The organism is Paenibacillus sp. FSL R5-0701, assembly GCF_037973995.1.
Classification (GTDB): Bacteria; Bacillota; Bacilli; order Paenibacillales; family Paenibacillaceae; genus Paenibacillus.
Genome location: NZ_CP150230.1, coordinates 4,496,151 through 4,553,821 on the forward strand (window position 1 = coordinate 4,496,151; position 57,671 = coordinate 4,553,821).

Consider the following 57,671-nt stretch of genomic DNA (forward strand, 5'->3'; position numbering starts at 1 on the left):
GCAACATTCTGATCTCTGCTGGTGTCTCATAGTTCGGACCGAGCATACCTGCGTATACCCCTTCACGTACGTTAAAACCTTGTGAAGCGGCCGTATCCTTCGCCAGCGAACGCAAACGGCGGCTATATGCTTCGGACAGATCCGGGAAACGCACGCCCAGTGCAGCGTCATTTGGTCCGATCAGTGGATTTTTACCTGTGAGATTTAAGTGATCAGAGATCAGCATCAAGTCTCCAGCTTCATACGACGTATTCACGCCGCCCGCAGCATTGGTTACAAGCAGGCTGCTTACACCCAGTTCTTTCATAACCCGTACAGGGAAAGCTGTCAATTCCGGACCATATCCTTCGTACATGTGGAAGCGGCCTTTCATCATCACAACTGGACGACCTTTAATGGTTCCAACCAATAGTTCACCTTCATGTCCTTCTACTGTGGACACTGGAAAATGAGGAATATCCTGATAAGCAATACTTACGCCATCTTCAATCAGTTCTGCCAGTACACCAAGACCCGAACCCAAAATCAAACCGACTTCCGGCTTGATGGAGCTTTTGCTTTGAATATAAGATGCTGCTTCCGAAATCATTTGTTGGTTTAATGCTGTCATGCGATGTATGTTCCTCCTTGAGTTGAAACGATCCGTCTTATGTATAACGGCGTTTGGATGTATTCAATTTATTTTATCCTAAATCGGCCCAATGTTCCGCATTTATTTGTGAATGCCATGCGTCAAAATCTATCTTGCCCTCGGATGATGGGTTTCATAGATTTCTTTCATGGTTTTGCGACCATGATTGCCATATTGTTGTCCAGGCTGCTCCACGTGACCCAGCATGTCTTGAACCGCACGTGTATCCGCCCCATTGGCAATCAGGTGTGCTGCAAAGGAATGACGCAGCGTATGCGGCGTAATTTCTTCCGAGATTCCTGCGTCCACCGCCGCTTTTTTGAGCAGCTTCCAGAAGCCCTGCCGGGTTAAACGTCTACCAGATACATTCACGAATAGTGCCTGCTCGTCCGAATCGGTTTTGAGCAACTTGTTGCGGAATTCCTCCACATATACACTTGCCCAATGTGCAGCTGGTGCACCGATGGGAAGGATGCGTTCCTTGCCCGCCCCACCGCATCGTATAAAACGCATGCCTGGCTGTACATCCCGAATGTCAAGGGCAATCAATTCCGAGACCCGAATGCCTGTAGCATATAACAGTTCAAGCATCGCTTGATCTCTCACACCCTGCGGTGAACGAATATCAGGCGCTGTCAGCAGTTGTTCGATCTCCTGGATACTTAACACCTGTGGAGGCGTTTTGTCCGCCTTGGGAGCTTCCACATCAAACGTAGGGTCCTGTATAATATCACCCCGCCGCATCAAAAAATGAAAGTAGGAGCGCAGAGATACGATGCTGCGGGCAATGGTTGCATTGGCACGTCCTGCCTGTTTGAGCTGACCTGCAAACAGGACGACATGTGTGCGTCTGACCTGATCGGCTTCGCGTATGCCATATTCCTTATCAGCAAATTCAATGAACTTGTCCACGTCTCGGAGATACGATTCAAGCGTGCTGCTCGACATCCCTTTATCATCTTCCAAGTATAAGGCATAGGCGTGTATCGTCTGTTTCATGTACAACGCTCCTCAACTGACAGATCTGCCGCTCTGGCAGACTGCTCCCGTATTTGCATCCCTGGCTGTTCGAAGCTACTCCCCGTACCAATAGAACAAACGGAGACGCTCTGCCATCGTAGGACGTCCTTCTCCATTACCCGGCCAATCCGTTTCCTGAAATACTTTGATTGCATTGCCAGTTGGCATCTGATACTGATCCACAGGTGAGACCCAGCCATTAAAAAGATCCAGAACATGATAGAACAGATAAACTAATGCGGCAAAAACTATGATAAATCGAATAAAACGGAGCCCTCTCCGCACTGATATAATCATGGGCGCGTCCCCTCCTGATTCGAATCCGGTATTGTCCTTGAATCAGGGTATGTCCATTAACACAGGTTTATGCCATTCGGGGGAAACTCCAGATCATGTCCGGTGCCAAAAAAGCTCTCCCGTCAAAACCGCCGGTGAGAGCTTGAAGATATGCTATGTTATTCTTCATCTTTGGGTTTCTGTTCATTTTTAGCTTTGCAACGATAACAAATTCCATGAAAGTCCAGTCGGTGATCTACTACCGAAAAGTTGAATTCCCGCTCCAAACGCTCTTCAAGCGGTCCAAGCCAGTCTTCACGTATTTCATCCATACTTCCGCATTGAACACAGATTAAGTGATGATGGTGATGCTTGGATGTATCTCCGCGCAGATCATAACGCGCTACACCGTCGCCGAAGTTGATTTTCTCTACAACATGCAGCTCACTCAGCAGTTCGAGGGTACGGTACACGGTTGCCAGACCGATTTCGGGAGCCTTTTCTTTAACGAGCATGAATACATCTTCTGCGCTCAGATGATCTTCTTCATTCTCAAGAAGTACTCTTAAGGTGGCTTCCCGCTGGGGCGTTAATTTATATCCTTGGGACTGTAGTTGCTGCTTAATTTTATCAATCCGTGCTTCCATTTTCTCCCTCCCCCTAGGAAATCACTGCACACTGCAACTTAACCCACTCTTTTCATTATAGGGGGAGTGCGTAATTAAAGTCAACATTTTACACTATACGGTACACGTTAGGCCGGTAGTAACATTGGCGTGACCCAACGCATCATCGCAGGTGTAACCCATGTTTCAAAAGACGCCACGCCGAGCAGCAGTGCAGCCATAACCAAAGTTAACACTATATATGAAGCAAAAGGCCTTTGTCGACCAGGTGTTCGCTGCATCAAAACACGATTGCGAATGATGTATAACGAGAACGTCATCGCCGCCACACTGCAGATCAGGAGGATCGGTATGACAAATAGATTATGCGGTGCCACGGACACCAGTGCAAACAGCAGCCCTTTCCAGGAATACTGTCCAACAAGGTACCCCACTGTGAATCCAATGAGCACACCTTTCAAAAAATCCAGAACCAGTATACCGGGCAGTCCAACAACGGATAAACCCAGAATAAAGATCAGACCCACCCATTTCAGATGGAGCATGGCAATGTCCCAATATGCCCCGGTCTCAGTCACTTGTGCACTGTGCTGCACGGTCATGAAGAAATTGCCGAGATAACCCTCCAGATCCTGACGTTGCTCAAGAGACAATGCGTTGACCATGAGCGCGCCAAAAATGACGCCGACCAGAAACAAGACAGCCACGAATACATATAACGAAGTCTGACCTTTAAATGTAAAGTAGGAAGAGCGCATACAGGTACGAGTCCCCTTTCCAGTATCATGCTGCAAGGATTCTCAGTTACATCCTCATAGTCATTCTTATGAACCGGAATGCACCTGTATGACTTCTTGTCCAGATTGGACCTCTGTAAAGCAAAAGCTATATGAGTTGAACTACAAAATTTTTACACGGGTCACTCCGTAGCTCTTTGCTGAACAGCAACTTTACCGTACGTGCCGCCACCACCGGAGGACAACTCCAGTTGTCCGTTCCGTGCAGCCACAATCAGGCCTGCCAGCACAGGTCCAACAACCGCAGCAAGCTCTTCCTCACGCGTGCGATGAAGTACGTTCATTTCTGTACCAAAATGTTCCAGTAGCTGGCGCAGTTTGGCTTTGCCAAGTCCGGGGATGAACTCCAGTGGTACCTGATAATGATAGGCCGGTCTGTTTGCAGGAACATGAGGACTCTCCCGATCAGAGATTGCCAGAATGCGATCCAGCACCCCCTGCACCAGCTTCAGACTGCCACAGTGCGGACAACGCTCTGCTGACATCGCCTGCTCGTCCATTATGCTGCCACATGCGGCACAGTAAGTACGGTGGTATTTGCCCAGCCTTGGATTCAGTCCATAATTGGCAGCAATTTTCCTGCCGGCTTCTCCTTGAAGTGCCATGCGGAATTCATCAAAAGAAGGTGCAGCCACTTGCAGTTCATTATACTCCCGTCCAATCTTACCGAGAGAATGGGCATCCGAATTGGTCAGAAACGGTACATGATCCAACTCCCGAATATAACTGGCCATGGATGAGTCCGAGCTTAAGCCTAGCTCTACCGCATCCACGAGACTAGTATCCAATACATCGCCCATACGGGGCGCCGTACTGCCATAGATGCCTTTATGCGGTGTAAACACATGTGCAGGTACAATAAGCCCACCACGTGCCTTAATCTCGGCTTGCATCTCTAGAGCGGGCACGTATACCCGCTGAGAACTGAGATTCACATTTTTCATATAACGTTTCATCCAGTCCGTGAAGGACTTCATCGTTTTCAGATCACGGAAGTACGCCAGTATATGGAACTCACGCATTCCAGGCTCGCGCAGCTCAATCTCTGTACCCAGCAGAATGGTGGTGTCCTGATAGGCAATGCCGCCGCCCTCAATCTCGGACATGGTACCACTCTCCAGCAATTGCTCAATATCCAGCTGTACAACCGGAGAATGACAATCAATAACACCAAGCAAATGAATTCCTTTGCGATCCGATGCTTCCCGAGCAATATTCTCAAATGTCAGATCGCGACTGCCGCTGATTTTAACGGCCTCACCGCGAGAGGTTCGTCCGATGTGAATATGCAGGTCTGTATAACAGGGCTCCCACGTCGTGGACGTTTCCAGTTGGTCTTGCATGCCTAGAATCGTCCCGTCGTTCTGTAGAGGTCCCACGCGTATACAGCCATCATCGTTTTGGCATCACTAATCCGATTCTCATCCATGAGAGCGTAGGCTTCCTCCAGAGTTATTTCGGCAACTTCAAGGAATTCATCTTCGTCCAGCGCCATGTCCCCTGCTTCCAACTCTTCAGCGATGTATAGATGAATGATCTCATCTGCGAACCCCGGTGACGTGTAGAACGAACGCAAATGACGCAACGACTTGGCCACAAATCCCGTCTCTTCTCGCAATTCACGTGCTGCGGCCACCTCCGGCTCTTCTCCCGGGTCCAGTTTCCCCGCAGGAATCTCCACTTCGGTGCGTCCCATTGCCTGACGATACTGATCCACAACAAGCATGCGATCCCCGTTTAGTGCAAGTACAGCTACAGCACCAGGATGCCGGATAATCTCACGTGTAGCCGTTTGTCCGTTTGGTAGCTTTACCGTATCGACCTGAAGTGAAATCACTTTTCCCTCGAAGATCGGCTTGGTGGATACGGTCACTTCATCCAGCTTTGGATTGGCAGGTTGCGCTGCGTGGATGGATTGGGCAGATTGGTTTGGTTTCATTGGTTCTTCAACTCCATATCGTAGGATTATATATTCGGCTAATGTATATATCTCTGATTTTGGGCATAAGGTGAGCGTATAGAACTCTCACAGCAAATATAAACGAATCAGGGGGACTTTCGATGAACAGTTATATGACGCCTCAATCCGTACACGTGGTAGGACAAGCCCGGCAAGTACAGCTCATACTCAAGCAATGGTTGCGCGAGTGGGGCCCGGATGCCAAATTAGTCGATCTGCTCGCTGGACGCAAATGAATGGGTCATCGATCCATTCATCCATTGATTCAATTTGACCCTAAATTAACGAGTCTTCTCCCTTGAAATATAACATGAATTCACAAAAAGTCCGAATCCGATACAGATAGACTGGGTTCGGACTTTTGTCTAACAACATGTGAGGTAACATGTGCTGTATATTATTTCTTGTCAGCTGCCGTTTCCTGAATAATAGCCACTACCACTTGGGATAACTTCACAATGTCTTCGGCACGAATACGTTCTTTGGTTGTATGGATATCCTCATACCCTACCGCCAGATTCACTGTTGGAATGTCGAATCCGTTAAAGATATTGGCATCACTGCCACCACCGGAAGCAAACGTACTTGTCTCCAGCCCAATACTGCGGATGGCACGCTGCGCAAGCTGTACAACTTCGTGTTCATCATGGAAACCAAATGCAGGGTAAAGGATCTCACTTCTGAATTCAGCTGTTGCACCGTATTTGCGACATGTTGTTTCCAACGCGTCACGCATCTGTGCAACCTGCAATTCAACTTTCTCCTGCACAATACTGCGAGCCTCCGCTTCAAGCTGTACAAAGTCACATACCACGTTGAGTGCTGATCCACCCTGGAATTTACCGATGTTCGCTGTCGTCTCATCATCAATTCTGCCCAGTGTCATCGCAGCAATCGCTTTGGCTGCAACCTGAATGGCGCTGATCCCGTCTTCCGGGTTCACGCCCGCATGGGCAGACTTACCATAGATGCTCATTTGAATTTCAGCTCTGGCTGGTGCAGCAACACAGATCGTGCCTACAGCTCCATTAGAATCCAGCGCATAACCGAACTCGGCATCGATATCCTTCGGATTCATTGCACGTGCGCCCACCAGGCCAGACTCTTCGCCGACCGTAATGACAAATTGAATTTTACCATGTGGAATGTTGTTTTCCTGGATCACACGAATCGCTTCAAACAATGCCGCAATCCCTGCTTTGTCATCTGCTCCCAGGATCGTTGTTCCATCGCTGCTGATCCAGCCATCTTCACCCAGTTCAGGCTTGATTCCCTGTCCCGGCGTCACGGTGTCCATATGACATGTGAAAAAGATCGGTGCAACCCCTTCAGTTCCTTCGGCTTCCCAGGTAATGACGAGGTTTCCTGCGCCATGTCCGGTTTGCTCCATGGTATCATCCTCATAGACATGAAGACCAAGCTCTGCAAACTGTTCTTTTAACACCTTCGAGATGTTCTGTTCATTTTTCGTTTCACTATCAATCTGCACCAGTTCCATGAACTGATCGATAACACGTTGTTGTTTAATCATAGGACTTTCCTCCCTCTCGTAGATACGGTACAATACAATTACTATGGCTTGTTTACTTTATGAGGTTGTTCAAAAAGTCCGCTTTTGATTACGAAGGATGCCTCGCGGCATCATCAGCATCGAATATGGAATTCAGCCGAAATGTCCGTTGCTCACGTAGTTTTCCCTACGCTCCGCTACTCCATTTCTAGCTTCATCCCATCTTCTTGGTACTGAAAACCAGTCTTTTTGAACACACACTTTATGTTGAAAGGAGTTCTCTCATCATGCAAAAAAAGAAATGGTTCAAAATCATCATCTATCTCATGCTGATTGCCATGATCGGGTCCACCCTTTTCATAGCTCTCGAACCGTTGCTGTTCGGATAGCACCCCCTGAAGCCTTTTGACGAACTGTTTACAGACGTTGAAGGGCTTCTTTTTCCGTGACCCAATTAATTTTATATGGAAAAATACGATTAAAGTACGGAACAATTTCCTGCGCAACCTGCTCCACTGTATAGGACTTACCCGTTATATCCTCCAGTGAGGTAACGCCATACTGCTCTATCCCACAAGGAACAATCCCCTGAAAACCTGCATGTTGAATGCCTGAGCTGATGTTAAAAGCAAACCCGTGACTGGTTACAAAACCGCGGCGGTGTTTGCAACGATTAAACTTGATGCCAATTGCAGCAATCTTCATATCGCCAATCCACACACCCGTGTAACCTTCTTTGCGTCCGGCTTCAATGCCCTGGTCTGCGAGATAATCCATAAGTACCTGCTCAAGTTTCCGTAAATAGCCGTGCAGATCCAGGTCTTCATCCCGACCAAGAATCAATAACGGGTAACCTACCAACTGGCCCGGGCCATGATAAGTAATATCACCGCCACGGTCAATTTGAAACAAGGAAATCCCTTGCTCTCGCAACTCTTCCGGACTGAGAAGTAGATGCTCCGGATGATTCTGTGAGCCGATCGTATACGTTGGGGGATGCTGTAAAAGAAGCATCTGCTCCGCTCCCTCGCCCTCGTCCAATCGCTGCACAATCGCTTTCTGGCGGTTCCAAGCCTCTTCATAATCAAGCATTGGTATGTATGCAACATCCAGCGGCTTGCTCATGATTCCCCACACCCTTCTGCTTCAGGTTCAGTGTACAATTGAGCACCTGTCCGTAGACAGCAGGAAAAGTGCACGGCCTCCGGCACATACACTTCCCCGACAACTATTTACTTAATACACCTTGGTCTCCATGGTATATCCTTCAAGGTTTTCTTTGACACGTTGCAAGAAACGTCCGCTAATTACACCATCCAGGATTCGGTGATCCAGCGACAGACACAGGTTAGCCATCGAGCGAACAGCGATCATATCATTAATAACCACAGGTTTCTTGACAATCGACTCGAATGTAAGAATCGCTGCCTGCGGGTAGTTAATAATTGGCTGGGACAGGATCGAACCAAATGAACCTGTGTTGTTCACCGTGAACGTACCACCTTGCATATGGTCCAGCTTCAACGTACCCTCACGCGTTTTGCGAGCCAGCTCATCCACTTCACGGGCCAGACCTGCGATATTTCGCTGATCGGCATGTTTGATTACGGGTGTAAGTACGGAGTCTTCGGTTCCTACCGCCATGGACAAGTTAATGTCCCGTTTGACGATAATTTTGTCCACTGCCCATACCGAGTTCATGATTGGGAAGTCTTTGATCGCATTAACGACTCCCTTCATCATGAAGGACAGGTATGTCAGGTTGATACCTTCCTTACGCTTGAACTCATCCTTGAGTTTATTGCGCAGCATCACAAGGTTTGTTACGTCCACTTCGATCATTGTCCATGCATGCGGGATTTCCGATACGCTTTGACGCATATTCCGGGCAATGGCATTACGCACAGGGGTAACATCGATGAAATACTCCGATCTTCCTTGGCCGCCACCCTCTACTTCGATCTGTGGAATTTTCGGACTTTCGGTTAAATGAATGCCTGAATGTCTCACAGGAACACCTGCATCGGACGCTGAGATCGCTTCTCCAGCGGTTAAACCCATTTCTCCATTTCCACGATTCACTCCGCTGAATGGAGAAGCAGACGGCACACCAGAAGGTGTATGCTGTACTGCTGCAGATGATGCTTGTGCAGACGCAGACGTTCCAGCCGCGTTACCTCCCTGTGCAACAAATGCCAGCACATCTTTGCGGGTAATACGACCACCGGCCCCAGTGCCTTGGATGCTTTGCAAGTTCAAGCCATGCTCTGCTGCCAAGGATTGCACTGCCGGGGAATACCGATTGCGCATCGGCTGGTTGGGGTCATGTGCTGCTGTATTTGAGGCGGCAACAGGAGTGTGGCTCGTATGTTGCTGCACTTGCTCCTGTTGCTGCGATACTTGTGTTACTTGCTCAGCCGCTTCTTCGTCCGAAGCTGCGACCTGCATGCGGCAGATTGCTTCACCAACAGCAATCGTTGTGCCCTCTTCCACCAAAAGGTCACCCATAATTCCATCCACAGTGGATGGAATCTCGGCATTAACTTTATCAGTGATTACTTCACAGATCGGCTCGTACTGTTCCACACGGTCGCCCGGTTTTTTCAACCATTTTCCTATGGTAGCCGAGACCAGCGATTCCGCCAACTGCGGCATAATGACCTCGATCCATTTCATACGTTCAGCCATTTGATTATCACTCCAAACTTTACTTTTAAACGATCCAAAAAACGAAATTAAAACTCGGCAAGTGTACGCATTGCTGCTTTGGCTTTGTCCTTGCTCAGCATGTAGAATTTCTCCAATGTTGGGCTAATTGGCATGGCCGGCACGTCAGGTCCGCAGAGACGCTGAATCGGTGCATCCAGATCAAATAGACATTCCTCACTAATAATAGCGGCAACTTCGGCACCTACACCACCGGTTTTGTTATCTTCGTGTACAATCAGCACCTTACCTGTCAGACGAGCGGAAGCAATAATCGCTTCACGATCCAACGGTTGCAATGTGCGCAGATCCAGAACGTGTGCTGTAATGCCTTCTTCACGCTCCAGCTCCTCAGCAGCCTGCATAACAAAATGCAGCGGCTGGCTGTAACCGATCACCGTAATATCCGCACCCTCACGAAGTACGTTGGCTTTACCAATCGGAACGATATAATCATCTTCAGGTACATCTTCCTTGATAAGTTTGTAGCATTTTTTATTTTCAAAAAAGAGTACCGGGTCCGGGTCGCGAATGGCCGCCTTGAGCAGTCCCTTGGCATCGTATGCCGAGTAGGGAGCTATAATTTTCAGACCAGGTGTACCAAAGAAAATCGATTCCGGACATTGAGAGTGATATAACCCACCGAAGATCCCGCCACCAATCGGCGCGCGGATAACAATCGGACAGCTCCAGTCATTGTTGGAACGATAGCGGATCTTGGCCGCTTCACTAATGATCTGGTTGGTTGCCGGCAGCATGAAGTCCGAATATTGCATCTCGGCAATCGGCTTCATGCCATACATTGCTGCACCAATGGCAACCCCAGCAATAGCGGATTCAGACAATGGTGTGTCCATCACTCGCATTTCGCCAAACTGATCTTGCAGCCCTTTAGTTGTGGTAAATACACCACCTTTGAGACCTACGTCTTCACCAAGGATAAAAACATTCTCATCCCGTTCCATCTCTTCTTTCATCGCGAGACGGATTGCATCAATATATTCCATCACTGCCATACTTACCGTCCCCCTTCTTCGCTGTCCGCATAAACGTGCGTAAGAGTGTCCTCAGGTTTAGGATATGGCGCGTTGTCTGCATATTCAGTTGCTTCTTTCATTTCCAGCGCAAGCTGGGAAGCCAGATCCGCATCCCGGGCTTCGTCCCAGATGCCGCAATCGATCAAGTAGTTCTTCATGCGAGGAACGCCATCTTTCTTCCAGTTCTCCTCAACTTCCTCTTTGGTCCGGTAAGCCAGATCATTGTCGGAGGTGGAATGAGGTGACAACCGATACATCATCGCTTCAATCAGTGTCGGGCCTTCCCCGGCTATGGCACGGCGACGCGCTTCCTTCACTGCGGCATATACTTCTAATGCATCGTTACCATCTACACGCAGTCCGGGGAACCCGTATCCTTGTGCTCGATCGGATATTTTGCCGCTCAACTGTTTGTGAATCGGTACCGAAATTGCATATTGATTGTTCTCACACATAATAATGACAGGCAATTTATGCACACCTGCAAAGTTGGCTCCCTCGTGGAAGTCACCCTGATTGCTTGATCCTTCGCCAAACGTAACAAAAGAAACAAATTCTTGCTTCTTCATTTTGGCAGCAAGCGCAAATCCAACAGCGTGCGGAACCTGTGTTGTAACCGGGCTGGAACCCGTCACAATCCGCAACTTTTTGTGACCGAAGTGACCCGGCATTTGCCGACCGCCACTATTCGGATCTTCTGCCTTCGCAAAAGCAGACAACATCAACTCACGCGGAGTCATGCCTACCGCCAGTACAAAGCCGTAATCGCGGTAATAAGGTAAATAATAATCGTGATCCCGATCCAGACCAAATGCAGCGCCTACTTGCGCAGCTTCCTGACCTACACCGGATACGTGAAAGTTAATTTTGCCAGCCCGTTGCAAGAGCAAGCAACGCTCGTCAAACTTGCGCGCGAGCAGCATGTATTTGTACATATCCAATACTTCACCATCGCTAAGTCCCAGCTGTTGATGCCGGTGGACCGCGTCTGCAGTACCTTGTGAACTCATATGAGGTACCTCCTTTTAATCAGAGCCTGTGCCACTCTTACTACCCGATCTTATAACCTGGTACTAAGACTTGGCTTAACCTTATTATAATCCCTTTTGCCCAAAAAAGGAAAGGACCTTTCTCATAAGCTTGTTTGGCTTACATTCCAATGGCCTTTCCATCGACCGCTAGCATGGCTTCACCCATAATTTCCGACAGAGAAGGGTGCGGATGGATGGTTTGTCCGACTTCCCAAGGTGTGGCATCAAGCATCTGAGCCAGAGAAGCCTCAGCGATTAATTCCGTTACATGGGTGCCAATCATATGTACCCCCAATATATCATTCGTCTTGGCATCTGCGATCACCTTCACGAATCCATCCCGACTTCCGTGAATAAGCGATTTGCCAATGGCCGAAAATGGGAACTTCCCTGTTTTAATGTCATAGCCACGTTCTTTGGCTTCACGCTCGGTGAATCCGATGCTGGCTGCTTCCGGACGTGTGTACACACAGCGCGGGATACGGTGGGATTCTACGGCATGTACCGTTTCGCCCGCCAGATGATCAACAGCGAGAATGCCTTCATGACTTGCGGCATGTGCAAGCTGCAAACCGCCGATGCAGTCACCAATGGCGTAGATGTGACCTTCACCGGTCTGTAACTGTTTGTTCACAGCGATGAACCCACGCTCCAGTTTGATATCTGTATTTTCGAGTCCGATATTCTCGACATTAGCCTGACGTCCAACCGACACGAGCATTTTCTCCGCTCTCAGCGTTTCCTGCTTATCTTCACCAAGCTGCACATCAATCTGGATGCCCTCTTGATCCGCGTTATATGTTTCGGTTAGAACGGTGGCACCTGTCAGGAAACGAACACCTCGTTTGCCGAGCAATCGCTGCATTTCTCTGGCAACATCCTCATCCTCGGCAGGCAACACGTGAGCAGCTGCTTCTACGACTGTGATATCTACGCCAAAGTCATTCAGCATGGATGCCCACTCCAGTCCAATCACACCCCCACCGACAATAATGAGAGATGCAGGAAGTTCATCCATACGCAGGGCTTCGTCGCTGCTCATTATGAATTTTCCGTCCGGTTCCAGGCCCGGCAACACACGAGGACGTGAACCAGTGGCAATAATGAGATTGGTCGGAACAACCGTATCCATCTCGCCATCTTCAAACTCCACAGCGACTGCTCCGCTCTGTGGTGAGAAGATGGATGGTCCGATGACGCGACCTTTCGCGTGTACAACCTGGATTTTATTTTTTTTCATCAAATACTGAACGCCCTGATGGAGCTGTTCGACAATTGCATCCTTGCGCGCCTGTACTTTGGGAAATACAAGTGTAGCTCCAGCTGTCTCGATACCATACGTCTCGCTCTCCTGGATTTCCGCGTATACTTCGGCACTTTTCAACAAAGCTTTACTCGGAATACAGCCACGATGCAGACAGGTACCGCCAAGCTTGTCCTTCTCAATGATAACGACCTGTTTTCCCAGCTGTGCAGCCCGGATCGCGGCTACATATCCACCGGTCCCTCCTCCAAGAATGGCAACATCACATGTAATTGGCATCTCTCATGCTCTCCTCTATGAATCAAATTTCAATATAATTTATGATGGCTTGAATCATGGTTTGGCTTATACCCTCTATATGCCATTGTACTCTCCTTGAGCGGTCAACTCAAAGTTTGAAGCAATCACACATGGACAGCCTATGCATTCCAAGCTATGATGGAATCAGGTATGATCTGTAAGCGTAACCTTTATTTAATGTCGACTTTGGCAGAAAGGGTATAATGCTCATGAATACAAGATTGGTCTTTGTGCGATTTTTGGCAATTGTTGTTCTGGTCATCCCCGGGTTAATGGCAATGAAGGGTTTTCTGATGATGAAAGATGCCCTGTTCCTATATTATGCCGAGCACGGGAACGAACTGATTTCACCAGGGTTCCAGTGGCTTTCCTTTGGCGGTGGACTTGTCCTTTTTGCCGCAGGTATGAGTTTTCTGGGAGGCTGGATCCTGTTCCGTGACCGCAAGCGTAATTATGTAGGTCCCCGTTTCCGGTCCAAAAATGTACCCGAAAAAGCAGAGACGCCCGGAAGGACTCCTTGAGTCCGGGCTTTTTGTGTGTTTATACAACACACCGCCTACTTTACATAGACAGGATGGATCATCATGGTATCATTTCTAATCACGTTACAACGATTGCTCAAAGGCATTTTCCATGCGTTCAAAGACCCCAAGTTTCTGGCTTTGTTCGCCTTAACGGCAGCAACGTTGCTGTCAGGCACTTTGTTTTACACTCGTGTTGAAGGTCTGCACTGGATCGATGCATTATACTTCTGTGCGGTTACCCTGACTACGGTGGGACATCCTGAATTTGTGCCATCCACCGGATTCGGCAAAGCCTTTACCGTGATTTACATGTTTGCCGGCATTGGGCTTACCTTTGCCATGATTGCCAGAATTACAGCAGGTATTCTATTCCCTCGCAAATTAAAGACAGAAGAGGACCCGGAGTAATCTAATCTCCGGGTCATTCGTATAAGGCATCCCGCAGTTTGGTAGACATACGTGATTCTTTGGAAGAAGACTTCAAGATCGTTCTACGCAAGGTCAAGTTACTTGCCCGCAGTCTCTCCGCTTCTGCGAACAGTTCTACAAATAATGCCTGCGCCGCTTCATCCAGAGATCCCTGTTCTTTCAGGCTTTCATATTGCGCTTGCAGTGATGTTAATGCTTCACTCATACTAAACACCTCTTTTCACAACTCCTGTTAATTAGCTGCCGTAACCAATACCTTAACAATCCATATAGTAACACAAAGCTGCGCAGATTAGTTCTGGCTCTTTCCAAAGATTTTGTGGTACTCTGTAAAGGTCGCTTTTTTTGTTGAATCCCGTATGTGAGAGGAGTAGCAGCACCGTGCAAACAGGACGTATTACCGTAATTACTGGACCCATGTTCAGTGAAAAATCCGGTGAACTCATTCGCCGTTGTCAGAAATTAATACAATTTGGCCGTAAAAAGGTTGTGGCCTACAAACCAGCCGAGGATGATCGGTTTGCCCAGGACGAGATCGTAAGCCGAATTGGTTATCGACTCCCTGCCCATTCCATTCCCCGGCAATTAACCCCGGAATCCGTAGAAATGATCTTGAACCAAACCATAGATGCTGATGTTGTTGCATTTGATGAAGTACAATTTTTCAGCAGTGCCATTATGGAACTTGTCTCGGAGTTAGCGTATTGTGGCAAACATGTTATTGTGGACGGACTTAATATGGATTACCGTGGTAAGGAGTTCGGATATGTCGGCGGTTTGCTCGCCATGGCAGATGACATTGAGAAACTCTCGGCTTTCTGTGCGGTATGTGGCAGCCCGGATGCAGCCTTTACGCAACGTATCGTCAATGGGGAGCCTGTTACCTTGGGTCCGGTTGTCATGATTGGCGATTCAGAAGCTTACGAGCCCCGCTGTCGTTGCTGCTTCATTCCTCCTCACAAAGTTGAATGCTCATCGTAATTCCTAAAAGCTAAAAGATCTTAGATATCTTCCAAAAAGGCCCCTTGGGGCTTTTTTTGTTATAGAGCAAACATTCGCACAAAAAAGCACCGCTTCACAGCGATGCTTCCAGGGTCACTTCCCGCTAGTCCCGGGAAACAAAATATTTGTTGGTCATGTAGTAAGCGTCACCACGCGACGTTTCCACCATTCCTTTTTTGGCATCCAAAAATACAATCTCTTTACACTTTGTACAGTACCATTTTGTGCGCTTGTATGGGGATTCCGTCACATAAGCCGTGCCACATTTACAATCAATCTTCATTAATAACTCGGTTGATTTATAAGCACTGGACAAGCGTTCCAGGTTATCCTGCTGCTGTGTAGGCATAATGGTCTGCTGATAATCCGATAAATGATTTTGAACCTTAAAGTCTGCTACCAATCCTGCATTCAATCCAAAAAACTCCTTGCCAATTTCGGTCACGAAGCGCTTCTCATTTCTGTAGCAATCCAGCCACTCAATAATCTGCTTATTAGACAGTGGAACCGTACCCTTGATACCGCTGTTTAAGGTGTAGGTCATGATGTATAAAGTATCGTCTTGTCTACCTGAGTACATTAGAATCCTCCTTCGAATACATTTGCTAATGTACTACAAAAACGCGCATAAATCAAAAAATTCTTATTTCCTGAGCGCATCTCTTCTTAATTAAATGGGAAACATTCCACGTTCATCCGCCAAAGACTTACAAGAACTGCATACACCTGAAACATTTCCCTGTGGTGCCGCATAATGCACGACCGATTTAACGTTTTTCTTGCATATGGAACAGTAGTGCCTCCTTTCCTTTTTTGGGATATAGTCCGATAGCTTAACCACGTTTTTGTTCGGTCGGAATCGTTGTAAGAAGCCCGGCCATTTCATCTCGCTTCACTCTTTCTTGTTCGTCTACTTCGTAGTCATTTTTTTGCTGTGGGCTAAAAATTATCTCGCCTTTTTTTATGTATACGATTCCAAGTTGTGCGTGCCTATCTCATAATCTATTCGACGTTTTGAGCGTTTTTCCTGTTTTTAATCTCTACACGTATAAAAAAAACCGACAGAACCTGCTCTCCTTATTTTCGGAAGAACAGTATTTTAGTCGGTTCCAGCCTTATTTATAAAAAGTTCCCAGAACGTCCAGCTCTGATGAGCGCTCTATTCGAAATGGATAGATATAACCCTGATTCATTCGGGTAAATTTGCGACTCCACAGATCCAGTCCCGATGTGAACTGATAGGCCTGATATATAAACTTGGAGCAGTAATTACGCTCAATACTGCGCAGATTGGTCTGCAAACGGTAGAATTTTACCTGCTTGTAATGGTCATGTACCCACCCGGCTGCTTTCATTCCTGCCTCATTCAATCTGGAGCGGAATACAATGAAACGATCTCCTTCATAAAACCGCGTGAGATACCACTCTAATGAATCAGCAAAAACAGGCCCATAAGGGTGCACATGATACACCTTGCCGTCGAGACCGATAATGCCCATATGCCCGGCATAATATGTCGATTCCGAGCTTGGCGTGTACACAATATCCCCTGGCTCTAGCTTCATTTCGCCCAACACGTTAATTGGCAAGTCCTGATGAAGCCGTTTGGATGCTGAACGTTCACGCCGCCCTTCAACCAACAAGCGATGAAGGGCACCAGCAAGTGCGAGATATATTTCAGACCATTTGATCTTTTTTTTATCAGATCGTTTGAACCATCGCTGGATGAAGGCGAAACCTCGTTGTGGCTGTGATCCCTTTTTCATACGCTGCACTCCACTCTGATCTAGTTATCAATAACTTGTTGTTATTCTACAGTTTCTCAGGCTTATTATAGACATTTGGTAGTGTATATTCAATTCGGCAACCATTGTATCTGTTGAAATTATGCCTTCTTATTACCCATTTTATGCAAAAAAAGATGACTTCGGGATTAACCCGAAGTCATCTTACTCGTATCCAAATGTATACATTTATTCTTCTACAACACCAAGAGCTTTATTTTTCTCCTTAAAGCGGCTGTTATGGGAAGAAACATAAGCCACTTTCTCCGCTTCAGGGTCCATGTAAAGCTTCGCACTGTTTACCGCTAGGGCTGCATCAGTGAAAGTACCCGCAATCAGGTACAGTTTGCTACCATAATCTACAAAATCACCTGCGGCAAAAACACCAGGAATATTGGTTTGTAATCTCTCCGTTGTAGTGACATGCCATTCGCCAAGATCAAGTCCCCAATCCCGGATTGGACCAAAGTCACTCTTCATGCCGTGGTTTACAATGACAGCATCGACTTCAAGCAGTTCAGTTTCACCTGTGTCCACGTGTGAGATGGTCACCTGTTCAATCACATCACCACTCATACTATGTAGTGTCTCTACCGCGTAAGGTGTACGGACATCTACAGAGGATTCTCTCATACGCAGTACATTACGCTCCAACCCGCCAAAACGGTCACGACGATGCACAACCGTAACTTGCTCTGCCAGGGCTTCCAGTTCATTCGCCCAGTCCACAGCAGAGTCGCCTCCACCTGAAATCAGCACACGTTTACCACGGAATGGCTCCAGTTCCTGCACGGTATAGTGCAGATTGCTAACTTCGTAACGGTCTGCACCTTCAAGCTCCAACTTGGCCATTTTATATATGCCATATCCGATTGCCATAATGACGGTCCGTGTCCAGTGTTGCTCACCTGTTGCAGAAGTTAACAGAATTGTGCCATCAGGTTGACGCTCGAATCCTTCGATCTGTTGTTCAAATACGAGGGTTGGCTCAAAAGTTCTTGCCTGTTCTTCCAATTGTTTGATCAGATCTTCACACAGAATTGGCGTCACACCCCCGACATCCCAGATCATTTTCTCCGGATAAAAGAGCATGCGACCGCCCAATCTGTCACGTGCCTCAATCAACTTGGTCTTCATATCCCGCATGCCGCTATAAAAGGCAGAGTACATGCCCGCAGGGCCACCGCCGATAATGGTTACATCATAAAGTTCCAACTGCTGATTCATATTAAAAATACCTCCGTTAATTCGATCCAGAACATCGAGTATTTGATATCGATTCTCATTATCACTTAAATCCTAGTGTAATGGTAATCTTATCAAAATACAATGGCTAAAAAACAAACATTTCTTGTACAAAAATTCTATGAACACATTCTCTTTACTATTGCGCTCTTGGAGCCGCCAACAGCTTTTCAACGACAAAATCAAGTTGTTTATTAATTGAATAGATATCCGAATAATAGAAGAAATCGAAATCAATCTCAATCAGACGACCTTCCTTGATGGCAGGGATACTGCTCCATATTGGATTATCCGTCAAATTATCTGCCCCTTCATATACCGAGCGAAACACATAGTCTCCGATATATTCAGGAAGGACTTCCATGGAGATCGTGGAGCCTGCCGCGTCCGAAACCACGTCGATTTTTTTCTGTACGACTTCAGGTGCTTTCATTCCCAAGTACTCATATACCGCCTGAGATCCACGGCCAAATTGTTTGCTCTCTACAATAACCATACCTTTCAAACCGCCCTCCACAATGGAGATTGTTTTGTCCAGTATGCCTGCATCTGCAAGAGTTTTCTTACTCTCTTCAACTTTGTTATTGAGATTGGTGATTAACGTCTCGGCTTCCTGCTCTTTGCCAAAGATACTTGCTATATCATGAAGTCTCTCTTCTGTAGTCAATTTCTCATACGGAATATATACCGTAGGTGCAATATCTTTTAATAACGTATACGTCTCTTCTGAAGGAACAATGATCAGATCCGGATCAAGATCAATGACAGCTTCAGGATTCGGTTCAAACCAGGTACCCAATGCATTTACACCCTCTAGCTCACTCTTGTATGCAGCTCCGTCATATACATCTGAGGTAGCGATTGGCTTAACTCCAAGTGCGACGACATCCCCCTGGAGATACAATACAACAACCCGTTTTGGATTCGCTGGAACAACTACGTCACCCTTAACCGTCGAGACCGTGCGTGTTTCATTGTCTTTGTTCGTCTGGCTTCCTGTGTCTGATGATACTGCCGTACTGCTGTTATTGGAACTGGCACCCGTTCCTTCGCCAGCTGCTGGTGTTGTCGCTGTACCTGAAGAGCAGGCTGCGAGGAGCATCGTTATGCTCAATAATGCAACCATAATCATACTGGAACTTGTTTTTCTTCTTTTCATTGGTGTAGACCCTCCGTCTATATATTGATAATGATTCTCATAATCAATATATCCCGACTTCCATCTTCGGCCAATGGACGATTCAGAGATTACCAATGGACGATCCTCTGCTCTCGCTTCTTCTCTTATCTTTTGTTGATACTGAATCGGAGAGATCCCCACATGTTTTTTGAAGATACGACTAAAATAGTACACATCCGAATAACCCACTTCTGCTGCAATTTCACTCAGCGTTGCATCAGATCGTACAAGCAAATTCCGAGCCTTGGCGATTCGAGTCTGAATTAAATAATCAATGGGACTGTAACCCGTCTGTCGTTTGAATTGCATAGATAAATGTCGGGAGCTGTAGTTGAATTGTTCAGCAAGGAAATCAAGCGTGACCTGTTCTCTATAGTGCTTCTGTATATAACGAAGTGTTTGTTTCACCGGGTCAGCAAACTCTGTTTTGATCTCCTGATCTGCCAACTGAACCATCATTTCATGAATGAATTGGTAAAATAAACTTTTTGTATGAAGCAGATCCAGACTGCCAGAGTGAATCCATGCACCCTCAAGCTCATCAAGGTAACGTAACAACCCCAGCGGACTACTTGGCGTAAATCCATATTGCAAAGAGAACGGTGCAACTTCCGGCTTTGCCAATAACCACTTTTTACGATAACTGGGAAAGGCAAGGAATGCTCTGTAATAGAGCAGAATATATTCGAAATCTTCGTTGGTTTGGATATCCAGTGAAGATCCTTTGGCCCCATGAAGCATGTAGAACCGCTCTGCCTTGTATGTTTGTCCATTCAACTTAAGCACAGCCGATCCTCGTATTGTATATATAAAACCATTGGCCGGAAGTGTGTAGGAACTCAGTTGTGCCCCTGCCTCCATAACGATTCGGCGTATATCCAGAACCTTAATAGCGGCATGATTCCAGCATTTCATCTGTTCATCTAATTGCATTGAATACTCTCCAATCCCAGCCTCACCCGGAACAAAGGCCTTACAAGGTCATCATTCCGCCACACATCCGATAACATATGCGTAGCAGAGGTTCCTAATATACCTTTATTATAAATGATAATAATTTTCATTATCAACTGAAATTTAGAGTGGAATTGTATTTCATCTCGACAATTCCTTGTTACGCTTATTTTGATTCAGAGATCTCCGTAAACCACGCTGCCAATTGAGTAAGTTGGTCGGTTTGCGGGATCGCATGCAGGGCTCCATTCAGACCACCGAAGGAGAAACCCGCTTCGACCGACTTGTTCTGGAGATCAATCCTCCCGCAAATGATCTCGATCTTGGCAAATCAATGATGCTGGAAAATTCAGAACGCACCGTCTTTCAGGCAAGGCGAGAGACCGTCCAGGACATCAACTCCCAATTAAACAAGGTCAATCAGAAGATTGGGGAATTGGTAGAAGAGATCCATCAATCCGCGCCTAAAGAATCGGTCCAACCTCCCATCTCTGCAGCACCTGGGGAAGAAGATCAGGAGATTATTAACGAAAAGAAAACGGGAAGTAAAGAGCACCCATCAGATGGCGGAACCACAGATCAGGAATCAGGAAATGGTCCACAAACTACGGCTTCTGCATCTCCTGCTGCTTCATATCCATCCGTCGATATTCGAATCTGAGTACCCTTTGTTCAAACATACTTATATGTATACATAATGAGGTTGACGTGTTTTCGCAACAAAACAATCGACTCGCATCACATAATAGATAAACCGCTATTACAGGTGACTAACTCCTGATAAATAGCGGTTTTTCTTGTATCTTTAACGTTTGTAGCTGTAGTTACTATGAGTATTTCTTATCTTTAACACGGAGTACCAGTTGTATCATTTGCACAAATGATACTGCCAGCAATCGCTTTACAACCTTTTTTGATGCGTGTGGCCTCATCAATAATCTGATCTATGTTTTCATATTTTCGCTTGTTATTGGTTACAACGGCGATGGATACCGACACAAGAGGAATGGGCCGATTTAGCCCGGAACGTCCTTCCCCCAGAACATATTGATGATGCCAATCATGTTCGTTATAAAACGTCTTTTTCATTTCCTCAAAATCTGAGATGACTTCCTCACTAATATGTTTGTAATCATGGTGATTCAGGATCGTAATAAAATCATCCCCACCAATATGTCCAAGAAAAGCTTCAGGGGGAACAAATAACTTGCGAAGCAAGTTAGCTGTCGCCTGAATAAGCTGATCCCCCATTTTGAAGCCGTAGCTATCATTGTAGGATTTGAATTGATCGAGATCAACGTACAATACGCTAAAATGGTCCATCTGAAGAGCCTGAGACAGCCTTTCATCTATGATATGATTACCTGGAAGACCAGTCAGCGGGTTCATAAAAATCGCCATTTCAGCCCGTACATCAGCAACAGCGAGTAGCAAACGTCGAATACTCACAGCTCCAAAGAAACTTTCCCCTGACGTGACCAACACAAGATCATATATCTCCCCTTCATCTCGGTCCATGGCTAGAACACTGACATCTGTAATCTGTTCCGAATAATCCACGACCAGTGCCTGCGTGTTCATCACCAGTTCTACAGGACGTCCCATATACAGATTATAGCCGTACTGGGTGCCTATCTGCTGAAAGAATTGGGGCCGCATCATTAATGACACACCCTTCTCTCCCATAACAGCTATACCTTCCAGACTAGGATTGGACTTGAAAAGATGATAGACGATATCACATTTTGTATCAGATTGTACTACAGGAATTGGTTCAGCAATCTGGCCTATTTGCGTAAACATACTATTCTACTCCTCTGTTCGTAGCATCTAATCCAACTTTTTAAATATATATGTAGGTCTTTGTCAATGGTCACATCGTACCACTTTTTACTTGAAAAAGCGTTAACTGAGGGTAAAAGTTTATGAAAGATAATTTTTATCCCCATGATCTGTGTTATTTCGTTATGCAAAAATACCGTCAATTATTGGATATCTTCAATCCAATAAAATGACGGTATTCGTTGGCATTGTAGTTGCTCCGTGCTGCGTCATAATTGATATATTCCCACTGGTATCAAAAGCCTTTACTCCAAGAGAACAGCTCGTACCAGGATTCAGTCCTGTAAATGTATATCCACACTTGAACAATACATCTCCTTGTATTATATTCACATAATTGATTGTCTTTTCTTCATCTATCCAATCGATACGTACAGAATCCTTTTCATCTATGTAGGTATAATTTTTGTAACGCTACCATTCGGGCAAGCAATAAGACTATTATGTTTCTCTTCGTGGATCTCAGTACTCCCATGATTTCTGGAGTACCCATTAAGCTTTCTTTCCCTATAATCAAAATAGAATACTCTTTGTTATCAAACCTTTTTCCATTTGATAGATTTCCTTTTATCATGCCCCTTGTTATTCCTAAACCAGTAACTTCATTTATCCTTTAAATCGCATTCTTACCACTAGGACACTCCAACAGACTCAGTTTTTCGGATTCCCTTAATGCAACGATCGTTACACATACAATAGACGAACGATCTCTCATTCTCGAAGACGTGTTATTTCAATATCCCTCCACTTCAATATTTTCTAGCGTTGTAAATTCATTTTTATCAACATTAATGTTTTCATTGGCTTTCATTCATTAGTCCAACTTCATTAAATACTGCTCTATAGTGGACAAAAAGACCGCCAATTTAAAACATCAGCGGTCTTCTCATTGTATTATTTTATTATATTGCTCACCTGTTGCCCTTTTGAAAAGGGAATTACAGGTGAGCAATGACCATTTGATATTTTGTGTTTTAGGCTAAGAGAAGAATGTGACTACAATCTCAACCTTCTTGTTGTTGTTCTTGTTGTTGTCACTGTTTCCGTTGTTCTTGTTGTTTTTACTGTTGTTGTTGTCTTGATCCTTAAAACATCCTTTAATCTACTTTCCATAATCTTCCTCACAAAAAAGAATACTTTCTTGTAATATTGCATAGATTAATTTCCTCCTTGTTACAAAAGGAGATTGCTCACCATCCCATACTTTATTAAATTCTACCAGATGCGTTGCGAGAAAACAATTCACAGAATTAATTCTATTTAAGATTTATTAAATCTTGTACAACAAAAGCCAAAATCATGCTTAGTAGATAACTGAAATTGTGAAAATTGGAACAGCTACATTTTTCCTTATGTAAATTAATACCCAATAAATTTTTACATTACCAAATAATACGTATTATTACTATCATTGCTTATTAATGTCGCCTGCATTATACTCCTAATTATTGGTTCTAATATTAACTATATAGAATCGATAACCCATTTTGGAGATGGTGTAAATAAAAAATTTCGGAGGGAATTTAATTGTTTAAAAAGGCATCTTTAAAATCGTTTTTCCGTATTACTGCTCTAACTATGGCTTTCTTATTATTTGCTGTAACTGGTGCACAATCTTATTCGTTAGCCGCAGGTGTAGAAAAGTTGCAAAGTGATCAAGAAGTTGTAACCAGCACAGAGGATAATATTGTTCCAGAAACTGTTGCTGATGAAAGCTCAAATATCACAGAGGATGCACGCACCACAGACGATGAAAGTCAAAGTCAGAGTAACGTTGCAGAATCTCCGTCTAATGAAAACTACCATAATGTAAACATTGGCGACTTTGATATTATTGGAGAAGATGTTCCACTTGAAGAGTCGAAAGTAGCATGGGTACTCCCTTGGGTTGGTTGGGAAATCGGAAAAGTTATAGTTTGGCTGGCTGCTGGAGCCGCTGTTGGAGTAACTGTTATCGAAGGCTTTGTAGAAGCTAAAGCGTTTGTGAGTGAACTCACAAAGAGCAAACAGAAAGATAAACCTAAATATTATAGAGTTAAATACGATAAACTAAACCTGTATGTTGGTGCCCCATTGACAGATGACCAAGCTTTTTCAATCATTTCTAGCCCATATGGTGAAGTTTGGACACCAAGTTATAATGACGGTAGAATTCTCGCAGCTAAATTTGCAGGTAAAAATGGAAAAATCATCTCAGAAAATCATTCCAAGAAAAATTATAATGATACTCGCTATTTTTGGCATTTCCATGGAGAGAAGTCAAACGGAGTTCGCTCAGGACATATTTTTCAAGGAACTGAAGGTCAAATGGGACAGATACCAAAACCAAAATAATGAGCAATTAACGTAAAGCATATGATATTCTAGAAATACATATACCATCTCCAGAACTAAATGCTATATTTCGAGACAACTTCAGCAATTGCATGAAGTTGTCTTCTTAACCTAATTAATTTAAGAGAAGAGGATGAAGAAGAATTGCATATTAACATACAACAACTATATGAGCGATATCTCACCCTAAATATACCAAATCCTTTTTCATTAGAGCAAATTCACGATCACCTGACCAATAAATATCACGCTGAGAAAGTGGATCTTAGCCTTTTCTCAAATTTAAGTAGTGATCCTTATGCTGACTTCGATCAAGCTATTGCTGCGTATGTGTTCAAAGACAAGCGCGGAATTATTGAACTATTAAAACTGAACAACAAAGAGGAAATTTATGAGCCTTTAGAATTTGCTTGGATCATAAATTCAACAATACAGGGTTTTTCTCACATGCTATGTGTTGAGATAAGTGTACTACAAATAGAGATACCCAAGGAACAGATGGTTCTGGGAAACTTACTATTTGAAGAGTATCTGGTAGCTCTCTATTTAACTGGTCACATTTATTTTGAAAATGATCAATTAATTGACAAAGTGATAGCACGTTATAAAGAAGGTTACCGTCTCCGGTATTTTGGGAACCAAAACGGTGACGATACTTATCTGTGCAATTAAACTATAACCACTTTTGATGCTCTTTCACATTGAAAGAGCTATTTTATTAGTAGGCATGATTTTCTAGACAAATCAGCCCGTCGCGGTGGAAGTGTCAATTGTAAAAAAAGAATGTCATTATGATCTAACGCCCCTCCCCTAGTCCCTCAAAAGTGTTGTCTAATATGGATTAGACGACACTAAGGGCCTTATAATATCCATATTATATAAATAAATCTCTTAAAACACCTGATATAATTCGATTTCGCAATTTATTCATAAAAACTTAAAGTTCCAACTATATTTAGCATACTTCACATAAACAAATTAAACTGCATCAGAATATTGTTTTTTAACCATTTTTGTTTCTTTTATAAGATGGATATTCCCTGACAGTACCTTCAGCGTTTGCTCGTAGCTAGACAAGGTCTTACGATAAAGATTTTGGAATGAACAGTATAGCATAAAGTTATCTAACTGAAATTCATTATCATTCATAAAAATACCGTCCTTTACTGGATATCTTTAATCCAATAATTGACGGTATTCGTTGGCATATATTACAGAAGTTTATCGGCATGAAATGTCATTTGGTTAGAATCAAAACTGAATCCAAACTATACTTGCCAGCTCACAACTCCTGATCCTTTCAGCTTACCTTATGCTCAATTCTCAGCTTATCAGCAACCATCGCAATGAATTCCGAGTTTGTCGGCTTCGACTTGCTGATATTGATCGTGTAACCAAACAAGTGGCTGATGCTGTCGATGTTACCACGAGTCCATGCCACTTCAATGGCATGACGGATGGCACGTTCGACGCGGGACGGGGTGGTTTTGAATTTTTCTGCAATCGCCGGATACAGTGTTTTGGTGATGGCTCCCAAAATTTCGATATTGTTATACACCATCGTAATGGCTTCGCGCAAATACTGATATCCTTTAATATGCGCAGGAACACCGATTTCATGTATGATGGACGTAATATTTGCATCCAGATTTTTGTGTTTGCCCATTGGCACAACATTGGATGATTTCATGAACATGGATGATCCGCTGCTTGTGGACATCGCCGTCTGTGTTCCCACCAGTTGACGCACACGATTCGCAAGCACTTCCATGTCAAACGGCTTAAGAATATAATAAGAAGCTCCGAGTTGCACGGCACGCTGTGTGATATTCTCTTGTCCGAATGCCGTAAGCATAATGACTTTAGGCTGTGGAGACAGGTTCAGGTCGCGCAAGCGCTCAAGCACACCCAGTCCGTCCAGGTGAGGCATGATAATATCCAGAATCAATACATCCGGTACATCCCGAGTTTGCTCCAGCAATTGCAGTACTTCTTCTCCATTGTATGCAATACCGGTTACTTCCATATCTTCCTGCTCAGATATATATTCGGCAAGCAAATTCGTAAATTCACGATTATCATCGGCCAGCAATACCTCAATTTTTTGCAAAACGGTATCCTCCTTTAAATTAAACATCGTTTCGTACATTTCCTTACAGGTTAAATTTTCGACACAGCAAGTTAAATTCCTCCTGTCGAAAATTATTTTTCTTTATTTTTTTTTCTTGATCCTATATAATAAATAATTTATTTCATTATCCGATATATTATGTTTGCTTTCGACAAAAAAGAACCTCAGGGCTGTTTAGCCAGCCTTGAGGTTCTTATCGTTTTCCTTCTTCATCATAACGCCAGCATCTTGTAACATCCATTCAATGAAGCAACCGTAACCCGATTTGGGATCATTCACGAATACATGAGTAACTGCACCAATCAACTTACCATTTTGTACAATGGGGCTGCCACTCATCCCTTGAACGATACCTCCGGTCTTATCCAGCAGTTTCGGGTCCGTGATTCGAAGCACCAGACCTTTTGTTGCTGGTTCGGTTTGATCTGCCACATGAACAATGTCAATGGAGAAGCGTTCAACTTGTTGACCGTCAACCACGGTAAGTATTTCGGCCGGTCCTTCCTTGACTTCATGAGAAAAAGCTACGGGAATGCCTTTCGAATACAGACTGTGCTCAGGATTTCCGGACATTTTACCAAAGATACCAAAAGCCGTATTACGTTCAATATTGCCCAAAATTTTGCTTTCCTTGAGGAAATGAGCACGTTTTTCACCGGGATCACCGGTCTCACTTTTAGAAATGGACGTCACATTGGACTGAACAATCTGACCACTACCCACAACAATAGATGTTTGTGTGTTCATGTCTGTAATCACATGGCCCAGTGCGCCGTATACGCCCTGATCTGGAGCATAGAAGGTAAGTGTGCCAACACCGGCTGCAGAATCACGAATGTACAATCCAAGCCTCCACGCTTGATCCTCGGAGTCATACGCCGGAGTTAATCGTGTCTTCACCGTTTCCTTACCACGTTTTAACACAACATCAATACCTTTTTTACTTTTACCTGCAAGTTCAACGGCTTCAGAGACACCTGCCACGCCATCAAGGCGTTTACCATCCATATGCGTAATCAGATCTCCGAGCTTAATGCCAGCCGTTTCTCCTGGCGATACACGCTCATCCTGCCCAGAATGGACCAGATGATGACCTACCACCAGAATGCCTGCCGATTTAACTTTAACGCCAATCGTTTGACCACCGGGTACAACACGCAAATCCGGTATCACATTCACATGGACTGTTTTGACCGGAATTTTACCCCACAATTTCAACGTTAATTTGGCATGTCCCGTCTGTTGGGGGTGAAGATGCAAAGGTTGTTGCCTGGTAACATGCATCGCTGCCCGATCATCCAAACCAACGATATCAGGACGATCTACAACGGCGCTTGAAGCAGCAGGTACAGCGAGCCGGACATCCGCTTGCCTGCCAGCAAACACCTGTAATTCATCCGGCAGTGAAGCAAAACTTTGCACAGGCTGAATGGCCTGGCTAATCACACAAAGAAAGAAGGCAAATAAAAGACCTAGCAATTTCTTCCTGAGGGGGGAATTCAATGGCTGTCACACTCCCTTTGCTTCTTTCGCTTGACGAAAGGTGGTCGCCAATTGCGTACCTTTAAGATAACCTCGCCCCCAGGCTTTTATTACTGTCAATCATTACGCCAGCCGTCCGTTTCACCCTTTTTTGGCTTCCGCCAAATTCAGCATTTCCTGTGCGTGATGCAATGTTTTTTCTGTAATTTCCACGCCGCCCAGCATACGTGCCAATTCCTTCACTCTGCCTTCGTCTGACAGCGATTCCACCTGCGTCATCGTCCGTCCATCGTAGACATGTTTCTCAATGAGATACTGATGATCTGCCATACAAGCCACTTGTGGTAAGTGCGTTATTGAGAAAACCTGACAAGTCGAAGACAAGCGGAACAGTTTTTCCGCAATAGATTGAGCTGCTCTACCGCTAACTCCTGTATCAACTTCATCAAAAATCAATACAGGTATCCGGTCATGTCGCGCAAAGATACTCTTCATCGCCAGCATCATTCTCGACAACTCACCACCTGAAGCAATCTTGCCAAGTGGTCGTAATGGCTCGCCCGGGTTCGGTGAGATCAGGAATTCCGCATTGTCCGCACCCTGACGATTCAGACGAATACGACGTCCATTCCATTCAATGCCCTTTGGATCTTCGAAAGGAGTTATCTGAACACGCAGTGTAGTCCGCTCCATTTGCAGATCCTTGAGCTCGCTTTCCACCTGTGCAGCAAGTTCCTCGGCGCATTGTTTGCGAACCTTGCTGAGCTCTTCAGCAGACTCCATCACAAGGTTAAGCATTTTGTCACGTTCAGCTCGCAATTTCTCCAGCCGTTCGTCCTTGTTCTCCAGTTGGTCGGTTTCATGGCTAATCTGCTCATAATAACTCAGAATAACTTCAACACTGTCCCCGTATTTCCGTCTGAGGCCAGAAATCAGATTCAGCCTTTGCTCCACTTCTTCCAACCTTGCCGGATTAAATTCAATCTTCTCCCGGTAATCCCTTAACTGAAATGTCGCATCTTCCAATTGATAAAATGCGGATTGAAGCTGTTCTACGATTGGTTGCAGTCCTTTGTTATCATATCCAGAAATGTCTTCAATTCTTGAAAGGGCAATGCTCACAGCTTCAAGTCCGCGTTGACCACTGAGCAGATCATATGCACCAGCAACACTGTCCATCATTTTCTCACTATGGGATAGTTTGACCCGTTCTTCCCCGAGTAATTCATCCTCGCCTCGTGTAAGGCTTGCCGCTGCGATCTCCTCAAGCTGAAAGCGATACATGTCCAAGAGTTGATATGCCCGCTGACTGGACTCCTGAAGCGCACGCAGTTCCTTTTCCGCCGTGATAAACTTGCTGTAACGCTCTTGATACGTCGCTTTGACAGGTCCGATGACTTCCGAGCCATAAGTATCGAGAAGCCCCAGATGGCTCTCTGCACGCAGCAAACTCTGATGTTCATGTTGTCCATGAATATTGATCAGCTTCTCGCCTACTTCCCGCAGCATGGTCAGATTGACCAACTGTCCATTAATGCGGGACGTACTCTTCCCCTGTGTGTTCAGTTCACGTCGAATGACCAGATGCTCTTCAGGCTCACAATGGATACCCAGCTTCTCCAATGTCTGCCATACCGGATGACTCTGCTCCATCTCGAACAAGGCTTCCATCTCTGCCTTGTCACAGCCGTACCGGATCAGATCCGCTGAACTTCGTCCACCAGCAATTAAGCCAAGTGCATCTATAATAATCGACTTTCCTGCACCCGTTTCCCCTGAAAGTACATGGAATCCCGGATGGAATACAACGTCCACTTCTTCCACCACAGCCAGATTTCGAATCGATAACGTAACTAACATCTGCAAAAACACCTCCGGATGACTAACTCAGAAATTATGTTTTTGAACCATTGATTCAAGAGGTTGTTCAAAAAGTCCGCTTTTGATTACAAAGGATGCCTGGTGGCATCATCAGCATCGAATATGGAATTTAGCCGAAATGTCCGTTGCTCACATAGTTTTCCCTACGCTCCGCTACTCCATTTCTAGCTTCATCCCATCTTCTCGGTACTGAAAACCGATCTTTTTGAACACGCACTTTAAGCAATATAACCCATGATGCGTTCAATAACGGTCACGCTGTTACCTTCAGTCCGGCAGATAATCAGAATGGTATCATCTCCACAGATCGTGCCCATGACTTCATTCCACTCAATATTATCAAGCAAAGCTGCAATGGAGTTGGCTGTTCCTGGCAGACATTTCATCACAACTAGATTGTTTGTGTGATCAATGTGCAAGAAGTTGTCAACGAGTGCACGCTTCAACTTTTGAATCGGATTATATCGTTGATCTGTTGGCAAAGAGTATTTGTATCTTCCGTCATCCATTGGAATCTTGATTAACAGAAGTTCCTTGATATCCCGGGATACCGTCGCCTGAGTCACCTGAAAACCTGATTTGCGTAGTGCTTCAACCAGATCATCCTGGGTCTCAATTTCATTTTGACTAATGATTTCACGAATCTTGATGTGCCTTTGTCCTTTCATACATGCCTCCAGTTAAATGTATTGCAATAAAGCAGCATTTGTAATTCGCCGCAGACTTTGCCCTGCAATGTTCATTCTTTTATATTAGTCCAGATCATCCCCATCATACACATCTTCCTGATAGTCCATGAGCCTGATTAACTTAATATCGGAATCCTCCACGTCAACATACAGCAATCCTTCACAGCCAGGATATAACAACAGATAATTGAGGAAGCGATCCCTTAGCGCAGGGCCGGTCATTTCAATTGGCTGTCTGCGACGAGACGTTTTCACCAGGTATCTGAGATCCTCACGTTCTGCAACATAATCAATGAATAATCTGCTGTAATAAATGGATTCATTGGCCTCAAAAGCCAGAGGGACTTTCATTTTGCCACCAATGACTTCGTAACCCTGTGCTTCAAGCAAGTCCAATGCCGGGGAATCCTGAATCTTCACGTTCAGTTGCATTCCAGACAAGCTTACTGGCATCGGTCGATTCACCCAATTACGTAAGCCAAAGAACAACCACAAGATCAAACAGACAGCAAGTACACCTATAACGATTGTGTCATATTGACCATCCATTATCGCTCACCTCGAAGACATATTCGAGGTTCAGTAACGATTTCCCTTTACATCAATCACCTTTCCAGCGAAAAGAAACCCATCTTATGATGAGTTTCCCTTAAATGTATGAGCTGCTTCCTTTGCAACTTGCTCTGCAAGTGCGTCAAGTGAAGCTGGATCGATCTCTGGTTGTGTTGCCTCTGGTGCTTCCAGACGCCAATGTGCGAGAAATTCGATATTACCTTCTCCACCGGTTATCGGTGAAAAAGTTAAATTCTGCAGATGCAAACCAAGTTGACTGGCAAAATGAAGCATCGTCTGCAATACATCCTTGTGTACCTTCGTATCACGTACCACACCGGACTTGCCTACTTTTTCACGCCCTGCCTCAAATTGCGGTTTAATCAATGCAACGATATCTGCAGGTTGTTTCAAAAGAGCCAGAAGTGGCGGCAATATGATTCGCAGTGAAATGAACGACACATCAATGCTCGCAAAGTTCGGTACGGGACCTGCCAGATCTTCAGGAGTCACATAGCGGAAATTGGTTCGTTCCATTACAGTAACCCGTTCATCATTACGCAAAGACCAGTCGAGCTGATTATACCCCACATCAATAGCGTAGACGTGAGACGCGCCATGCTGAAGTGCACAATCCGTAAATCCACCGGTGGATGAACCAATGTCGAGCATGACAAGTCCATTCATATCAAGGCCGAAATGACGGATCGCTTTTTCGAGCTTCAATCCGCCTCTGCCGACGTAGGGATGTACCGAGCCTTTAACTTTCAGCTCGGCTTCCCTTGGAATTTTCATGCCCGCCTTTTCGATTGGCTCATTATTGGCATATACCAGTCCAGCCATGATTGCAGCTTTTGCCTTCTCACGACTTTCATAATAGCCCTGCTCAACCAGCAGAACATCAATTCGTTCTTTCGGGAGTGACATGTCTGTCTCCTATCATGTAAATTTACGAAGGAAAACGTGTTTTGGGTATGCCGTAAGATGATTGAACAGCCATCTTGCGCAGTTCAGCACATACATTTTCAACGGTAAGACCCACTTCCTCACGTTGTTCCTTAATACTGCCATGCTCGATGAAACGATCCGGAATCCCCATCAGTTGCACATGTACGTCATGCAGTCCCTGTTCTGCGTAGAATTCCAGAACCGCACTTCCCATGCTACCTGCTTGGGATGCTTCTTCAAGTATAATCAATTTGGTGCCTCGAACAGCTAGGTCACGCAGCATTTGCTCATCCAGAGGTTTGAGGAAGCGAGCGTTGATTACGCCTGCTGTAATCCCTTCCCGCTTCACCATCTCTGCTGCTTCTTCTGCAAGCTGTACCATCGACCCTGAAGCGATGACAGCATATCCTTCGGATGGACGCAGTTGCTCCCATAATCCGATCGGAATCGGAACAAGTACATCATCCAGAGGTACACCAACCACATTGTTTCGCGGATAACGGTAAGCAATTGGACCTTCATTATAATCAAGCGCCGTTTTCATCATGTGACGCAATTCATTTTCGTCTTTTGGCATCATCAGAACGATATTTGGAATATGGCGCATAAATGCCACATCATATACCCCTTGATGTGTTTCCCCATCCGGACCAACAAACCCGGCACGGTCAATGGCAAACATCACATTAGCGTTATGTCGGCAAATATCATGTACGATCTGATCATATGCACGTTGCATAAACGTAGAATACACGGCAAAGACCGGCTTCAAGCCTTCCATAGCCAGTGCAGCACACATGGTTGCCGCATGCTGTTCTGCGATCCCTACGTCAATCATGCGGTCAGGGAATTCCTTACTAAAAGGGATGAGACCTGATCCTGTAGGCATTGCTGGCGTTACAGCTACGACCCGCTTATCCTGCTTCGCAAGATCAATTAGTGTTTGACCAAACACTTCCGTGTACATCGGTTTTCCGACTGCCTTCAGCACTTGCCCAGATTCAATTTTGTACGGAGAAATCCCGTGCCACTTGTGCGAATCAGCTTCTGCTGGCTGATAACCTTTGCCTTTGGTCGTAAGCACGTGAACGAGCACAGGACCATCAACGTTATCTGCCTGTTTGAAGGTTTCAATCAATTTGGGAATATCGTGCCCATCAATCGGTCCCAAATACGTGAAGCCCAGTTCTTCGAAAAGAACACCTGGTACCATCATATATTTGACACTATCTTTGATCCAGCTTGCCGATTTGGCCAAACGGTCCCCAATAGCAGGAATTTTTTTAAGCATCCCCTCGACATCATCTTTCGCTTTCAGATAATGACGATCCGAACGAATCTTGCTCAAATATTTATGCATGGCCCCAACATTTGGAGCAATGGACATTTCATTATCATTCAGAATAACCATCAGTTTTCTCTGCTCATGACCGATATGATTAAGGGCCTCAAAAGCCATACCACCTGTAAGCGCTCCATCACCAATCATCGCGATAACTTGGTTGTTCTCACCCTTCAGATCACGTGCAAGAGCCATCCCCATCGCAGCGGACAATGAAGTACTGCTGTGTCCAGCTTCCCATACATCATGTTCACTTTCGTTGCGTTTGACAAACCCGCACAGGCCGTTATGTTGACGCAATGTATCAAAGCGATCCATACGCCCTGTCAGGACTTTATGCACATAAGCCTGATGCCCTACATCAAAAATCATTTTGTCTGCTGGACTGTTATAGCAGTAATGCAGGGCTACCGTGAGCTCAACCACGCCTAAGTTGGGTGCGAGATGCCCACCTGTAACAGACAGCTTCTCAATCAGAAACTGCCGGATCTCTGCCGACAAAAGGGCAAGATCATCCTGAGACATCGACTTTAGATCACTGGGTTGTTTAATTTGTGGAAGCAGCACGAGAATCTCCCCGCTTTCCTAGATTGTTTAGTTATTGTTGTAAATCGATATATACATTATGAATCAAATGACATTAAATCATTATAACATAAAAGAACAAGAATCATAATTTACTGCACTATACTCCCGATAACGAGCATTCTCGCCAGCAAGTTATTTAAAATTCTTCTCCATATGTATTCCCGCATCCATTCGGGACAGACTTTTTCCATCCACTCGGAAAAAGGACATTACATTCATTACACGGTTATACAGGTTTTGAAACAGACCGCTCCGTCAGAATCTAATGGTCACGACTCATCAGATAATCCGCAATTTCCAGCAATCTGGATGAATCAGGTAACTCGGCTCTTTCAAGTGCATCTTTTGCAGATTGGGTAAGGGATTTCACTTCCTCTACAGAAGCCTCCATGCCGATAAAATAAGGATACGTTACCTTCTGCTGATTCACATCGCTCTGTGTTTTCTTGCCCATCTTCTGCTCGTCGCCCGTCAGGTCGAGAATATCATCCTGAATCTGGAACGCCAGCCCCAGATCACGTCCAAACACACGCAGTGCTTCCAATTGTCCTTCCGTTGCTCCACCGATTCGTGCTCCAGCAATGAGTGAGAAAACAATCAGGTCACCCGTTTTGTGCAAATGAATATATTGGAGCTGTGCAAGATCAGTCATGCCCTGCTCGCCTTCCATATCCGCAACTTGACCGCCGACCATCCCTCTTGCTCCAGCAAGTTCGGACATGTCCTCTACGATGGACAGCAACGCATCTGCCGCCACACCACTACGGCGTCCAGCTTGAACAATGCTATAAAAAGCATGGGTTAACAGCGCATCCCCTGCCAATATGGCTGTTGCCTCACCATATACCTTGTGATTGGTTAATTTTCCTCTACGGTAATCATCATTATCCATAGCAGGCAGGTCGTCGTGGATCAGTGAATACGTATGAACCATCTCCACGGCGCAGGCTACCGGCATTGCAGCTGTACGCTGTGCACCGAAGGCTTCCGCCGCAGCAACGACCAGAAGAGGACGAAGGCGTTTGCCTCCGGCCATGAGTGAGTACTGCATCGCATCCGTCAGCGATTGGGGTACATCCCAGTGATCGGGAAGCGTATGTTTCAACGCTTCCGTCACCTCAGCTGTGACCTCTTCGAGGTATGCTTGAAACGAAGGACGATTACTCATGGACTTCACCGCTCTCATCGTCAGCAGTTCCGAAAGGCTTCTTGCGAAGCTCTCCATCTTCTTCTACGATCATTTCGATCTTGCGTTCCACTTGTTCCAGCTTCAAACCGCAAAGTTGCGAAAGTTTCATCCCGCGCTGAAACAGATCGATGGCCTGTTCCAACGGAACATCACCATGTTCCAGCTGACCTACGATGTCTTCCAATGCCGCCATTGCCTCTTCAAAATTCAATTCCGGTTCATTCGCCATGGGTATTGTCGTCCTCCTTCATTACCCAAACCTGACAGTCCAGCTGTCCGTCTGTTAATTTAATCTTAATTGAATCTCCAGGCTGTACATCCTTCGTTGACTTGATCAATCGCTGTTCTTGCTCGTCATAGACAAGGCTATATCCCCGTGACATGACTTTAAGTGGGCTAAGCGCATCCAGATGCCGCACAGATGATTTCCACTGTTGCTGCTTCGATCTGGTTATAGACCTGATCGCAAGTTCAAGTTGTCTGCGTGCTGCCGCATTCTCACGGCGTGCTGCATTGACCTGCTCACGAGGATTGAATCGTTGCAGTGCTGCCCTCAGACGCTCCTGCTTCTCTCCTGTCCATTTCATACGCGTATCCACTGTTCTCAAAAGCCGTTGGTGCATCATATCCAGTCGTTCCGTATGCTGCATCAAGGTACGTCTTGGATGAACCAGCACTGGCGAACGCTGTAATCTTGCGAGCCGTTCGCGATTATGTACAGCACGCTGACGCAAGCTATGCTGTAACTGGCGCTGACGTTGTCCAATCTGATCAAGCAACTCAGCTCGATTAGGTACAGCTAATTCAGCAGCTGCTGTAGGTGTAGCCGCACGCAAATCGGCTGCAAAATCAGCAATAGTGAAGTCCGTTTCGTGCCCAACCGCAGAAATGACAGGAATATCCGAAGCAACTATTGCTCTTGCCACAATCTCCTCATTAAAGGCCCACAACTCCTCCAGTGAACCGCCTCCGCGTCCAACGATAAGTACGTCAGCTTCTCCCATCCGGTTCAAGTTGGCAATCGCTTTGACGATGGAAGGTGCTGCACCTTTGCCTTGTACCAGAACAGGATACAAAACAACTTTGGCAGAAGGGTATCTACGCTGAAGTGTGATCATGATGTCTCGCACCGCCGCTCCCGTCGGTGAAGTTACAACCCCGATGGTCTGTGGATAACGAGGGATCTGTCTTTTTCGCGAAGGTGAAAATAACCCTTCACCCTCGAGCTTTTTCTTCAGCTGTTCGTAAGCCAGATACAGACTTCCAATTCCGTCCGGCTGCATATGGGTAGCGTAGAATTGATACTGCCCATCCCGTTCATATACCGAGACATTACCACGGGCAATAACCCTTGCACCCTCCTTCGGTACAAAAGGTAATCGCTGGTTATGGGACGCAAACATTATTGACTTGATTCGGCTGTCCTTGTCCTTCAATGTAAAATACATATGGCCGCTGGAGTGATGCGTGAAATTCGAAATCTCCCCGCGCAGCCAGACGTCCGACAGGACCTGATCCGATTCCAGTTTCATCCGGATGTATCGGTTCAGGTCTTTGATGGAGTATATCTTCTGATCTGCCACAGACAAAACCCTAGGCCAATCCGTGAGCGCGCTTGGCAGCGATCAATGTATTTTGCATCAGCATTGTGATTGTCATCGGACCAACACCACCAGGAACGGGTGTAATTGGACCAGAAACTTCTTTCACGCTCTCGAAATCGACGTCTCCTGCCAGTTTGCCATTCTCCAAACGGTTCATGCCGACATCAATAACCACAGCACCCGGTTTCACAAAATCAGCATCCACAAAATTAGCACGGCCGATGGCTACAACTAAAATGTCCGCCTGACGCGTAATTTCTTTCATGTTGGCTGTACGGGAATGACACATGGTTACCGTCGCATTCTCACGTTGCAGTAACAGCGATACCGGTTTGCCGACAATGTTGCTTCTTCCGATGACCACTGCATGTTTACCGGACATTTCCAGTCCAGTACGTTTGATCAGCTCAATTACACCCGCTGGGGTACATGGAAGCAGACTATCGTCACCAATAACAAGATTACCAACATTGACTGGATGGAATCCGTCTACGTCTTTATCCACGGCAATTGCATCAATGACCGCTTTCTCTTCGATATGTTTCGGTAATGGGAGTTGAACCAAAATTCCGTTAATGGATTGTTGATTGTTCAGCTTGTCCACCAGCGCAAGCAGATCCTCTTGGGACGTGTCTGCATCCAAGCGATGCACTTCAGAGTAGAAACCGAGGTCGTGACATGCTTTTTCTTTATTACGCACATATACTTGGGATGCCGGATCTTCCCCGACGAGCACAACAGCCAGACCAGGTACTACCCCCTGTTCGCTAAGCTGTTTTACTTCTGTTGTCATGCTTGCGCGGATCTCTTGGGATACTTCTTTACCGTTAATAATAGATGCTGTCATTGTACTCTCTCTCCCTTATGTGAATATAAATTTAGAGGTTGTTCAAATAGTTAATCATAACTTAAGATAATTTTGCTTTAATCGCGTCAACTTCCTGAATCATGCGTCCAAGTACGCCATTGACGAACTTACCGGATTCTTCTGTACCAAAATATTTGGACAACTCAATTGCTTCATTGACAGATACCTTTGCCGGAATGTCATCACGAAACACCATTTCATACGTAGACAGTCGTAGAATCTGGCGATCTACACGTGACAGACGGCTAATCTGCCAACCTTTCAAATAATCAACAAGCAGCCCGTCAATTGCTTCCTTATTGTTCCAGGCTCCTTGTACAATCTCAGTAACATAAGTACGCATTACATCTGCATCGCGGATAACTACTTCAGTTTCATTATCCTCAGCGGCTTCATTGATTAACATGTTTACAGCTTCTGCTGCACCCACCTCATTCATTTCCATCTGATACAGACTTTGTACTGCAATTTCCCTTGCCAAACGTCTTTTCATGTCCTGCCTCCTGCAGCGCTCCGTCTGGAGCGTCATCATGCTTATTTTATAATCCATGCATCCATCTCATCAAATCCAGTATCGGTTGAATCAATGGCTTCCATGGTATTGTTATTGTTATCCCTTTTCACAAAAAAACCTGCAATACGTTTCCTCCAAAATACGGGCAACCTAAATTACAGCTCTATTTTCGGAAGAAACATATTGCAGGGTTCAGGTAGGTCACTTAAACGGACGCCAGCGATCGCCAAGCCATTGTCCCCACTCCCTCCAGGGAATGGACGAACCCAGCTTTGAATCGCTTCGTCTGCCTAATGTATAACCGATGAACACCAAGAGTGCAAAGAACAACATATCCCAAAAACCGATCCATACATAAAGAAATCCAAAAAAGATGCCGCCGATAATTCCGGTAATTCGGCCTCTGTGACTATCCCAAATCTCTTTCCACAGCATCAGTGAAACTCACCTCATTCCACTCGACTCTTGTAGTTAGGCGACTGGGTTACATTAGCGATATACACCGTGACAAAAGAAACCGGGATGCCCGTAATCTCTTGTACATGATCATGTATCGCCTTTTGCAGATCAGAAGTCAGCGCAGGAATAGGTGTCTCACCATCCACTACCGCACGGATCATAATCTCCAGTCCTGACTCAACCACGCGTATGCGTGCCTTGACATCACGTACTCCCCGGAAACGGGAAGTTGCCTTCAAACAGAGATTCTCAATCGTCTCCATCGAAATCTGTACATCACCAAATTCAGTACGTTGATCTACAGACGGCAACGATGCACGCTCACGCCGAACCGAGATGTAGAAAAATCGCAAACTCAGGATAAACAAAATCGCTGCTGCAATAACAGACGCAACAATAACGTTTTGTTCCTGCTGGTAATTCAATTCGTAAGGCAGCACACCGCTAATCAGAAGAATGACGGCTGCCGATATTGCTCCAACGCTTATGCTGTATATAAACAACAGAAGCCGATCCAGTATTTTAGCCACGAACTGCACAGCCTCCCTTGCTCACTAACATTACTTAACCAGTTCACTAGCAAAAAATCAGATCCTCATCTAGCTTTCGCTATAATGAAGACCTGTCCAAGACGGGATAACCCCCGGCAGACGATGCCGGGGGAATCTGTCTTCTTTTATTTTACGCGCTGACTGTTCAGGTCGATCTCTTCCACTTTCTCGGTGCTCTTGAACTGAACGTCATGAATGTGCACATTCACTTCATTCACATTCAATCCTGTCATGTTCTCGATGGAACGTTTCACGTTCTGTTGAATCTCCGTAGCTACTTGTGGCAGACGGTATCCGTACTCGATAATTACGGAAACATCAACTGCCGCTTCACGTTGGCCCACTTCAACTTTAACGCCTTTGGAAAGGTTTTTGCGACCAAGCAATTCAGCAAATCCGCCAGCGAATCCGCCACTCATGCCTGCAACACCTTTCACTTCAAGGGTTGCTAATCCAGCAATTACTTCAATAACTTCAGGTGCGATCTGGATTTCACCGATATCCGTTCGTTCAAATTCAGTCGGTAGTGTACTCATAACTGTTCAACACACCTTTCGCGAGATAAGTTTGCGGCCATCCGTCAGGGCGCTGGACTCAGGTTAATCAACCTTCAGAACCCTTCCGGTCCGGCTTTACCGGAACTCCTGCAAACATCCGCGAGGTGCGGGCTTATCCTTTGCAGGAGACATGCGCTCTTATTATTCATACTATATCATTTGGGCTACATTATGACAAACAAGCCCAATATACCTTTTAAATCTCGTTTTCCTCAAGAAATTTGATATCAAAGTCACCACGAATGAACGTTGGGTGCTCCAGCAATTTCTGATGGAAAGGAATGGTTGTGGATATGCCTTCAATCGCAAATTCCCCAAGCGCACGCTTCATCTTGGCAATCGCCTCTTCACGATTCGCTCCCCACACGATCAATTTTGCGATCATGGAGTCATAGAAAGGTGAAATGGTATAACCCGGATAAGCAGCACTATCTACACGAACACCAGGTCCTCCCGGTGCAAGGTAGAATCCGATTTTGCCTGGGGATGGCATAAAGTTACGGTCCGGATCTTCTGCATTGATACGACATTCAATGGACCAGCCATTGATAACCACGTCTTCCTGACGGAATGAAAGTGGGTTGCCTTCAGCTACCGAGATCATCTCACGGATCAGATCCACGCCAGTAACCATCTCAGTTACCGGATGCTCTACCTGAATACGCGTATTCATCTCCATGAAATAGAACTCGCCGTTCGGGCTGAGCAGGAACTCCAATGTACCCGCTCCCGAGTAATCCACAGCAAGGGCAGCCCGTACCGCAGCTTCACCCATCAGTGTACGCACATCTTCGGAGAGAATCGGACATGGAGCTTCCTCTACCAATTTCTGGCGACGACGCTGAACCGAGCAATCACGTTCTCCCAAATGTGCTGCATTTCCGTGTTTATCAGCAATGATCTGAATTTCCACGTGTTTCATGCCTGTCAGGAATTTCTCCAGATATACACCTGCATTGCCAAATGCCTTTTGTGCTTCCTGCTGAGCAGCGGTAATCTGCTTAATCAGCGTTTCTTCATCTTCGGCAATACGAATTCCCTTACCTCCGCCACCAGCAGTAGCTTTGATAATGATAGGATATCCGATATCTCTAGCAATCATGATGGCTTCATCCATATTTTCAACAAGGCCGTCTGATCCAGGAATAACAGGTACACCTGCATCTTTCATCGTCTGTTTGGCAACAGCCTTGTCACCCATTTTGGTGATGGCTTCAGGAGAAGGTCCAATAAACGTAATATTGCAAGACTCACAAATTTCCGCAAAATCAGCATTCTCCGCCAAAAAACCGTATCCAGGATGGATTGCATCACATTCCGTCAGCGTAGCTACACTCATCAGGTTTGTGAAGTTGAGGTAACTGTCCTTAGACAGTGTCGGTCCGATACAATAAGCCTCATCTGCAAGACGAACATGCAGAGAATCCTTGTCCGCTTCCGAATAGACGGCTACCGTTGAGATGCCGATTTCACGGCAGGCACGAATAATACGTACCGCAATCTCTCCACGGTTCGCAATCAGTATTTTTTGAAATTTCATTTCGTTTTGTCCTCCTTCGAAGCTCATGCGGTTAGCTGTTAACCAGCTATAACGGTTATTCCGGTTTCACCAGGAAAAGGGGCTGCCCATACTCGACCAGCTGTCCGTTCTCAACCAGCACTTCAACGATTTCTCCCTTGATGTCCGCATCAAGCTCGTTCATCAGCTTCATAGCTTCGATGATACATACCGTTGTTTTCTCAACAACTTTATCACCAGCGCTCACAAAAGGACCCACTTCCGGCGAGGAAGCTCTGTAAAAAGTACCTACCATCGGAGATACAATTTTATGTAAATGACTTGTAGTATCGACCTGCGGTGCAGCTTCACTTACCACTGCGGCCGGCTGTACTTGCGGAGCAGCAATCATTTGCGGTTGCACAGCAGCTGCTTGAACATACTCCGTTTTGCCCGGTTTGCGGATTGATAACCGTGATCCTTCATTTTCAATTTCCAACTCTTGAACGGAACTTTCATCTACCAGTTTAATCAGTTCTTTGATCTCACTCAATTTAAACATTTCCATTATTCACTCCTTCGGCATCATGCCAGTCTCACTAGGACGGTCATATGGCTTTATGTATTATATCATAATCATTAAAAATGGAAAGAGCCCGAGAGTACAACCAGCTCCCGGGACTGCATTTCCATCATTTTGGATTACTGTTCTGTGACGTATTGCACACTGATTTTGTTCTGTGAAACCGCCAATTCTTTCATCACCAGATCCACAATGGATACCGCCTGTTTTACATCCAGTTTGTCACTGAGGACCACAACTTTATACTTGTCGGAATCTTCTTGAACGATCGCATTAGCGAACTGTTGAGAGAGCGTCTCCTCAATGCCAGTGATTTTAGCTTCTTTTTCTTCCAGTGTACGGAGTTGCTCCGTTGCTTTGGCATTCTCCTCTGGCGTTTTGCTCAGATCACCTGCCACGGTCATCAGTTCCTCATACTTGCGATTGTTGCTTTCCTCACGTTGCCACTGGTAGTTCTGGAACTGGCTGCTTGCAGATGCTGTCGTATTCTGCTCTTCCATTTCCTTGAGGACTTCCTCATCTGTCTTGGTAGCGGTGCCGCCTGCCTGACCGTCTGTCTCGGGTGTAGTTGTTGCGCCTTTGTCGGTCTCTTTGTTGGTTTCTTTGCCTGCCTCACCCTTATTCTCGCCTGGTTCGACAGCAGGTGTTTTCTCTGCATTTCCAGCTTCTTTACCTTCCGTAGCCGCCGGTTCTTCCACAGCGCCAGCCGCATTTGGATCACTTTCAACTTCGCCGCTATTCACTACTTCATTCACAACCAAACCTTCTGTAGGATCAAGAATGCCTGCCGTCTCCTTGGCTTCCCCTTGCTTGATTCCATCCACTTGCTGACTGTCAGCCACCGGCGCGTTGACTGGACCGGAATCCTCAGTGAACAGATAATACGCGGACAAAATGACCATCAGACTCAGCATGGAAACGAGCCATACCGTTTGACGTTTGTTATTCATTAGAACTTCCTCCTCAAATTGGCTTCAATCTTATGAGAATTGAATCTTGTGATTCAACACATCAGATTAGTCTTGTTTGCGCGGTACAACCGAGATCCGGTAGGCTGCCACATTCAGTCCTTTTTCCACAGCATCGGTTATCAGGTCCTTCACAACCTTGTTCTCTGCACCCCTCGCAACCACAAGCACCCCACGAATCTGCGGTTTGAGCTTTTTGGTCACTATAGGTGTCTGATCCCCTGATATTTCGTACGTAATAATCTCGCCATCACGGGTATATTGCGTCATATGTCGTTTGCCCCCGCTAGCATCCGTTTCTTCGGTAAGTTGCTGAGAATCCTTCACGTTCCGCTGAACGACCAATTCTTCTGTGGAATCCACGGTAACCATCACATCAACCGTTCCCACACCAACAATGTTTTCCAGCACACCTTTGATTTTGTCTTCAAATGCAATTTCGATCGCCTGAAAAGGATTCTGTTCTGACGGATCACTCTGTATGGAGGCCATGGATGTTGACGGGTCTGGTGGTTCCCGACCGATATTTTCGGAATCAATTTTTTTGACATTGACGAAGGAATTGAACAGCATGATTCCCACCCCGATCAAACCCAGAATAATAAGCCAGCGGAAGGTTTGACTGCGTCTTGCCCCACCCTCTCCGACACCCATCCAGGTTTCCATCTTTTTAAACCATTGTTTCATCGGACACCCTCCTTCTCAGAGCACTTCAGCACTTTTGGGTTCTGTCACTTGAACGTTGTTCGCATCAACATCCCACTTTTCAGTCAACAATGTAATAATCTGCACCGTATGTTCGGACCTTGTGGATGTCTCACCTTGCTGCTTCGTCTCATCTGCCTGATCACGTATAACAGGTTCGGAAGACGCTTCATTTCCATCACGTTGCTCTCTACTCACATCAATCTGTACATCAGGCACTTCAATCTGACCGATCTGGATGGGCTTCTGTATTTGATGTGTTTCATTCTTCTCGGATTCTGTGTTTGTACCAAATATGGGTTGTGTATTTGCAGCGATTTCTTGCTGCCCTGCCTTCACTTCTCCTCCTGCACCCTCTCCGGCCATCTCGACCAATACACGCTGGATTACAGGCAGTTCGACTGATGAGGCAGCTTCCATCTCGGTTTCATATTTACTCATGGTCAGCTGTACCTCTACGGACCGCACCTTGGCTCCTGTTGTTTCTTCAATCTGGCCTTTCATGACATTAGCCAGTTCTTTGGCTGTCCATTGTAAGGATTGTTCCTGTTCATTGGATTGCAGCCGCTTGCCCTGAGCTAATATCTGTTCGAGTGTTGCATTTCCATCCGCTGGAGCATCCATTGCCGACATTGCCCGTTTCAGTTCGCCAACCGGATCACTTTTGAGCAGCTTGGTTATGGGGGATAAAAGGGTCAGCAGGATGAGAAGGCTCAGCACAAGCTTGACATAACGTTCCATGGATCGATTGGGCAACAGCATATCCACAAAGGTCGCCAGCAGAACGATCATAATCAATTCCTGGAGCCAGTTGCTCAGCCACCCCATCCTTTCCATCCCCTTTCTTGCCAACATACATTCAGCGCATCATGACAGTCAGATTGCCCGCGGTCAGCAGGATGGTAATGGCCAGGAAAAACATCAGCCCGACGGCTGCGAGCGCCGCAAATACGTAGATCATGCTCTTGCCGATGGCCTGGAGGCATCCTACAATCGGGGTGTCTCCTAGCGGTTGCATAATGGCACCAGTTACGTTATATATCAAGGCAAGAGCCAGGATTTTGAGTGCCGGAAAAGCACATAGAAACAAAATGATGATCACCCCGGTGAGTCCAATTGCATTTTTGACAAGTAAAGAAGCTGTAATTACCGTATCCGTCGCATCCGCAAATGTTCTGCCCACGACAGGGACAAAGTTGCCTGCGATGTATTTGGCGGCCTTCAGGCTGACCCCATCTGCTACCGATCCCGATGCTCCCTGCACCGAGATTACACCCAAAAACATCGTCAGCAGGATACCCAGCAGTGCCACACTAATATTGCGCAGGAGGTCTGCCAGCTGTGTCAGCTTGTACTTGTCAGACAATGAACTGACGAGATGCAGTACAGCCGAGAAGAAGAGTAACGGGAATACCAGCAAGTGAATCAAAGTACTCACCAGATGAATCATGAAAATGATGAGTGGATGTGTCACCGAGACGGTGATGACATTACCCATGGACGCAAGCAGTGTGAATAACAACGGAACCATGGCCATCATGAAGTTGATCATGCCAGTTATGGCATCCTTGGCGTATCCAATCGCCACACTGAAGCTGTTAATTGCAATGATGATGATGACCATATAACAGATGGAATAGGCGATTTTGCTAATATTATTTTTCTCAAATGCGGTCTGAAGCGTCTCCAGAATCATGCTGAGTACACTTAACATCACAATCGTGACCAGAAGTTTGCCATTATATAAAATTTCATGCAGCATGAAGGTTCCGATCGCCACAAACACCGATTTCAGGCTGAACCCTTCATTGCCGGGGATTAACATATCCATGAAGGAAGGGGTCTTCCCATCCGGGAAGAAACCACCGTATTGTTGCATCAGTTGATCCCAGTATTTCTCCACCTGATCCTTGGGAAGCTGATCGGCCTGCTGCTCCATCCACTCACCGGAAGGCGAGGTTGCAGTAACCTGTCCCAGGATACCAAACAGAAAACAGAGCATCAGCACAACCGTAAGGCGCCACTGCGGCTTATGATGCATTGATTTCATATGAAGTCCGCACGCCCTTTCTACACCGGCATCAGCTTCATGACGGTTTCGATAATAATGCTGATGATCGGTATAGCAAGTACAAGGATCAGTACCTTACCAGCCAGTTCGATCTTGGACGCAATGCTCTCCTGGCCTGCATCCCTGACAATCTGCGCGCCAAATTCAGCGATGTACGCTATGCCAATAATTTTCAGCACTGTTTTCAGATAAATGCTTTCCATGCCTGAATTCTCGGCAAGTCGCTTCAACACTTCGATGACTGCACCGATTTTGCCAATCAACAACATGAAGATGACAATGCCAGTCGCGGCAGCAATCAGAAAAGCAAACATCGGTTTCTGTTCCTTAATGACCAGAATGAGCACGGTTGCGATGAGCGCCAAACCTACAACTTGAATAATTTCCACAGGTCACCACCATCCGGCTTTATGACCGTTTTTCATTGAAAAAGAAATATCGATTTGATCTCTTGTAGCAGGCTGTCCAGCATACGGACCACCATGAACAATACAACGACAAATCCGATTACGGTCACCCAGTGAGCCATATCTTCCTTTCCCATTTGTTTCAGTACCGTGTGAATCATGGCAATGATGATTCCGATACCCGCAATTTGAAAGATTGCGTTCACTTCTAGATTCATGACCTTGGCACCTCACTATCCCGGCTATTTCAGAAGATCAGAATGACGATTAACGCTCCGACAAGCATCCCGAGGCTTCGGCTCATTCGTTCATATTTCACTTGATCGGCCTGGGCGCGTGATTCCTCATGCATTAGTTGTTGAATGGCTAACGATATATGTTTGGTCTGATCCTGACGGTCACTTGTGCCAAGGCTGAAGCTTAATTGCAGCATCACTTCCTTCTCGTCAGCCTTCATGGCCGATCTTCCCCACGCCAGATCTACGCCTGACTGCAGACTTTCCCGGGCAGTGAGTCCATGAGGAGGTTCCATCTGAGAAGCTGCATGAAGGAACAGCGTCTTTACAGGTTCTTTGGTCTGTGCTCCCATCTTGCCCATGGCATCAGGAAGTGGAGTGAGCCCATAGTTAATCTCCGTCATTAATCGCTGGAGGGCTGCAATGAGTTCTCGCAACTGTCTCGGTCTTAATGCATACTGTCTGGCCTTGTAAAAACCGGCGAGGGTGCTGGCTAACAGAATAATTACCGCACCAAACATGTTAACCAAAGGCTTCACCTCCTGCCCCGGTCTGCTGCAACCCACGCATTTTGCCATCAGCCAGCCGAAAGGTCATGCCCCGGCTCGTCCGTTGCAGTTGGACATAACGTTGAAACATCTGCTCCGTAATCAAGGTTCTGAGGGCGGGTCTGGCCGACAGCTCTGATAGGTCACGGCCATGCGCAGTCGCAATCACTGAGACTCCTGCATGCAGGGCTTCCATCACCGCCTCGGCATCCTCCGGACGACCAATCTCGTCCACAATCAGGACATCGGGTGACATGGAGCGAAGCATCATCATCATGCCCTCAGCCTTCGGACAACCGTCCATCACATCTGTTCGGGGACCTACGTCGAAGCCAGGTACTCCTTTGTAGCTACCAGCGATTTCGGACCTTTCATCCACAATGCCCACTTTCAGACGCGGACGTATTCCCTGAACCAGTTCAGTTCCCCCTGTAAGCTTTGTACCACTGCTAATTTGTCTCGCCAGATCTCGTAGCAACGTCGTTTTCCCTTGTTGTGGTGGTGATAGGATCAACGTGTGCAGGACCTGTCCGCTCTTCATATCGAGAAGATAAGGAAGGATACGATCAGCCACTCCATGTACCTCACGGGCTACCCGAACGTTAAACCCGTTAATGTCACGCAGGTATTCGACACGCCCACCGCTTAGCACCGTTCGTCCAGCAAGCCCGATTCGATGTCCCCCAGGTATGGTGATGAACCCTTTACGCAGTTCCTCTTCCAATGTATAAAGTGAATGGTTACTGATCAGATCCAGCAACCTGTGCGTCACTTCTTTCTGAGGAACATACGCTTCTTCAGGATTCCCGGTCGGACAACCTTGAGGTGTCAGGAAGTGGTATGTGTTGCCTGCATTAATCTCCAGGGGTCTGCCTTCACGAATACGTACTTCCTCCACTTGTTCCAATAGAGCGGGTGGCATTCTTCCAAGAATGGTTCGGATCGGTTCCGGAAAAAGTTCCCTCCAGTTCACCTTCATGAGTAGGCTCCTCCAACCTTGAGATCATTTGGTTCACACTTCTGGCGCTTGTTCATATCTCAAGTTTATGCCTGTACATTTAATTTATGACGCTGAAATCTATCAATTCTTCAGAATACGGTTGAGAGTTTGAAACCATAGATGCACCTTCTGTTCTAGGCACCCGTCTAGATGTGCATGCATATAGTAATTGGAGATAGGTAAGTTCCATTTCGGTTCAAAACAGAACTACCGATCCCCAGATAAAGAAAGGAGTTGTGGGGAGTGCGAGTTGATGTCGTTGGCAATGTGAATGAAGTACGTACTATTGATATTGCAGGGCGAAGTGCAGTTGTCATTGATGTATTGTGTACGACCAGTACAATTGTTACGGCTCTGGCGTATGACGCTTCGGCTGTGATTGCCGTAGAGACCGTTCCACAAGCCAAACAAATGGAAGTGAAAGATTGCATTCGAGGTGGGGAGCGTTTTGACAAAAAAATCACCGGATTCGAGGTGGGAAACTCCCCCTATGAATATATGACTGAGGACATTGCAGATAAAACGATCATACTGACCACAACCGATGGAACCCGAGCCTTGATTAAAGCTTCTAGGGCGAAACATGTACTAGCTGGATCATTACTCAATGTCAGGGCTGTCGCAGCAGTTCTCTGCCAACTTCAACGAGATGTATTGCTGTTATGTGCGGGGAATCAGGATGAATTTGCACTGGAGGACGCCTTGTGTGCTGGATGTATCATCGAAGAACTGCACCGTCAATCCTGTTCTCCCCTCCAACTAAACGATCTCGGCATGGTACTTCATCAAGCGGTATCCCAATGTCAGGAGAGCATCCCGGAGTTGGTAAAGGGATCTGTTAGCGGGCGTAGGCTTGAAAAGTTGGGCAGAGTTCATGACATTTCATATTGTTCTCAATTAAACTTGCTGGATTGTGTTCCCGAGATGGGGGAGGGGAACCTCATGCAACCTTATAGAGGCATACGCGGCGGAAAGATGTTCAAGTTGATGTGAGAATTAATATGAGAACAACAAAAAAGGTGTACTGCTGCCCGTTGGCAACAGTACACCTTTGCTAATTTACATACATAGCAAATACTTATCTGCGATCTTGAGGTCCACCGATAACGGCTTGCTCCGCAGTGTCGAGATCATATGCTGTATGCAATGCCTTAATGACGTCATGCAGCTTATCTCCGTCAATAACACAAGATACTTTGATCTCGGAAGTGCTCACCATCTTGATACTCACGCCTTCAGCGGAAATGACTTTGAACATCTTCGCAGCTACACCAGGATGACTGACCATGCCTGCGCCAACAATGGAGATTTTAACGAGGTTCTCCTCTGATGTGACTTCACGGTAAGGCAAACGGCTATGAAGGCCTTCAATGACACGTAATGCGTTCTCACGATCAGACAGCGCCACAGAGAAAGAGAAGTCCGCTTTGCCATCCATCACACCGCTCTGAACGATAATGTCCACATCCAGCTGATTGGATGCAAGCGCACCAAATACTTCGGCCAGAACTCCTGGTACATCCGGCACACCCAGAATACTGATGCGAGCCACATTTTTGTCATAGGCAATACCACTAACCACTACGCCTTGTTCCATTGCTGCTTCCTCCTTCACAACCGTTCCTTCATTATGGTTAAAGCTGGATCTTACAATTAAAGGTACACCGGAATGCTTCGCGTACTCTACTGCACGCGGATGCAGCACCGCTGCTCCCAAATTAGCAAGTTCCAGCATTTCGTCATAGGATATTTCCTTCAGCTTGCGCGCAACCTTAACGATCCGCGGGTCCGTAGAATAGATTCCGTCTACATCCGTATAGATCTCACACGCATCAGCCTTAATGGCTGCCGCCAGCGCTACAGCTGTTGTATCCGAACCACCACGACCCAGCGTTGTGATCTCGCCGTCTTCCGTCATGCCCTGGAAGCCTGCAACAATAACAATGTTGCCCTCGGCAAGTGCTGCATTCACACGGTCAGGTTGAATATCATGAATACGTGCTTTTCCGTGAACCGGCTCTGTGCGGAATCCCGCTTGCCAGCCCGTAAACGATACTGCCTTACGTCCAAGCGCTTGAATAGCCATCGATAATAAGGAGATCGAAATCTGTTCTCCTGTCGTTAAGAGCATATCCATCTCACGAGCAGGCAGATCACTATTCAGTTGTTTTGCCTGATCAATCAAATCATCTGTTGTATCCCCCATGGCCGAAACCACAACTACACACCGATGTCCTTCATCAGCTTTTTCTACAACACGTCCGGCTACACGCTTCATGCGTTCTGTATCTCCGACCGAGCTGCCCCCAAATTTCATGACGTACAATGACAACGCAAATCCACTCCCTACCTTGTGCAGTATGCATAATTAATGTCCATCGTCATTATTCTCTACGAGAAATGACTTTAACCCAGTATATTACGAAAGCGCCTGATAGGCTAATCTTTTTTCGAAAAAACCCTCTGCCAAAGGAATGGCAGAGGGTTGTTAATACCGTTTATTAGCTTACAGCTTGTGAAAGTTACGCCCGGGAAGAGTATTTACCTTCACGTGTGTCAATCAGGAGAACGTCACCTTCGTTAATGAACAAAGGAACCTGTACGTTCAAACCTGTTTCCACTTTTGCATTTTTGGTAGCGCCTTGTGCAGTGTTACCTTTAACGCTTGGCTCAGTCTCGATGACTTTCAACTCAACGCTTGTTGGCAAGTCGATTCCGAGGATTTCACCTTGGTAGCTAACAATCTTAACGACCATGTTTTCTTTCAGGAAGTTCAATTCCCATTCCAGTTGATCACTAGTCAATGTGAACTGATCATATGTTTCGTTATCCATGAACGTGTGCTCTGTACCGCTTGCATACAGGTAGGATACGCCACGGTTTTCGATGATGGCACGACCAATCGTTTCGCCTGCACGGAATGTTTTTTCAACGGTGTTACCGTTACGCAGGTTTTTCAATTTGGAACGTACGAAGGCAGCGCCTTTACCTGGTTTAACGTGTTGGAAATCAAGCACGGTATAGATATCGTTATCTACTTGCACGGTCAAGCCTGTTTTAAAATCGTTTACTGAAATCACAAAAAATCCCTCCTGATATGGTTAAAAAGTAGGTGATATAAGACGATGGGTTAATGTAAAGGTGGGTTTATTCTGAATTGATGACCATGTGCGATGTGACCGTTACGGGTTCGGATCGTTCCTCCGATCGCTGTTGTCTCCTCATTTTCCCGACTAGATTTTAATAAGGTTTAAAATGAGGAGACAAAGGCGAGCGCTTCGCTTCTTCAGAATCGATTCCGCTCCCTTCACTACTTTTGCAATGGTCCATAACAATCAGCAATAACCTGTACCTTTATATTAAAAATCGTCTTATATCCCTGTGGCTGTAATTTAGCCGATTACGGTGAACTTCTTGTCCGACTTCGTGAGAATATGAATACCCGTCTCGGTAATCACTACGTCATCCTCGATACGCACGCCGCCAAGCCCATCAATATATATACCCGGTTCAACGGTAACAACCATACCCGGTTTCAATATATCGTCGCTAAGCTTGGACAAGCGAGGAGCTTCGTGAACTTCCATACCCAGACCGTGGCCTGTGCTGTGTCCGAATTGATCTCCATATCCGTGACCTGCAATGATATCACGAGCCAATGCATCTGCTTCCCGTCCGGTCATGCCCGGTTTCAGGTTCTCCAGCGTATGTAACTGAGCTTCCAGTACAATGTCATAAATTTTGCGCAGTTCAGGTACTGGTGTGCCTGTTGCAATGGTACGTGTCAGATCTGAACAGTATCCGTCCAAAAGTGCACCAAAGTCAAATGTAATTAACTCATTCTGTCCGATGACCTTGCTGCTCGCTACACCGTGAGGCATAGCAGAACGTTCACCCGATGCTACAATGGTGTCAAACGAAGAGGACGTTGCTCCATGCTTGCGCATGAAAAACTCCATCTCCAGATCCACTTCACGCTCCGTCATACCTGGTTTTGCAAACTGCAAAACGTGGCTGAACGTAGCATCCGCCAGATCTGCTGCTCTCTGCATAACCGCGATCTCGTCTTCATCCTTGAACATACGAAGTTGTTCCACAATCCCGGATACAGCTTTCAGTTCAATAGACTGCAGTGCTTCAGCATAAGCGGAGTGCGTGCCAAAAGTAACACTATCCTGCTCGAAGCCAACTGCTTTGATATTTGCGGATGCCAGTAGTTCGCGCACAGTATCCATCGGCTTAGCTTCATGCTCAACAACGGTAAAGCCTTTGGCTTGCTGAGGCGCTTGAGACATATAACGGAAATCAGTCAGCAGATATGCGTCCTGTTCCGTAATCAGCACATATCCCGCAGAGCCTGTAAAACCCGTCATATAACGACGGTTAATCGGGTTTGTAATCAGCATTGCTGTGAGTTCACGCTCACGCATGGCTTCACGCAACTTATTTACTCGTTTGTTTTCCATCGGTAACCCTTCTTTCTCTCACATTCCCGGGTTCCCGGCTCAGGTTTGTTTGTCCAGATGACGCACAAGAGCCAGCAATCCCAGTTCATAGCTTACTTCACCAAATCCGGCAATCTGCCCGATTGTTTCCGCTGCAATCACTGAATGATGTCTGAACGCTTCGCGTGCATGAATGTTGGATAGATGTACTTCCACCGTAGGGACTTTTACAGCATTGATTGCATCACGTATAGCATAGCTATAATGGGTAAATGCTCCGGCATTCAGTATTATTCCGTCTACCTCACCCATCGCTGCATGAATGCGGTCAATGATGTCCCCTTCATGGTTCGATTGATAAAAAGCGATGGAGACGCCAATTTCATCAGCCTGTCTGCGAATTTTGTCCTCAATATCCTTCAGACTAAGCGTTCCATAGATGCCCGGTTCACGTACACCAAGCATGTTCAGGTTCGGACCATTGATCACAATAATTCGTTTCATCGCTGCTCCACCCTCTCTGCAAATAACCATCTGCTATTTTAACACAGCCATTGCCGGATTGAGAAGCTTTTTTGCGCTATGCCCCCGCTTGCTCCGGCTCGCGTTTACGTTCATCCGTGTACTCCATGGCTACCGTGTAACCAATGAACAGCCCCCATAGCAAAAAGAAACAGAGTTCCGTGATGATCGAATCCCACGTTAAACCGTTCAAAGGTTTCATCATCCCGAGTTTCGGTCCTACCAGTATAAAGAGAATCAGCCACCAGACAATTCCATACACCATGCCGGGTACCGGTCCTTTTAATTTTCTAATCGTGAACGTGTAGAGCAAGGAAGCCAATATGGAAAAAACGATAAAAAACAACCAGCCTGTCAAATGTCCAGCTGCGGTATATATATATTCATGTTTGAAAAAAGGCTCGGCCAGAAATCCGACAGGTACAATCGTAAAATGCAGCAGATAGAATAGCCAATGCAGCCCGCCCCAGATAAAACCGGCAAAGAAGCCAAGCTCTAACGCAAAGGAAAATGGCTTCGTGTAGTAGTGAGCTTGACCTTGCCTCTGGGTAGGGCGCCTGCCCCTGTCTTTTTGCTGCCGTTCTTTCGGACGTTGGCCTTCATCTCGCGATGTATCTTCATGCGTACGCTCTGTCATCGATATTCTCCTTCATTCAGTTGATAATCCCGTACTATGCCTCGAATTTTCTGCCTGATTCTACGAGGTAGTATGTTCAAAACAGGGCAATCTTAACAACATCCTTCAAGGATTGACTCACAAACTAGAAATTGCGCTTAAAATTCGATACAATAGGGTTATTAAACTGCCTTTGATCGCGAAGGCTTAGAACAGAATAGGAAGGTGAATAATTTGCCTCAACAATCCAAGCCTGTCAGCTATGGGGGGCAAGCTGTCATTGAAGGCGTAATGTTCGGTGGGAAACATGTCAACGTTACAGCTGTTCGTAGAAAAGACGGCGAAATTACGTATCTGGAAGTTCCCAAGCAAGACAAGTCCTGGGTCACGAAATTGCGGCGGATTCCTTTATTACGCGGAATTGTCAGCATTATAGATTCAAGTGTTAAAGGTAGCAGACATCTTAATTATTCTGCTGACGCTTATGCTGATGATGAACTGGAACCGGAAGAGAAAGCCAAGCAAAAAGAGAAAGAAGGTTCGGGCTGGAGCCTTAGCATGATTATTGGTGTGACCGCCGTAGCCATTCTTTCATTCCTCTTTGGTAAAGTGGTGCTCACTTTGCTTCCTGTTGTTATCGAGAATTTTCTATTCAAAAATGCATTCGACAATCAGTTTTTGCATAATTTACTGGAAGGCGGCATTAAGCTGATCCTGTTACTCGCTTATCTGTGGTTAATCTCACAGACGCCGATGATTAAACGTCTCTTCCAGTATCATGGAGCGGAACACAAAGTAATCAGCGCACATGAAGCTGGTGAAGAACTGACACCGGAGAACGTGCAAAAGTACAGCCGACTGCACTACCGCTGCGGAAGCAGTTTCATTATGTTGACTGTTATTATTGGAGTGTTTCTATACTCCCTATTCACGTACGATAACCTCTGGGAACGGATGGGTCAGCGTCTGTTGTTATTGCCAGTTGTGCTAGGCATTTCTTTTGAACTGTTAAAGCTCACGAATTCGGTACGTGATATTCCTGTACTGCGTTATCTCGGATACCCGGGATTGTGGCTGCAATTGCTGACAACAAAAGAACCGACCAACGAACAGGTAGAAGTCTCCATTGCTTCGTTTAACCGTATGCGTGAGTTGGATGCCAAGCTTGCCAATGTCTCTGCTATGTCAGAAGTACCTGTTGCAACACTCGATCCTGTGAAAGGGTGAATGATATGAACAAGCAGGCAATCTTATTTTGGACGTTCATCGCACTAGCTGCTGTTGGAGTCTTGACTTGGCTGGGGAACGCTAGTCCATCCAGGATCATTATTCCTCTGGTCGTGTTCGGAGCCGTATTCCTGCTGTACAAATATCCGCCTCGTCGCTGGGCAAGCAAAACCAAATCACCGAAGATTAAACCATCGGCACGAACCATGGCAAAAGTTAATGCACAGTCCAGTGCCAGAAAGAGCAGCGGCTCTTCAAAGAAACGTAAGGATTATCCTTTCCAAGTGATTCAAGGACAAAAAGGTAAAAGCGATGAAGATATACCGAAATTTCACTAAAAGCTACTGAACAACCAAAAAAGCAGTTCTCCCAACTTCCGGAGAATTGCTTTTTTCACGTTTATACAGGGATCAGAGGTGGAGCTTCTGCCTGTTTCTTGCGCAATTCTTTTCTTTGTTTATCCAGCTGTTCATCATACATTTTCATATTCCATCCGTTGAAAAATTCGCTCCCTGCGGTAGCGCCTGATCGATATAAGGCTGTGCTGTCCTGTAACGATAAATGAAATTGCGTCGGTTTAATGCCAAGCGTTGGGATCTTCACTGTCCGAAACCGGTTAATCTGTTCGATGTAGCGTTCATCATGTGCTGTGAGCATCGTCTCCACAAGGGCCTGAAGCATGCTTAGCGGTCCTTTAATCCGGGCGGGTTCTACTTCCGTCTTCCCCACCATTTTGAATCCAACAACCGGAATAACGTCTCCTCCTCGTTCCGAGCGATCACCATCGAAGAGCCACAACGGAAAATTGCTAAGCAATCCACCATCCACGACATAAACGAACTGATCTTGAAAAGGTAAACCTTTGGAGAATACCGGCGATTTGCGTATGACTACCGGATCGAAAAAATACGGGATACTGCAACTCATACGCACCGCTTTTGCAACATCCAGCTTGGCAGGATCAATGCCGAACCGCCGAATATCGTCCGGCAGCACCAGAATGGTCCCATTGGATATATCGGACGCCGTAATAAGCAACTTGCCTTGCGGCAAGTCAGCGAATGTGCGAATCCCTTTCTGCTCCAGCATCTTGCGAATCCATGATTCCAGCGCCTCCCCCGAATACAAACCTTTCTTCAAGAACAGCCTTGCTGCCGGTCCGATCCATCGGGTATTAAATATGGGGGAACGACGCAGCAATGAAACAAAGGGGGTATTCTCAATAATGACTTTCATCTCCTCGGCCCTGTAACCGGCCGCTAGCAGAGCAGCTACAATGGAACCGGATGATGTGCCTGCCACTCGATTAAACTGAATGCCGCAGTCTTGAGCACCCTGCACAGCTCCCGCAAGTGAGATTCCCTTCACGCCTCCACCTTCAAACACCGCGTTAATTAACACAACAAAACCCCCGTTCTCCAGGCAGCCACATTTCTACTGCCACTCTATGAGAACAAGGGTTTGTCTTATCACTGTATTGTTAAAATGTTTTATAGACCATAGTAGGCTTTTAATTTGGCAATCAAGCCGAGAGGATTCTTCGTCAGGTATTGTGAACTAAAGAATATATCCCCTTTTACTGAAGAATACTTCTTGTTGTAGTTCAGCTGATCGATGATCTCCTGTGATGTCTGCCAGCCAATCTCTGGCGTACCTAACTTATAAGGTGAGTGGCCGATATACAATTTTACATTTGTGTTAGCCACTTCATTCGCCCACCAGTCCACGACTTTGTCGTATCGGGCTACACTCAGTGTCATACTCCAATACACCTGCGGAGCGACATAGTCGATCCACTCTTGTTTAATCCATGTCCGCACATCTGCATTCATGCTGTCATACGCGGTTACTCCTGCTTTGGTATCAGAACCTGTCAGATCAACAGATTTGTTACGCCATACACCAAATGGACTAATTCCATATTCAACGTTAGCTTTCACGCTGTGAATACTCTGCCCGAGCTGCTTAACGAACTGATTGATATTGTCCCGACGCCATTCAGCACGGTCTTTGGTATTCAATGTGTTATAGGTTTTGAAGGCTGCATCATCATTAAAAGTCACATTGGACGGATAAAAATAATCATCCAGATGTACGCCATCAATATCATACTGATTGACCACTTCCATGATCGTATCGATAATATGCTGTCTGGCTTCCGGGATGCCCGGGTTAATGTACAATTTGCCGGATGCATTCACAATCCAGTCGGGATGAAGCTTCGAGATGTGGTTTGCAGCCAAGTTCGATGTACTCGCTGAGTTCGTTGCTCTAAACGGATTAAACCAAGCGTGGAACTCCAAGCCTCGTTTATGTGCTTCCTCAACCATAAACGCGAGGGGATCATAACCTGGATCTTTACCTTGTGTTCCTGTCAATACGCTGTTCCAAGGTACCAGACCTGAAGGATAGATGGCATCCCCGTTGGCTCTCACTTGAACGAATACGGCATTAATGCCCATACCTTGCAACGTATCGAGCTGTTTCGTGTACTCCTGTTTTTGCTTCTCCACATTTCCCTTGGCACCGGATGTAGGCCAGTCTCCATTCACAGTGGAAATCCAGGCTCCCCGCATCTCTTCAGAAGCTGGTACAGTGCCCGTGCCTTCAGGCTCCGCTGGGGTTACCGGAGTTGGTTCAGGAGTTGGGACTGATTCGTCTCCTGTGTACAGATCAATGGTCTGGGCAGCCTGATTCCAGTTCACTCGAATGCCCAGGTTCTCACTGACGAATCGAATGGGTACCATGACCCGACCCTGTTTCAATTCGACCGATGCATCCAGACCAACTACAGCGTTATCCACCGTCGCCTGCTGGCGTCCGCTCGTCATAGAGATGACCGAATCGGATTTCTTAATGGTCACGGTACGAGTAGCTTGAGACCATAGAACAGACGCACCCAGTCCTTCGCTAATAACACGCAGAGGCACCATCGTTACATTTACTTTGGGCAAGATGTAGGGTGATACATCCGATTCCAAACGGTTGCTGTCTAGAAAAATAGCGATTTCCTTCTGCCCGGCCGCTTGTGCCGTCAT

At 46.0% G+C, this 57,671-nt stretch carries 63 protein-coding genes (2 of these 63 cut by a window edge); 11 read left to right on the forward strand and 52 right to left on the reverse strand.

Translation table 11 applies throughout. From position 1 onward, the window contains the following. The 7 genes from MKZ13_RS19780 to MKZ13_RS19810 all read right to left on the reverse strand — a co-directional run. Positions 1-610, reverse strand: the 5' portion of a protein-coding gene (locus MKZ13_RS19780) for a purine-nucleoside phosphorylase (RefSeq protein WP_221822088.1). It extends 215 nt beyond the left edge of the window; the window shows 610 of its 825 coding nt (coding positions 1-610); the start codon lies at positions 608-610; the stop codon falls past the left edge of the window. A 129-nt stretch (positions 611-739) separates the two neighbouring features. After that, positions 740-1,630 carry a tyrosine recombinase gene (locus MKZ13_RS19785; RefSeq protein ID WP_339177577.1) on the reverse strand — a complete coding sequence of 297 codons (891 nt, stop codon included), beginning with the start codon at positions 1,628-1,630 and terminating at the stop codon, positions 740-742. A gap of 75 nt (positions 1,631-1,705) precedes the next feature. Then, a complete protein-coding gene (locus tag MKZ13_RS19790) occupies positions 1,706-1,948 on the reverse strand; it encodes a DUF4227 family protein (RefSeq protein WP_339177580.1) in 243 nt (80 codons plus the stop codon). A gap of 158 nt (positions 1,949-2,106) precedes the next feature. After that, entirely contained in the window at positions 2,107-2,574 is a 468-nt protein-coding gene (locus MKZ13_RS19795) for a Fur family transcriptional regulator (RefSeq protein WP_036607866.1), read from the reverse strand. Between the two features lie 107 nt (positions 2,575-2,681). Next, positions 2,682-3,311 (reverse strand): stage II sporulation protein M, encoded by a 630-nt coding sequence (spoIIM, locus tag MKZ13_RS19800; protein ID WP_017687629.1) that lies wholly within the window; start codon positions 3,309-3,311, stop codon positions 2,682-2,684. A 161-nt stretch (positions 3,312-3,472) separates the two neighbouring features. Then, positions 3,473-4,693, reverse strand: a complete 1,221-nt coding sequence (locus MKZ13_RS19805) for an endonuclease Q family protein (protein WP_339177583.1) — start codon at positions 4,691-4,693, stop codon at positions 3,473-3,475. Between the two features lie 2 nt (positions 4,694-4,695). Beyond that, positions 4,696-5,289, reverse strand: coding sequence for an NUDIX hydrolase (locus MKZ13_RS19810; protein WP_339177587.1), 594 nt, complete (start codon positions 5,287-5,289; stop codon positions 4,696-4,698). A 122-nt stretch (positions 5,290-5,411) separates the two neighbouring features. On the opposite strand from MKZ13_RS19810, the gene mciZ reads away from it, so the two are divergent. Then, positions 5,412-5,546 carry a Z-ring formation inhibitor MciZ gene (mciZ, locus tag MKZ13_RS19815; protein WP_091028853.1) on the forward strand — a complete coding sequence of 45 codons (135 nt, stop codon included), beginning with the start codon at positions 5,412-5,414 and terminating at the stop codon, positions 5,544-5,546. A gap of 161 nt (positions 5,547-5,707) precedes the next feature. Here the strand turns inward: mciZ and MKZ13_RS19820 are convergent, their stop codons facing one another. Further along, the gene (locus tag MKZ13_RS19820) at positions 5,708-6,841 is read right to left on the reverse strand and encodes a M20/M25/M40 family metallo-hydrolase (protein ID WP_221822095.1); all 1,134 of its coding nucleotides are present in this window, start codon (positions 6,839-6,841) and stop codon (positions 5,708-5,710) included. Positions 6,842-7,107: 266 nt separating this feature from the next. Between MKZ13_RS19820 and prli42 the strand changes: the two genes are divergently transcribed. Then, complete coding sequence (prli42, locus tag MKZ13_RS19825) at positions 7,108-7,209, forward strand: stressosome-associated protein Prli42 (RefSeq protein WP_017687624.1); 102 nt, start codon at positions 7,108-7,110, stop codon at positions 7,207-7,209. 28 nt (positions 7,210-7,237) lie between these two features. On the opposite strand, the gene lipB is transcribed toward prli42, so the two are convergent. From lipB to lpdA, 5 genes are all read right to left on the reverse strand, one after another. Next, the gene (gene lipB / locus MKZ13_RS19830; RefSeq protein ID WP_221822097.1) at positions 7,238-7,945 is read right to left on the reverse strand and encodes a lipoyl(octanoyl) transferase LipB; all 708 of its coding nucleotides are present in this window, start codon (positions 7,943-7,945) and stop codon (positions 7,238-7,240) included. 111 nt (positions 7,946-8,056) lie between these two features. After that, positions 8,057-9,508, reverse strand: a complete 1,452-nt coding sequence (locus MKZ13_RS19835; protein ID WP_221822099.1) for a dihydrolipoamide acetyltransferase family protein — start codon at positions 9,506-9,508, stop codon at positions 8,057-8,059. 47 nt (positions 9,509-9,555) lie between these two features. Beyond that, positions 9,556-10,542, reverse strand: a complete 987-nt coding sequence (locus tag MKZ13_RS19840) for an alpha-ketoacid dehydrogenase subunit beta (RefSeq protein WP_339177594.1) — start codon at positions 10,540-10,542, stop codon at positions 9,556-9,558. A gap of 2 nt (positions 10,543-10,544) precedes the next feature. Beyond that, a complete protein-coding gene (locus MKZ13_RS19845; protein ID WP_017687620.1) occupies positions 10,545-11,573 on the reverse strand; it encodes a thiamine pyrophosphate-dependent dehydrogenase E1 component subunit alpha in 1,029 nt (342 codons plus the stop codon). A gap of 139 nt (positions 11,574-11,712) precedes the next feature. After that, positions 11,713-13,137: a dihydrolipoyl dehydrogenase gene (gene lpdA, locus MKZ13_RS19850; RefSeq protein WP_339177596.1), complete on the reverse strand. Its 1,425-nt coding sequence runs from the start codon at positions 13,135-13,137 to the stop codon at positions 11,713-11,715. 224 nt (positions 13,138-13,361) lie between these two features. Between lpdA and MKZ13_RS19855 the strand changes: the two genes are divergently transcribed. After that, entirely contained in the window at positions 13,362-13,679 is a 318-nt protein-coding gene (locus MKZ13_RS19855) for a DUF2627 domain-containing protein (protein ID WP_339177597.1), read from the forward strand. Positions 13,680-13,742: 63 nt separating this feature from the next. Then, positions 13,743-14,090 carry a potassium channel family protein gene (locus MKZ13_RS19860; protein WP_339177600.1) on the forward strand — a complete coding sequence of 116 codons (348 nt, stop codon included), beginning with the start codon at positions 13,743-13,745 and terminating at the stop codon, positions 14,088-14,090. A gap of 13 nt (positions 14,091-14,103) precedes the next feature. On the opposite strand, the gene MKZ13_RS19865 is transcribed toward MKZ13_RS19860, so the two are convergent. Then, positions 14,104-14,316 (reverse strand): hypothetical protein, encoded by a 213-nt coding sequence (locus MKZ13_RS19865; protein ID WP_339177602.1) that lies wholly within the window; start codon positions 14,314-14,316, stop codon positions 14,104-14,106. A gap of 176 nt (positions 14,317-14,492) precedes the next feature. Between MKZ13_RS19865 and MKZ13_RS19870 the strand changes: the two genes are divergently transcribed. Next, complete coding sequence (locus MKZ13_RS19870) at positions 14,493-15,092, forward strand: thymidine kinase (RefSeq protein WP_062835251.1); 600 nt, start codon at positions 14,493-14,495, stop codon at positions 15,090-15,092. Between the two features lie 124 nt (positions 15,093-15,216). Here MKZ13_RS19870 and MKZ13_RS19875 read toward each other — a convergent pair whose 3' ends face one another. The 4 genes from MKZ13_RS19875 to MKZ13_RS19890 form a co-directional block, all read right to left on the reverse strand. Beyond that, entirely contained in the window at positions 15,217-15,693 is a 477-nt protein-coding gene (locus MKZ13_RS19875) for a hypothetical protein (RefSeq protein ID WP_017687614.1), read from the reverse strand. 535 nt (positions 15,694-16,228) lie between these two features. Next, positions 16,229-16,879: a hypothetical protein gene (locus MKZ13_RS19880; RefSeq protein ID WP_339177605.1), complete on the reverse strand. Its 651-nt coding sequence runs from the start codon at positions 16,877-16,879 to the stop codon at positions 16,229-16,231. A 207-nt stretch (positions 16,880-17,086) separates the two neighbouring features. Beyond that, positions 17,087-18,124, reverse strand: a complete 1,038-nt coding sequence (locus MKZ13_RS19885; RefSeq protein WP_017687612.1) for an NAD(P)/FAD-dependent oxidoreductase — start codon at positions 18,122-18,124, stop codon at positions 17,087-17,089. A 157-nt stretch (positions 18,125-18,281) separates the two neighbouring features. After that, a complete protein-coding gene (locus MKZ13_RS19890) occupies positions 18,282-20,255 on the reverse strand; it encodes a helix-turn-helix domain-containing protein (protein WP_339177608.1) in 1,974 nt (657 codons plus the stop codon). 226 nt (positions 20,256-20,481) lie between these two features. On the opposite strand from MKZ13_RS19890, the gene MKZ13_RS19895 reads away from it, so the two are divergent. Next, complete coding sequence (locus MKZ13_RS19895; protein ID WP_339177611.1) at positions 20,482-20,937, forward strand: hypothetical protein; 456 nt, start codon at positions 20,482-20,484, stop codon at positions 20,935-20,937. A 185-nt stretch (positions 20,938-21,122) separates the two neighbouring features. Here MKZ13_RS19895 and MKZ13_RS19900 read toward each other — a convergent pair whose 3' ends face one another. Both MKZ13_RS19900 and MKZ13_RS19905 read right to left on the reverse strand, forming a co-directional pair. Beyond that, complete coding sequence (locus MKZ13_RS19900) at positions 21,123-22,079, reverse strand: GGDEF domain-containing protein (RefSeq protein WP_339177613.1); 957 nt, start codon at positions 22,077-22,079, stop codon at positions 21,123-21,125. Positions 22,080-23,114: 1,035 nt separating this feature from the next. After that, positions 23,115-23,273: a hypothetical protein gene (locus MKZ13_RS19905; protein ID WP_339177615.1), complete on the reverse strand. Its 159-nt coding sequence runs from the start codon at positions 23,271-23,273 to the stop codon at positions 23,115-23,117. 372 nt (positions 23,274-23,645) lie between these two features. Between MKZ13_RS19905 and MKZ13_RS19910 the strand changes: the two genes are divergently transcribed. Together MKZ13_RS19910 and MKZ13_RS19915 are read left to right on the forward strand one after the other, a co-directional pair. Then, positions 23,646-24,452: a hypothetical protein gene (locus tag MKZ13_RS19910; RefSeq protein WP_339177617.1), complete on the forward strand. Its 807-nt coding sequence runs from the start codon at positions 23,646-23,648 to the stop codon at positions 24,450-24,452. Between the two features lie 144 nt (positions 24,453-24,596). Next, complete coding sequence (locus MKZ13_RS19915) at positions 24,597-25,124, forward strand: pyruvate kinase (RefSeq protein WP_100527191.1); 528 nt, start codon at positions 24,597-24,599, stop codon at positions 25,122-25,124. Between the two features lie 628 nt (positions 25,125-25,752). Here the strand turns inward: MKZ13_RS19915 and spo0A are convergent. The 25 genes from spo0A to spoIIIAA all read right to left on the reverse strand — a co-directional run bounded on the left by spo0A (position 25,753) and on the right by spoIIIAA (position 47,802). Continuing rightward, entirely contained in the window at positions 25,753-26,562 is an 810-nt protein-coding gene (spo0A, locus tag MKZ13_RS19920; RefSeq protein ID WP_036614349.1) for a sporulation transcription factor Spo0A, read from the reverse strand. 195 nt (positions 26,563-26,757) lie between these two features. Beyond that, a complete protein-coding gene (gene spoIVB, locus MKZ13_RS19925) occupies positions 26,758-28,086 on the reverse strand; it encodes a SpoIVB peptidase (protein ID WP_339177621.1) in 1,329 nt (442 codons plus the stop codon). 120 nt (positions 28,087-28,206) lie between these two features. Beyond that, a complete protein-coding gene (recN, locus tag MKZ13_RS19930; protein WP_076215806.1) occupies positions 28,207-29,925 on the reverse strand; it encodes a DNA repair protein RecN in 1,719 nt (572 codons plus the stop codon). A 239-nt stretch (positions 29,926-30,164) separates the two neighbouring features. Then, complete coding sequence (gene argR / locus MKZ13_RS19935; RefSeq protein ID WP_017687604.1) at positions 30,165-30,614, reverse strand: transcriptional regulator ArgR; 450 nt, start codon at positions 30,612-30,614, stop codon at positions 30,165-30,167. 84 nt (positions 30,615-30,698) lie between these two features. Then, a complete protein-coding gene (locus MKZ13_RS19940; protein WP_339177624.1) occupies positions 30,699-31,184 on the reverse strand; it encodes a hypothetical protein in 486 nt (161 codons plus the stop codon). 84 nt (positions 31,185-31,268) lie between these two features. Beyond that, positions 31,269-32,114 (reverse strand): TlyA family RNA methyltransferase, encoded by an 846-nt coding sequence (locus MKZ13_RS19945; protein WP_237174550.1) that lies wholly within the window; start codon positions 32,112-32,114, stop codon positions 31,269-31,271. Between the two features lie 22 nt (positions 32,115-32,136). Beyond that, complete coding sequence (gene dxs, locus MKZ13_RS19950) at positions 32,137-34,044, reverse strand: 1-deoxy-D-xylulose-5-phosphate synthase (protein WP_339177629.1); 1,908 nt, start codon at positions 34,042-34,044, stop codon at positions 32,137-32,139. A 283-nt stretch (positions 34,045-34,327) separates the two neighbouring features. Beyond that, positions 34,328-35,251 carry a polyprenyl synthetase family protein gene (locus tag MKZ13_RS19955; protein ID WP_339177631.1) on the reverse strand — a complete coding sequence of 308 codons (924 nt, stop codon included), beginning with the start codon at positions 35,249-35,251 and terminating at the stop codon, positions 34,328-34,330. Continuing rightward, positions 35,226-35,483, reverse strand: coding sequence for an exodeoxyribonuclease VII small subunit (xseB, locus tag MKZ13_RS19960; protein ID WP_017687599.1), 258 nt, complete (start codon positions 35,481-35,483; stop codon positions 35,226-35,228). Before xseB ends, MKZ13_RS19955 begins: the two co-directional genes overlap by 26 nt. Further along, positions 35,473-36,837 (reverse strand): exodeoxyribonuclease VII large subunit, encoded by a 1,365-nt coding sequence (xseA, locus tag MKZ13_RS19965; protein ID WP_339177634.1) that lies wholly within the window; start codon positions 36,835-36,837, stop codon positions 35,473-35,475. Before xseA ends, xseB begins: the two co-directional genes overlap by 11 nt. A gap of 10 nt (positions 36,838-36,847) precedes the next feature. After that, a complete protein-coding gene (gene folD / locus MKZ13_RS19970) occupies positions 36,848-37,705 on the reverse strand; it encodes a bifunctional methylenetetrahydrofolate dehydrogenase/methenyltetrahydrofolate cyclohydrolase FolD (RefSeq protein WP_017687597.1) in 858 nt (285 codons plus the stop codon). A 61-nt stretch (positions 37,706-37,766) separates the two neighbouring features. Then, a complete protein-coding gene (gene nusB, locus MKZ13_RS19975; RefSeq protein ID WP_017687596.1) occupies positions 37,767-38,219 on the reverse strand; it encodes a transcription antitermination factor NusB in 453 nt (150 codons plus the stop codon). Positions 38,220-38,441: 222 nt separating this feature from the next. Beyond that, the gene (locus tag MKZ13_RS19980; RefSeq protein ID WP_017687595.1) at positions 38,442-38,675 is read right to left on the reverse strand and encodes a DUF2273 domain-containing protein; all 234 of its coding nucleotides are present in this window, start codon (positions 38,673-38,675) and stop codon (positions 38,442-38,444) included. Positions 38,676-38,689: 14 nt separating this feature from the next. Then, complete coding sequence (gene amaP / locus MKZ13_RS19985) at positions 38,690-39,229, reverse strand: alkaline shock response membrane anchor protein AmaP (RefSeq protein WP_017687594.1); 540 nt, start codon at positions 39,227-39,229, stop codon at positions 38,690-38,692. A gap of 146 nt (positions 39,230-39,375) precedes the next feature. Further along, positions 39,376-39,786: an Asp23/Gls24 family envelope stress response protein gene (locus MKZ13_RS19990; protein WP_017687593.1), complete on the reverse strand. Its 411-nt coding sequence runs from the start codon at positions 39,784-39,786 to the stop codon at positions 39,376-39,378. 217 nt (positions 39,787-40,003) lie between these two features. After that, on the reverse strand, positions 40,004-41,347 hold the full coding sequence (gene accC, locus MKZ13_RS19995) for an acetyl-CoA carboxylase biotin carboxylase subunit (RefSeq protein WP_036614375.1): 1,344 nt from the start codon (positions 41,345-41,347) through the stop codon (positions 40,004-40,006). 55 nt (positions 41,348-41,402) lie between these two features. Further along, a complete protein-coding gene (accB, locus tag MKZ13_RS20000) occupies positions 41,403-41,867 on the reverse strand; it encodes an acetyl-CoA carboxylase biotin carboxyl carrier protein (protein ID WP_221822234.1) in 465 nt (154 codons plus the stop codon). 140 nt (positions 41,868-42,007) lie between these two features. After that, on the reverse strand, positions 42,008-42,838 hold the full coding sequence (locus MKZ13_RS20005) for a SpoIIIAH-like family protein (RefSeq protein WP_221822122.1): 831 nt from the start codon (positions 42,836-42,838) through the stop codon (positions 42,008-42,010). A gap of 66 nt (positions 42,839-42,904) precedes the next feature. Then, positions 42,905-43,543 (reverse strand): stage III sporulation protein AG, encoded by a 639-nt coding sequence (gene spoIIIAG / locus MKZ13_RS20010; RefSeq protein ID WP_339177643.1) that lies wholly within the window; start codon positions 43,541-43,543, stop codon positions 42,905-42,907. Between the two features lie 15 nt (positions 43,544-43,558). Further along, positions 43,559-44,389, reverse strand: coding sequence for a stage III sporulation protein AF (gene spoIIIAF / locus MKZ13_RS20015; RefSeq protein WP_339177644.1), 831 nt, complete (start codon positions 44,387-44,389; stop codon positions 43,559-43,561). 31 nt (positions 44,390-44,420) lie between these two features. Beyond that, positions 44,421-45,611, reverse strand: a complete 1,191-nt coding sequence (gene spoIIIAE / locus MKZ13_RS20020; protein WP_036614387.1) for a stage III sporulation protein AE — start codon at positions 45,609-45,611, stop codon at positions 44,421-44,423. A 20-nt stretch (positions 45,612-45,631) separates the two neighbouring features. Next, positions 45,632-46,021 carry a stage III sporulation protein AD gene (gene spoIIIAD / locus MKZ13_RS20025; protein WP_017687586.1) on the reverse strand — a complete coding sequence of 130 codons (390 nt, stop codon included), beginning with the start codon at positions 46,019-46,021 and terminating at the stop codon, positions 45,632-45,634. A 32-nt stretch (positions 46,022-46,053) separates the two neighbouring features. Continuing rightward, a complete protein-coding gene (gene spoIIIAC, locus MKZ13_RS20030) occupies positions 46,054-46,257 on the reverse strand; it encodes a stage III sporulation protein AC (RefSeq protein WP_017687585.1) in 204 nt (67 codons plus the stop codon). 29 nt (positions 46,258-46,286) lie between these two features. Further along, positions 46,287-46,805, reverse strand: a complete 519-nt coding sequence (gene spoIIIAB, locus MKZ13_RS20035; RefSeq protein ID WP_339177647.1) for a stage III sporulation protein SpoIIIAB — start codon at positions 46,803-46,805, stop codon at positions 46,287-46,289. Then, positions 46,798-47,802, reverse strand: a complete 1,005-nt coding sequence (spoIIIAA, locus tag MKZ13_RS20040) for a stage III sporulation protein AA (protein WP_036674989.1) — start codon at positions 47,800-47,802, stop codon at positions 46,798-46,800. Before spoIIIAA ends, spoIIIAB begins: the two co-directional genes overlap by 8 nt. Positions 47,803-48,066: 264 nt before the next feature. Between spoIIIAA and MKZ13_RS20045 the strand changes: the two genes are divergently transcribed. Further along, positions 48,067-48,816 carry a 2-phosphosulfolactate phosphatase gene (locus tag MKZ13_RS20045; RefSeq protein WP_339177650.1) on the forward strand — a complete coding sequence of 250 codons (750 nt, stop codon included), beginning with the start codon at positions 48,067-48,069 and terminating at the stop codon, positions 48,814-48,816. An 85-nt stretch (positions 48,817-48,901) separates the two neighbouring features. Here the strand turns inward: MKZ13_RS20045 and MKZ13_RS20050 are convergent, their stop codons facing one another. The 5 genes from MKZ13_RS20050 to MKZ13_RS20070 all read right to left on the reverse strand — a co-directional run bounded on the left by MKZ13_RS20050 (position 48,902) and on the right by MKZ13_RS20070 (position 53,427). Beyond that, entirely contained in the window at positions 48,902-50,155 is a 1,254-nt protein-coding gene (locus tag MKZ13_RS20050) for an aspartate kinase (RefSeq protein ID WP_047843625.1), read from the reverse strand. Positions 50,156-50,345: 190 nt separating this feature from the next. Then, positions 50,346-50,903, reverse strand: coding sequence for an elongation factor P (gene efp, locus MKZ13_RS20055; RefSeq protein ID WP_017687580.1), 558 nt, complete (start codon positions 50,901-50,903; stop codon positions 50,346-50,348). A 312-nt stretch (positions 50,904-51,215) separates the two neighbouring features. After that, positions 51,216-52,289 carry a Xaa-Pro peptidase family protein gene (locus tag MKZ13_RS20060; protein ID WP_339177654.1) on the reverse strand — a complete coding sequence of 358 codons (1,074 nt, stop codon included), beginning with the start codon at positions 52,287-52,289 and terminating at the stop codon, positions 51,216-51,218. A gap of 39 nt (positions 52,290-52,328) precedes the next feature. Then, the gene (gene aroQ / locus MKZ13_RS20065; RefSeq protein WP_339177656.1) at positions 52,329-52,772 is read right to left on the reverse strand and encodes a type II 3-dehydroquinate dehydratase; all 444 of its coding nucleotides are present in this window, start codon (positions 52,770-52,772) and stop codon (positions 52,329-52,331) included. A 76-nt stretch (positions 52,773-52,848) separates the two neighbouring features. Next, positions 52,849-53,427, reverse strand: coding sequence for a YqhR family membrane protein (locus tag MKZ13_RS20070; RefSeq protein ID WP_339177658.1), 579 nt, complete (start codon positions 53,425-53,427; stop codon positions 52,849-52,851). A gap of 213 nt (positions 53,428-53,640) precedes the next feature. On the opposite strand from MKZ13_RS20070, the gene MKZ13_RS20075 reads away from it, so the two are divergent. Together MKZ13_RS20075 and MKZ13_RS20080 are read left to right on the forward strand one after the other, a co-directional pair. Then, complete coding sequence (locus tag MKZ13_RS20075) at positions 53,641-54,633, forward strand: DUF1385 domain-containing protein (protein WP_017687576.1); 993 nt, start codon at positions 53,641-53,643, stop codon at positions 54,631-54,633. 5 nt (positions 54,634-54,638) lie between these two features. Beyond that, the gene (locus MKZ13_RS20080) at positions 54,639-54,971 is read left to right on the forward strand and encodes a hypothetical protein (protein ID WP_036614407.1); all 333 of its coding nucleotides are present in this window, start codon (positions 54,639-54,641) and stop codon (positions 54,969-54,971) included. Between the two features lie 61 nt (positions 54,972-55,032). Here MKZ13_RS20080 and MKZ13_RS20085 read toward each other — a convergent pair whose 3' ends face one another. Beyond that, complete coding sequence (locus MKZ13_RS20085) at positions 55,033-56,034, reverse strand: patatin-like phospholipase family protein (protein ID WP_339177662.1); 1,002 nt, start codon at positions 56,032-56,034, stop codon at positions 55,033-55,035. A gap of 89 nt (positions 56,035-56,123) precedes the next feature. Further along, positions 56,124-57,671: the 3' portion of a family 10 glycosylhydrolase gene (locus MKZ13_RS20090; RefSeq protein ID WP_339177665.1), read on the reverse strand. Its footprint extends 63 nt past the window's final position; 1,548 of the gene's 1,611 nt are visible here — the last part of the coding sequence; the start codon falls outside the window, past its right edge — the gene reads right to left on this strand; it ends in the stop codon at positions 56,124-56,126.

What these genes read in the sequence shown, in the direction of transcription:
- MKZ13_RS19785 (WP_339177577.1), bottom strand. Translation starts at nt 1,630, where the DNA reads ATGAAACAGACGATACACGCCTATGCCTTATACTTGGAAGATGATAAA.
- MKZ13_RS19790 (WP_339177580.1), bottom strand. Translation starts at nt 1,948, where the DNA reads ATGATTATATCAGTGCGGAGAGGGCTCCGTTTTATTCGATTTATCATA.
- MKZ13_RS19795 (WP_036607866.1), bottom strand. Translation starts at nt 2,574, where the DNA reads ATGGAAGCACGGATTGATAAAATTAAGCAGCAACTACAGTCCCAAGGA.
- spoIIM (WP_017687629.1), bottom strand. Translation starts at nt 3,311, where the DNA reads ATGCGCTCTTCCTACTTTACATTTAAAGGTCAGACTTCGTTATATGTA.
- MKZ13_RS19805 (WP_339177583.1), bottom strand. Translation starts at nt 4,693, where the DNA reads ATGCAAGACCAACTGGAAACGTCCACGACGTGGGAGCCCTGTTATACA.
- MKZ13_RS19810 (WP_339177587.1), bottom strand. Translation starts at nt 5,289, where the DNA reads ATGAAACCAAACCAATCTGCCCAATCCATCCACGCAGCGCAACCTGCC.
- mciZ (WP_091028853.1), top strand. Translation starts at nt 5,412, where the DNA reads ATGAACAGTTATATGACGCCTCAATCCGTACACGTGGTAGGACAAGCC.
- MKZ13_RS19820 (WP_221822095.1), bottom strand. Translation starts at nt 6,841, where the DNA reads ATGATTAAACAACAACGTGTTATCGATCAGTTCATGGAACTGGTGCAG.
- prli42 (WP_017687624.1), top strand. Translation starts at nt 7,108, where the DNA reads ATGCAAAAAAAGAAATGGTTCAAAATCATCATCTATCTCATGCTGATT.
- lipB (WP_221822097.1), bottom strand. Translation starts at nt 7,945, where the DNA reads ATGAGCAAGCCGCTGGATGTTGCATACATACCAATGCTTGATTATGAA.
- MKZ13_RS19835 (WP_221822099.1), bottom strand. Translation starts at nt 9,508, where the DNA reads ATGGCTGAACGTATGAAATGGATCGAGGTCATTATGCCGCAGTTGGCG.
- MKZ13_RS19840 (WP_339177594.1), bottom strand. Translation starts at nt 10,542, where the DNA reads ATGGCAGTGATGGAATATATTGATGCAATCCGTCTCGCGATGAAAGAA.
- MKZ13_RS19845 (WP_017687620.1), bottom strand. Translation starts at nt 11,573, where the DNA reads ATGAGTTCACAAGGTACTGCAGACGCGGTCCACCGGCATCAACAGCTG.
- lpdA (WP_339177596.1), bottom strand. Translation starts at nt 13,137, where the DNA reads ATGCCAATTACATGTGATGTTGCCATTCTTGGAGGAGGGACCGGTGGA.
- MKZ13_RS19855 (WP_339177597.1), top strand. Translation starts at nt 13,362, where the DNA reads ATGCTCATGAATACAAGATTGGTCTTTGTGCGATTTTTGGCAATTGTT.
- MKZ13_RS19860 (WP_339177600.1), top strand. Translation starts at nt 13,743, where the DNA reads ATGGTATCATTTCTAATCACGTTACAACGATTGCTCAAAGGCATTTTC.
- MKZ13_RS19865 (WP_339177602.1), bottom strand. Translation starts at nt 14,316, where the DNA reads ATGAGTGAAGCATTAACATCACTGCAAGCGCAATATGAAAGCCTGAAA.
- MKZ13_RS19875 (WP_017687614.1), bottom strand. Translation starts at nt 15,693, where the DNA reads ATGTACTCAGGTAGACAAGACGATACTTTATACATCATGACCTACACC.
- MKZ13_RS19880 (WP_339177605.1), bottom strand. Translation starts at nt 16,879, where the DNA reads ATGAAAAAGGGATCACAGCCACAACGAGGTTTCGCCTTCATCCAGCGA.
- MKZ13_RS19885 (WP_017687612.1), bottom strand. Translation starts at nt 18,124, where the DNA reads ATGAATCAGCAGTTGGAACTTTATGATGTAACCATTATCGGCGGTGGC.
- MKZ13_RS19890 (WP_339177608.1), bottom strand. Translation starts at nt 20,255, where the DNA reads ATGCAATTAGATGAACAGATGAAATGCTGGAATCATGCCGCTATTAAG.
- MKZ13_RS19900 (WP_339177613.1), bottom strand. Translation starts at nt 22,079, where the DNA reads ATGTTTACGCAAATAGGCCAGATTGCTGAACCAATTCCTGTAGTACAA.
- MKZ13_RS19905 (WP_339177615.1), bottom strand. Translation starts at nt 23,273, where the DNA reads ATGCAATATTACAAGAAAGTATTCTTTTTTGTGAGGAAGATTATGGAA.
- recN (WP_076215806.1), bottom strand. Translation starts at nt 29,925, where the DNA reads ATGTTAGTTACGTTATCGATTCGAAATCTGGCTGTGGTGGAAGAAGTG.
- argR (WP_017687604.1), bottom strand. Translation starts at nt 30,614, where the DNA reads ATGAAAGGACAAAGGCACATCAAGATTCGTGAAATCATTAGTCAAAAT.
- MKZ13_RS19940 (WP_339177624.1), bottom strand. Translation starts at nt 31,184, where the DNA reads ATGGATGGTCAATATGACACAATCGTTATAGGTGTACTTGCTGTCTGT.
- MKZ13_RS19945 (WP_237174550.1), bottom strand. Translation starts at nt 32,114, where the DNA reads ATGTCACTCCCGAAAGAACGAATTGATGTTCTGCTGGTTGAGCAGGGC.
- MKZ13_RS19955 (WP_339177631.1), bottom strand. Translation starts at nt 35,251, where the DNA reads ATGAGAGCGGTGAAGTCCATGAGTAATCGTCCTTCGTTTCAAGCATAC.
- xseB (WP_017687599.1), bottom strand. Translation starts at nt 35,483, where the DNA reads ATGGCGAATGAACCGGAATTGAATTTTGAAGAGGCAATGGCGGCATTG.
- folD (WP_017687597.1), bottom strand. Translation starts at nt 37,705, where the DNA reads ATGACAGCATCTATTATTAACGGTAAAGAAGTATCCCAAGAGATCCGC.
- nusB (WP_017687596.1), bottom strand. Translation starts at nt 38,219, where the DNA reads ATGAAAAGACGTTTGGCAAGGGAAATTGCAGTACAAAGTCTGTATCAG.
- MKZ13_RS19980 (WP_017687595.1), bottom strand. Translation starts at nt 38,675, where the DNA reads ATGCTGTGGAAAGAGATTTGGGATAGTCACAGAGGCCGAATTACCGGA.
- MKZ13_RS19990 (WP_017687593.1), bottom strand. Translation starts at nt 39,786, where the DNA reads ATGAGTACACTACCGACTGAATTTGAACGAACGGATATCGGTGAAATC.
- accC (WP_036614375.1), bottom strand. Translation starts at nt 41,347, where the DNA reads ATGAAATTTCAAAAAATACTGATTGCGAACCGTGGAGAGATTGCGGTA.
- accB (WP_221822234.1), bottom strand. Translation starts at nt 41,867, where the DNA reads ATGTTTAAATTGAGTGAGATCAAAGAACTGATTAAACTGGTAGATGAA.
- MKZ13_RS20005 (WP_221822122.1), bottom strand. Translation starts at nt 42,838, where the DNA reads ATGAATAACAAACGTCAAACGGTATGGCTCGTTTCCATGCTGAGTCTG.
- spoIIIAG (WP_339177643.1), bottom strand. Translation starts at nt 43,543, where the DNA reads ATGAAACAATGGTTTAAAAAGATGGAAACCTGGATGGGTGTCGGAGAG.
- spoIIIAF (WP_339177644.1), bottom strand. Translation starts at nt 44,389, where the DNA reads ATGGGGTGGCTGAGCAACTGGCTCCAGGAATTGATTATGATCGTTCTG.
- spoIIIAE (WP_036614387.1), bottom strand. Translation starts at nt 45,611, where the DNA reads ATGAAATCAATGCATCATAAGCCGCAGTGGCGCCTTACGGTTGTGCTG.
- spoIIIAC (WP_017687585.1), bottom strand. Translation starts at nt 46,257, where the DNA reads ATGAATCTAGAAGTGAACGCAATCTTTCAAATTGCGGGTATCGGAATC.
- spoIIIAA (WP_036674989.1), bottom strand. Translation starts at nt 47,802, where the DNA reads ATGAAGGTGAACTGGAGGGAACTTTTTCCGGAACCGATCCGAACCATT.
- MKZ13_RS20060 (WP_339177654.1), bottom strand. Translation starts at nt 52,289, where the DNA reads ATGGAAAACAAACGAGTAAATAAGTTGCGTGAAGCCATGCGTGAGCGT.
- aroQ (WP_339177656.1), bottom strand. Translation starts at nt 52,772, where the DNA reads ATGAAACGAATTATTGTGATCAATGGTCCGAACCTGAACATGCTTGGT.
- MKZ13_RS20070 (WP_339177658.1), bottom strand. Translation starts at nt 53,427, where the DNA reads ATGACAGAGCGTACGCATGAAGATACATCGCGAGATGAAGGCCAACGT.
- MKZ13_RS20080 (WP_036614407.1), top strand. Translation starts at nt 54,639, where the DNA reads ATGAACAAGCAGGCAATCTTATTTTGGACGTTCATCGCACTAGCTGCT.